52 protein-coding genes, 1 tRNA gene and 1 other RNA gene are annotated in these 55321 nt (G+C 64.9%); 17 read left to right on the top strand and 37 right to left on the bottom strand.

Annotated features, from left to right (window positions below; genetic code table 11):
• Positions 1-194: 194 nt before the first annotated feature.
• Genes KNN17_RS16950 through KNN17_RS16935 form a run of 4 tightly spaced genes read right to left on the bottom strand, consistent with a single transcriptional unit; the run spans position 195 to position 2592 of the window.
• Entirely contained in the window at positions 195-566 is a 372-nt protein-coding gene (locus KNN17_RS16950) for a serine protease inhibitor (protein WP_241710122.1), read from the bottom strand.
• Positions 563-1516 (bottom strand): 3-methyladenine DNA glycosylase, encoded by a 954-nt coding sequence (locus KNN17_RS16945; RefSeq protein WP_241710121.1) that lies wholly within the window; start codon positions 1514-1516, stop codon positions 563-565. Before KNN17_RS16945 ends, KNN17_RS16950 begins: the two co-directional genes overlap by 4 nt.
• Positions 1503-2072, bottom strand: a complete 570-nt coding sequence (locus KNN17_RS16940; protein ID WP_241710120.1) for an SSI family serine proteinase inhibitor — start codon at positions 2070-2072, stop codon at positions 1503-1505. The genes KNN17_RS16945 and KNN17_RS16940 overlap by 14 nt, the downstream gene beginning before the upstream one ends.
• A 16-nt stretch (positions 2073-2088) precedes the next feature.
• On the bottom strand, positions 2089-2592 hold the full coding sequence (locus KNN17_RS16935; protein WP_241710119.1) for a MarR family winged helix-turn-helix transcriptional regulator: 504 nt from the start codon (positions 2590-2592) through the stop codon (positions 2089-2091).
• A 124-nt stretch (positions 2593-2716) separates the two neighbouring features.
• On the opposite strand from KNN17_RS16935, the gene KNN17_RS16930 reads away from it, so the two are divergent.
• Positions 2717-2926, top strand: coding sequence for a hypothetical protein (locus tag KNN17_RS16930; protein ID WP_241710118.1), 210 nt, complete (start codon positions 2717-2719; stop codon positions 2924-2926).
• Between the two features lie 147 nt (positions 2927-3073).
• Positions 3074-3253 carry a hypothetical protein gene (locus tag KNN17_RS16925; RefSeq protein ID WP_139359608.1) on the top strand — a complete coding sequence of 60 codons (180 nt, stop codon included), beginning with the start codon at positions 3074-3076 and terminating at the stop codon, positions 3251-3253.
• Positions 3254-3379: 126 nt separating this feature from the next.
• Here the strand turns inward: KNN17_RS16925 and KNN17_RS16920 are convergent, their stop codons facing one another.
• The gene (locus KNN17_RS16920) at positions 3380-4726 is read right to left on the bottom strand and encodes an aspartate kinase (RefSeq protein WP_078106752.1); all 1347 of its coding nucleotides are present in this window, start codon (positions 4724-4726) and stop codon (positions 3380-3382) included.
• A 251-nt stretch (positions 4727-4977) separates the two neighbouring features.
• On the opposite strand from KNN17_RS16920, the gene KNN17_RS16915 reads away from it, so the two are divergent.
• Positions 4978-5934 (top strand): ABC transporter ATP-binding protein, encoded by a 957-nt coding sequence (locus KNN17_RS16915; protein WP_241710117.1) that lies wholly within the window; start codon positions 4978-4980, stop codon positions 5932-5934.
• Positions 5931-7112 (top strand): ABC transporter permease, encoded by a 1182-nt coding sequence (locus KNN17_RS16910; protein ID WP_241710116.1) that lies wholly within the window; start codon positions 5931-5933, stop codon positions 7110-7112. Before KNN17_RS16915 ends, KNN17_RS16910 begins: the two co-directional genes overlap by 4 nt.
• 36 nt (positions 7113-7148) lie before the next feature.
• Here KNN17_RS16910 and recR read toward each other — a convergent pair whose 3' ends face one another.
• The 4 genes from recR to KNN17_RS16890 all read right to left on the bottom strand — a co-directional run bounded on the left by recR (position 7149) and on the right by KNN17_RS16890 (position 11705).
• The gene (gene recR / locus KNN17_RS16905) at positions 7149-7748 is read right to left on the bottom strand and encodes a recombination mediator RecR (RefSeq protein WP_284764136.1); all 600 of its coding nucleotides are present in this window, start codon (positions 7746-7748) and stop codon (positions 7149-7151) included.
• Between the two features lie 171 nt (positions 7749-7919).
• Positions 7920-11042 (bottom strand): DNA polymerase III subunit gamma and tau, encoded by a 3123-nt coding sequence (locus KNN17_RS16900; RefSeq protein WP_241710114.1) that lies wholly within the window; start codon positions 11040-11042, stop codon positions 7920-7922.
• Positions 11043-11075: 33 nt separating this feature from the next.
• Positions 11076-11172, bottom strand: an RNA gene (ffs, locus tag KNN17_RS16895) — signal recognition particle sRNA small type.
• A gap of 209 nt (positions 11173-11381) precedes the next feature.
• A complete protein-coding gene (locus tag KNN17_RS16890) occupies positions 11382-11705 on the bottom strand; it encodes a hypothetical protein (protein ID WP_241710113.1) in 324 nt (107 codons plus the stop codon).
• A gap of 311 nt (positions 11706-12016) precedes the next feature.
• Here KNN17_RS16890 and KNN17_RS16885 point away from each other — a divergent pair.
• Positions 12017-12101 (top strand) — tRNA-Ser (locus KNN17_RS16885).
• 86 nt (positions 12102-12187) lie between these two features.
• On the opposite strand, the gene KNN17_RS16880 is transcribed toward KNN17_RS16885, so the two are convergent.
• On the bottom strand, positions 12188-13087 hold the full coding sequence (locus KNN17_RS16880) for a LysR substrate-binding domain-containing protein (RefSeq protein ID WP_241710112.1): 900 nt from the start codon (positions 13085-13087) through the stop codon (positions 12188-12190).
• 125 nt (positions 13088-13212) lie between these two features.
• On the opposite strand from KNN17_RS16880, the gene KNN17_RS16875 reads away from it, so the two are divergent.
• Complete coding sequence (locus KNN17_RS16875) at positions 13213-16692, top strand: bifunctional proline dehydrogenase/L-glutamate gamma-semialdehyde dehydrogenase (RefSeq protein WP_241710111.1); 3480 nt, start codon at positions 13213-13215, stop codon at positions 16690-16692.
• Between the two features lie 68 nt (positions 16693-16760).
• On the opposite strand, the gene KNN17_RS16870 is transcribed toward KNN17_RS16875, so the two are convergent.
• A complete protein-coding gene (locus KNN17_RS16870; RefSeq protein WP_241710110.1) occupies positions 16761-17672 on the bottom strand; it encodes an oxygenase MpaB family protein in 912 nt (303 codons plus the stop codon).
• 127 nt (positions 17673-17799) lie between these two features.
• Positions 17800-19260 carry an MFS transporter gene (locus tag KNN17_RS16865; RefSeq protein WP_241710109.1) on the bottom strand — a complete coding sequence of 487 codons (1461 nt, stop codon included), beginning with the start codon at positions 19258-19260 and terminating at the stop codon, positions 17800-17802.
• 97 nt (positions 19261-19357) lie between these two features.
• Here KNN17_RS16865 and KNN17_RS16860 point away from each other — a divergent pair, with 97 nt between their 5' ends.
• The 3 genes from KNN17_RS16860 (at position 19358) to KNN17_RS16850 (ending at position 21810) form a co-directional block, all read left to right on the top strand.
• Positions 19358-19738 carry a MarR family winged helix-turn-helix transcriptional regulator gene (locus tag KNN17_RS16860; protein ID WP_078106739.1) on the top strand — a complete coding sequence of 127 codons (381 nt, stop codon included), beginning with the start codon at positions 19358-19360 and terminating at the stop codon, positions 19736-19738.
• A 132-nt stretch (positions 19739-19870) separates the two neighbouring features.
• On the top strand, positions 19871-21229 hold the full coding sequence (locus tag KNN17_RS16855; RefSeq protein WP_241710108.1) for a peptidoglycan DD-metalloendopeptidase family protein: 1359 nt from the start codon (positions 19871-19873) through the stop codon (positions 21227-21229).
• 95 nt (positions 21230-21324) lie between these two features.
• A complete protein-coding gene (locus KNN17_RS16850) occupies positions 21325-21810 on the top strand; it encodes a glutathione peroxidase (protein ID WP_241710107.1) in 486 nt (161 codons plus the stop codon).
• Here the strand turns inward: KNN17_RS16850 and KNN17_RS16845 are convergent.
• From KNN17_RS16845 to KNN17_RS16835, 3 genes are read right to left on the bottom strand one after another with little or no spacing between them, the layout of a single operon-like run.
• On the bottom strand, positions 21807-23474 hold the full coding sequence (locus tag KNN17_RS16845) for an amidohydrolase (protein WP_241710106.1): 1668 nt from the start codon (positions 23472-23474) through the stop codon (positions 21807-21809). The genes KNN17_RS16850 and KNN17_RS16845 overlap by 4 nt on opposite strands.
• Positions 23475-23523: 49 nt before the next feature.
• Positions 23524-24162: a TetR/AcrR family transcriptional regulator gene (locus KNN17_RS16840; RefSeq protein ID WP_078106736.1), complete on the bottom strand. Its 639-nt coding sequence runs from the start codon at positions 24160-24162 to the stop codon at positions 23524-23526.
• A 22-nt stretch (positions 24163-24184) separates the two neighbouring features.
• Positions 24185-25657 (bottom strand): APC family permease, encoded by a 1473-nt coding sequence (locus KNN17_RS16835; protein ID WP_241710105.1) that lies wholly within the window; start codon positions 25655-25657, stop codon positions 24185-24187.
• A gap of 344 nt (positions 25658-26001) precedes the next feature.
• Between KNN17_RS16835 and KNN17_RS16830 the strand changes: the two genes are divergently transcribed.
• Positions 26002-26943: a phosphodiesterase gene (locus tag KNN17_RS16830; RefSeq protein ID WP_241710104.1), complete on the top strand. Its 942-nt coding sequence runs from the start codon at positions 26002-26004 to the stop codon at positions 26941-26943.
• Between the two features lie 4 nt (positions 26944-26947).
• Here KNN17_RS16830 and KNN17_RS16825 read toward each other — a convergent pair whose 3' ends face one another.
• Together KNN17_RS16825 and KNN17_RS16820 are read right to left on the bottom strand one after the other, a co-directional pair.
• A complete protein-coding gene (locus tag KNN17_RS16825; protein ID WP_171983441.1) occupies positions 26948-28531 on the bottom strand; it encodes a stealth family protein in 1584 nt (527 codons plus the stop codon).
• 52 nt (positions 28532-28583) lie between these two features.
• On the bottom strand, positions 28584-29492 hold the full coding sequence (locus tag KNN17_RS16820; protein ID WP_241710103.1) for a hypothetical protein: 909 nt from the start codon (positions 29490-29492) through the stop codon (positions 28584-28586).
• Positions 29493-29661: 169 nt separating this feature from the next.
• Here KNN17_RS16820 and KNN17_RS16815 point away from each other — a divergent pair, with 169 nt between their 5' ends.
• Both KNN17_RS16815 and KNN17_RS16810 read left to right on the top strand, forming a co-directional pair.
• Positions 29662-29961, top strand: coding sequence for a type II toxin-antitoxin system VapB family antitoxin (locus KNN17_RS16815; RefSeq protein WP_059388531.1), 300 nt, complete (start codon positions 29662-29664; stop codon positions 29959-29961).
• Positions 29954-30688 carry a LytR C-terminal domain-containing protein gene (locus KNN17_RS16810; RefSeq protein ID WP_241710102.1) on the top strand — a complete coding sequence of 245 codons (735 nt, stop codon included), beginning with the start codon at positions 29954-29956 and terminating at the stop codon, positions 30686-30688. Before KNN17_RS16815 ends, KNN17_RS16810 begins: the two co-directional genes overlap by 8 nt.
• Before the next feature lie 31 nt (positions 30689-30719).
• Here the strand turns inward: KNN17_RS16810 and KNN17_RS16805 are convergent, their stop codons facing one another.
• Positions 30720-31361: a TetR/AcrR family transcriptional regulator gene (locus tag KNN17_RS16805; protein WP_241710101.1), complete on the bottom strand. Its 642-nt coding sequence runs from the start codon at positions 31359-31361 to the stop codon at positions 30720-30722.
• Between the two features lie 916 nt (positions 31362-32277).
• Here KNN17_RS16805 and KNN17_RS16800 point away from each other — a divergent pair.
• Both KNN17_RS16800 and KNN17_RS16795 read left to right on the top strand, forming a co-directional pair.
• Positions 32278-32820 carry a hypothetical protein gene (locus KNN17_RS16800; protein WP_241710100.1) on the top strand — a complete coding sequence of 181 codons (543 nt, stop codon included), beginning with the start codon at positions 32278-32280 and terminating at the stop codon, positions 32818-32820.
• Positions 32821-33159: 339 nt separating this feature from the next.
• Complete coding sequence (locus KNN17_RS16795; protein ID WP_139359607.1) at positions 33160-33402, top strand: hypothetical protein; 243 nt, start codon at positions 33160-33162, stop codon at positions 33400-33402.
• A 170-nt stretch (positions 33403-33572) separates the two neighbouring features.
• On the opposite strand, the gene KNN17_RS22570 is transcribed toward KNN17_RS16795, so the two are convergent.
• The 16 genes from KNN17_RS22570 to KNN17_RS16715 all read right to left on the bottom strand — a co-directional run bounded on the left by KNN17_RS22570 (position 33573) and on the right by KNN17_RS16715 (position 47605).
• Complete coding sequence (locus KNN17_RS22570; RefSeq protein ID WP_308196833.1) at positions 33573-33854, bottom strand: phosphotransferase family protein; 282 nt, start codon at positions 33852-33854, stop codon at positions 33573-33575.
• 404 nt (positions 33855-34258) lie between these two features.
• Entirely contained in the window at positions 34259-34957 is a 699-nt protein-coding gene (locus KNN17_RS16785) for a DsbA family oxidoreductase (RefSeq protein WP_241710099.1), read from the bottom strand.
• A 56-nt stretch (positions 34958-35013) separates the two neighbouring features.
• A complete protein-coding gene (locus KNN17_RS16780) occupies positions 35014-35553 on the bottom strand; it encodes a GNAT family N-acetyltransferase (protein WP_241710098.1) in 540 nt (179 codons plus the stop codon).
• A gap of 116 nt (positions 35554-35669) precedes the next feature.
• On the bottom strand, positions 35670-36143 hold the full coding sequence (locus KNN17_RS16775) for a heme-binding protein (protein WP_241710097.1): 474 nt from the start codon (positions 36141-36143) through the stop codon (positions 35670-35672).
• A 4-nt stretch (positions 36144-36147) separates the two neighbouring features.
• The gene (locus KNN17_RS16770) at positions 36148-36456 is read right to left on the bottom strand and encodes a Dabb family protein (protein ID WP_241710096.1); all 309 of its coding nucleotides are present in this window, start codon (positions 36454-36456) and stop codon (positions 36148-36150) included.
• Positions 36453-37337 (bottom strand): TolB family protein, encoded by an 885-nt coding sequence (locus tag KNN17_RS16765; RefSeq protein ID WP_241710095.1) that lies wholly within the window; start codon positions 37335-37337, stop codon positions 36453-36455. The genes KNN17_RS16770 and KNN17_RS16765 overlap by 4 nt, the downstream gene beginning before the upstream one ends.
• Positions 37334-38212, bottom strand: a complete 879-nt coding sequence (locus KNN17_RS16760) for a 3-keto-disaccharide hydrolase (RefSeq protein WP_241710094.1) — start codon at positions 38210-38212, stop codon at positions 37334-37336. Before KNN17_RS16760 ends, KNN17_RS16765 begins: the two co-directional genes overlap by 4 nt.
• Before the next feature lie 3 nt (positions 38213-38215).
• Positions 38216-39214, bottom strand: coding sequence for a sugar phosphate isomerase/epimerase family protein (locus KNN17_RS16755; protein WP_241710093.1), 999 nt, complete (start codon positions 39212-39214; stop codon positions 38216-38218).
• Positions 39215-39261: 47 nt separating this feature from the next.
• Positions 39262-40446: a Gfo/Idh/MocA family protein gene (locus KNN17_RS16750; RefSeq protein ID WP_241710092.1), complete on the bottom strand. Its 1185-nt coding sequence runs from the start codon at positions 40444-40446 to the stop codon at positions 39262-39264.
• A 9-nt stretch (positions 40447-40455) separates the two neighbouring features.
• Complete coding sequence (locus tag KNN17_RS16745) at positions 40456-41592, bottom strand: Gfo/Idh/MocA family protein (protein WP_241710091.1); 1137 nt, start codon at positions 41590-41592, stop codon at positions 40456-40458.
• Positions 41589-42332 (bottom strand): sugar phosphate isomerase/epimerase family protein, encoded by a 744-nt coding sequence (locus KNN17_RS16740; RefSeq protein WP_241710090.1) that lies wholly within the window; start codon positions 42330-42332, stop codon positions 41589-41591. Before KNN17_RS16740 ends, KNN17_RS16745 begins: the two co-directional genes overlap by 4 nt.
• A gap of 40 nt (positions 42333-42372) precedes the next feature.
• On the bottom strand, positions 42373-43266 hold the full coding sequence (locus tag KNN17_RS16735) for a carbohydrate ABC transporter permease (RefSeq protein WP_241710089.1): 894 nt from the start codon (positions 43264-43266) through the stop codon (positions 42373-42375).
• Entirely contained in the window at positions 43266-44246 is a 981-nt protein-coding gene (locus KNN17_RS16730) for a carbohydrate ABC transporter permease (protein WP_241710088.1), read from the bottom strand. Before KNN17_RS16730 ends, KNN17_RS16735 begins: the two co-directional genes overlap by 1 nt.
• Before the next feature lie 6 nt (positions 44247-44252).
• A complete protein-coding gene (locus tag KNN17_RS16725; protein WP_241710087.1) occupies positions 44253-45563 on the bottom strand; it encodes an ABC transporter substrate-binding protein in 1311 nt (436 codons plus the stop codon).
• Between the two features lie 132 nt (positions 45564-45695).
• Positions 45696-46496, bottom strand: coding sequence for a hypothetical protein (locus KNN17_RS16720; RefSeq protein WP_241710086.1), 801 nt, complete (start codon positions 46494-46496; stop codon positions 45696-45698).
• Entirely contained in the window at positions 46493-47605 is a 1113-nt protein-coding gene (locus KNN17_RS16715; protein WP_241710085.1) for a Gfo/Idh/MocA family protein, read from the bottom strand. The genes KNN17_RS16720 and KNN17_RS16715 overlap by 4 nt, the downstream gene beginning before the upstream one ends.
• A gap of 178 nt (positions 47606-47783) precedes the next feature.
• On the opposite strand from KNN17_RS16715, the gene KNN17_RS16710 reads away from it, so the two are divergent.
• Complete coding sequence (locus KNN17_RS16710; RefSeq protein WP_241710084.1) at positions 47784-49004, top strand: ROK family transcriptional regulator; 1221 nt, start codon at positions 47784-47786, stop codon at positions 49002-49004.
• Positions 49005-49087: 83 nt separating this feature from the next.
• Positions 49088-50284, top strand: coding sequence for an MFS transporter (locus KNN17_RS16705; RefSeq protein ID WP_241710083.1), 1197 nt, complete (start codon positions 49088-49090; stop codon positions 50282-50284).
• A gap of 206 nt (positions 50285-50490) precedes the next feature.
• Here KNN17_RS16705 and aceB read toward each other — a convergent pair whose 3' ends face one another.
• The 3 genes from aceB to KNN17_RS16690 form a co-directional block, all read right to left on the bottom strand.
• On the bottom strand, positions 50491-52152 hold the full coding sequence (gene aceB, locus KNN17_RS16700; protein WP_241710082.1) for a malate synthase A: 1662 nt from the start codon (positions 52150-52152) through the stop codon (positions 50491-50493).
• A gap of 149 nt (positions 52153-52301) precedes the next feature.
• On the bottom strand, positions 52302-53636 hold the full coding sequence (gene aceA, locus KNN17_RS16695; protein WP_241710081.1) for an isocitrate lyase: 1335 nt from the start codon (positions 53634-53636) through the stop codon (positions 52302-52304).
• Positions 53620-53805, bottom strand: a complete 186-nt coding sequence (locus tag KNN17_RS16690) for a hypothetical protein (RefSeq protein WP_241710123.1) — start codon at positions 53803-53805, stop codon at positions 53620-53622. The genes aceA and KNN17_RS16690 overlap by 17 nt, the downstream gene beginning before the upstream one ends.
• On the opposite strand from KNN17_RS16690, the gene KNN17_RS16685 reads away from it, so the two are divergent.
• On the top strand, positions 53792-55303 hold the full coding sequence (locus KNN17_RS16685) for a helix-turn-helix transcriptional regulator (protein ID WP_241710080.1): 1512 nt from the start codon (positions 53792-53794) through the stop codon (positions 55301-55303). The two genes, KNN17_RS16690 and KNN17_RS16685, sit on opposite strands and share 14 nt — an antisense overlap.
• Positions 55304-55321: the final 18 nt, after the last annotated feature.

Here is a 55321-nt window from a genome sequence, read left to right as displayed (position 1 = left end):
GTCGGCTCGCTCACCTTTATGGCCCTTTTGGCCGACGCCCGCTCACGCATGTCGCTAAAGGGTGGAACCTCTTGCAGATCATGTGAGCGGGCGTTGGCTGGGGAGGGGTTATATGTGAGCGGGCGTTGGCTGGGGAGGGGTTATATGTGAGCGGGCGTTGGCTGGGGAGGGGTTATATGTGAGCGGGCGTTGGGTTAGATGTTTCCCGTAGAGCCCGCCACGCCGCCGAGGAGTGCGGCCATGGTTCGCCAGCGGGCGATCTCGCAGCCGTCCGTCCGGCTGAAGCGGCTGCTGACCTCGCGCCCATGGAACCGGCCCGTGACCGTCGCCACCTGCGGGCCGCCGTATTGTTGGGTGCAAATCCGGTCCGGGCGGGGAACCGGAAAGAAGATCTCTTCGCCGAATTGCTCGACGGCGGCAAGCGCCGCGCGGGAGTCCGGAAGGGTCGAGCCTTCGGAAACTTCGCCGCCCGAGCCGAGCAGGACGAACTCGTAGTCAACGGCGCCTGGTGCCTCTGTCAGCGTGACGGTGAGTTCGACGTCGTACTTTCCTGTGCTTGAAGTCATTGCTGTCCTTCGTGAGACGGTGTTGGTACGAGGAGTTCCAAGAGCGGCTGCACTTCGTCGAGGACCCTGGCCCGGAGCGCCTGGGCCTCGGCGGCGAATGCCCTCTGATACTCAACGTACTCGGCCTTGCCCTGCGGTGTCTCGATCCTGATGGCCGGATACCCCCACTCTTCAAGGTCGTAGGGGGACGCCTGCATGTCCATGGCCCGGATCCGCCAGGACAGCTCGAAACAGTCCATCACCAGTTCGCTCGGCAGTGCCGGCGTCAGTTTGTACGCCCATTTGTAGAGGTCCATATTGGCGTGCAGGCAGCCGGGTTGCTCCATGGTGCGCTGGTTGTCCCGCGTCGGGGTGAGTTCGTTGAGCGGGGTGGCGTCAGGAGTGTAGAAACGGAAGGCGTCGAAGTGGGAGCACCGGATCCGGTTGTCCTCGACTACGGTGTCCGTGCCTTCGGAGCCGAGCCGCAGCTTGAGGTATTCGTGACGGAGGTCGAACTTGTCCTGGCGGTAGACCATGGCCCACTCGTGCAGCCCGAAGCAACCAAACTGGGCGGGCCGCGCAACGGTTCCGGCGAGGATGATGCCGGCGAAGCGAAGGGCCTCGGTGCGGTCGGCCACGAACCGGCTGCGGTCGAAGGTGACCGCCACGGTACCGGCGGGCAGTCCCGCGGACGCCAACGCGCCGTCGTCGAGCACTTGGTAATACTTCCACCCGGCCCGCTCGGCCGCCTTGGGGCCGGAGAGGACGACGCCGTCACCCGGATGCCAGCGCAGCAGCTGGCCGGGCTTCTGGGTGTAGTAGGTGAAGAGGAAGTCTTCGACCGGATGCTTCTGGCCGGCGGAGCGACGGGCCAAGTATGGCTTGGCGTAGCGGTCAACGCGTTCGTGGTGGGCAGCCTGCAGCGCGAGCCATTTCTCTTGCGCGAGGTGCTGGTATTTAAGCTCCGGCACCGCTTGAACCCAGAATGTCGGCGACAGCGGCCCAGGCGGAGATTTCGCAGCCGTCCGTCAGTTTGTAGGCGGACTCGACGCCCACTCCGTCAACGGCGCCGGTGACTATTGCCGTCTGGGGTCCGCCGTAGCGCTGGTCGCAGACTTGGTCGCTGGGGCGCGGCGTGCGCGCGAGGAGGGCGGGGTTTTTCTTCAGGGCAGCGCACGCTGCGGCTGCGGTGGGGTGGTGGCTTTCAGCGGCGGGGACGCCGCCGGTGCAGACGAGTGTGTAGCTTTCAGGGGCTGCCGTGGGGGAGAGCCTGACGATGATGGAAAGTTCGGCTTCCCCGCGGCCGGATGAGCTGGGCACGGTGGGGGAGAACGAAGGGGTCGGTTTGCCGCTGGGAGACGCCGTTTCGTCAGGTAAAAGTCCTGTGGGGCTGCTCGACGGCGGGGACGACGTGCTGCTGCCGGGCGCCGAGGTGCTGGGCGGGTTGCCTCCGGGACTCGGCGTGCAGGCGGCAAGGCCAGCGACGGCGAGGACGGCCAACACTGACCGGACTATTCGCAGGCGCATGGGGTCTCTCCTTGATTTATGCCAGTTTATCGCCCGTGCCGGCCGCATGGTGTTGCGTGGCTGCGATGAGCCCGGTCATTGCCCGGTGCAGTTCGGCTACTTCGGCCCGCGTGAGTTGAAGCCGCTCCATGATGGTTCCAGGCACGGCCGTCGCCTGTTGCCTGAGGGCGGCGCCGGCGTCGGTCAAGGCAATGGCGAGGGCCCTTTCGTTTCCGTGGATGCGGTTGCGGGTCACGAATCCTGCTTCCTCGAGTCGCCGCAGGATGGGCGAAAGGGTGGCTGGCTCGTGCAGGAGAGCTTCGCTGATGTCCTTGAGCGTGCGCGGGCTGCGTTCCCAGAGGGCCAGCATCACAAGGTACTGCGGATGAGTCAGCCCCATTTTTTCAAGCACCGGCTTGTAGACGCCCACCACGCTCCGCGACGCCACCGTCAGGGCGAAGCACAACTGACGCTCAAGCAAGAGGTCATCTTCAGGCGGGGCAGTGGTTTCGGGGGCAAGGGGTGTGCCTGCGGCAGCCATGGCGTACTCCGTTCCGTGTGGGCGACCGGGCTGTTCCGGTCGATAGTTAGTGCACTAATTGTTAGTGTACTCTTAAACGACAGCATCCTTTTGAGAGAGGGTAGACCACGTGGCCAAAGAGACCATGACCCAGAGATTCATGCGCGCAACCGGCAAGCTGCGGGTCATTTTCGGGCCGGCGCACAGCAGTTCCCTGGATCATGAAATGACTGAGGAGAACAAGCGCCTCCTCGTGCGGCGCCAGGCCGAAGCGCAGCAATGGGAGACCATCCGCAGGCCGGACGGCAGCACCTATGTGGTCCCCAAGAACCCGGACGACAAGTCCCTTCGCTAGCCCCCACCTCGATGGACGACCGCCCGGGCCTTTTGTGGCTTGCGGGCGTAAAATTGGCCTCACTGGAACCACTCAGCTCCAACCGCACGGCTGGACCTCGCAGCGGGGAAGGAGGTGGGAATTGTGGGACATGCACTCGATAGCTTTATGAAGGTCACAGATCGACTGCGCTTCTGGTTCGGCCCGGCAGCCCGGGGCGACATTGATGCGCCCGTAGTCCACAAGCATGACGACTTCGAGACGGCGTCGGAAGAAGACCTGGGGCATTTCGTCGTCGAAACAGACGACCAAGGCCACCACTACGGAATCCGCAAGGAAACCGCCTGAAGCCCTTTTTGCGGCTCCACGCCGCGGGGAAGCAAAAGAACCGGAGCGTAGGCTCCGGTTCTTTCACGTTAAGTACTTCAATTCCCGACGGCGGGCGCCCGGCTGTGCGTTCCCGTCCGGGGCCGGCTAGCGGCCGGTGCCGCCGTAGACGGTTGCCTCGGCGTCGCCGTCGAGATCGAACGCCTTGTGGATGGCGCGCACGGCGTCATCCAGCAGATCGGCGTGCGTGACCACGGAGATGCGGATCTCCGAGGTGGAAATCATGTTGATGTTGATGCCCGCGTCGGAGAGCGCCTTGAAAAAGGTGGCGGAGACGCCGGGGTGCGAACGCATGCCGGCGCCGATCAGCGAAAGCTTGCCGACGTTCTCGTTGTATTCGATGCTTTCGAAGCCGATTTCAGGCTGCGCGGCACGGAGGGCCGTCAGCGCGTCGGCGCCTTCCACGATCGGCAGGGTGAAGGAAATGTCCGTGCGGCCGGTACCGTGCGTGGACACGTTCTGGACGATCATGTCGATGTTCGAGTGTGCCTTGGCGATGACCTGGAAAATTGCGGCCGCCTTGCCGGGGATGTCCGGGACGCCGACCACGGTGACCTTGGCTTCTGAACGATCGTGTGCAACGCCGGAGATGATTGGCTGCTCCAAGGCAACTCCCTCTTGAATCGTGATCTTGTCGTCGGCGCTGGGAAGGACCCAGGTGCCTTCGTTCTGGCTGAATGAGGACCGGACGTGCAGGGGCACGCCAAATCGGCGGGCGTATTCCACGCAGCGCAAGTGCAGGATCTTGGCGCCGGAAGCTGCCAATTCCAGCATTTCCTCGCTGGAGATACGGTCGATCTTCGTGGCCGTGGAGACCACGCGCGGGTCCGCCGTGTAGATGCCGTCGACGTCCGTGTAGATTTCGCAGACATCCGCTTCGAGGGCGGCAGCGAGCGCCACGGCAGTGGTATCCGATCCGCCTCGGCCAAGCGTGGTGATCTCTCTGGTGCTCCGGGTCATGCCTTGGAAGCCGGCCACGATTGCCACGTGACCCTTGTCCAATGCAGTTCGGATGCGATGGGGGTCGACGTCGATAATGCGGGCCTTGCCGTGGATGCCGTCCGTGATCATGCCGGCCTGCGATCCGGTGAACGACTGGGCGGACGCGCCGAACTTGTTGATGGCCATGGCGAGCAGGGCCATGGAGATGCGCTCGCCCGCGGAGAGGAGCATGTCCATTTCGCGCGCGGGTGCGGAATCGGTGACTTGGGCGGCGAGATCCAGGAGTTCGTCCGTGGTGTCTCCCATGGCGGAAACCACCACAACAACTTCATTGCCGGCCTTTTGGGCGTCAACCACACGACGGGCAACACGCTTGATGCCTTCTGCATCGGACACCGAGGAGCCACCGAACTTCTGCACGATCAGCTGCTTGGTCTTGGCAGTCTGCGCGGTCAAGTCTTCGGTTTTCACTTCGGTCGTGGGCAAACTCATGCGCGCACCCTCACTGCTCAATTGGGGATCGTACGTTGCGTGGCCAGGTAGCGGCACGGCTACGTGGCTTATGTGGCCAGTTTATCGCCGGCCGCGGCGGGCGGGGGAATTGTGACCAAATCTCGGCCCTCGGGCGCATGCGGGGCGGTTTCGGCGTGGCGTACGATCAAGAAATACGCAGCCTGGGGGCATGTGGGCTCACGGGAATTGAAGCGTACTTGTTCTGTTTGGGGGAAACAGGTGAGTAGGGCATGTCCATAGCTGAAAGTTCAATCGTCCCGGACAGCGGCGCCCTCGGCGTATCCGCGGAAGGCGTCGCACGCCGCTTCGGCACGGTCCACGCAGTAGAGCACATCGATTTCCACGCGCCGGTCGGGAAGGTCACGGCGCTCATCGGACCCAACGGGGCAGGCAAAACGACGCTCCTTCTCATGCTTGCATCGCTCCTGCGGCCGGACTCCGGAACCATCAGGATCAACGGCCTTGACCCTCTCCGGGACAGCGCCGCCGCTCGGCTTCAGATCGGTTGGATGCCGGACACCCTGGGGGTGTGGGAGTCCTTGACCGCGCGCGAAATCCTGGTCCAGATGGCGCGGTTCTACCGCCTGCCCAAGGCCGGCATCGTGCACCGCGTTGCCGGCTTGCTCGAACTTGTCCGGCTGGATGGGCTAGCCGACCAGCCCGCCCGCGTCCTCTCCAGGGGCCAGCAACAAAGGCTCAGCCTGGCCAGGGCCCTCATCCACGACCCCTCTGTGCTTCTGCTCGACGAGCCTGCGTCCGGCCTCGATCCGGGATCCCGGGTGGAGCTCCGAACCCTGCTGCGCCGCCTGGCCGGGGAAGGGAAGGCCGTGGTGGTTTCCTCCCACGTGCTCAGTGAGCTCGATGAAATCGCGGACGGAGCGGTGTTCGTCAGCCAAGGCCGCACCGTGAAACAGCAGACCCTCGAGGAGGCTGCCCTGCAAGGCCGGCGCTACGCGATCACAGCCCTCGACAACGCGGCCCTCACCGCAAAGCTCAGCGAACTCGGGCTGGAATACCGGGTGGAAGCGGGCCGTCGCCCCTCGGTCACTTTGCTGTTGACGCACGACGACGGCGCTGCCGCCCTCTTGGGCGAACTCGTCCGGTCCGGCGTCGGCGTGGTTTCCTTCGCCCCCGCAGCCGGTGCCTTGGAAGAGACGTACATGAACCTGGATACGGAGAGGCCATGAGCGACGTGACTGAAACCATGCCGGGCCCGGCGGGACCGCAGGGAGCTACGGGAGGCTGGAACGCCGTCGTCGGCTATCTTGGCGGGATACGCGACGTGGTGGTCCTGGAGATGAAACAACGCTTGCGCTCCCGCGGCTGGTACATCATGGTGGGCATCTGGTTCTTTGTCGTCGCGATGGTCACGTGGCTGACCTGGCTCGCTTGGAACGCCAGCATGGAAGCGCGTCGCTCCACGATCCCGCCATCGGCGCTGGCCCCGCAGGACGGGGCGGGGTCCATGATCTTCGAGGTCGTGCTGGCTTTTGTGCTCCTGTTTGCCCTGCTCGTGGCACCGGCGCTGTCCGCCAATGCCATCAACGGAGACCGGGCCGGGGGCACGCTCGCCATCCTGCAGATCACCTTGCTGACCCCGGGCCAGATTCTGCGGGGCAAGTTCTGTGCGGGATGGCTCGCGGCGCTCGCCTTCCTGGCGACAAGCGCCCCGTTCCTTGTCTTCGGCATGTTCCAAGGCGGACTGACTCCGGGGCACGTGGTGGTTTCCTTGCTGATGCTCGCGGTGGAACTTGCCGTTGTCTGCGGGATCGGAGTGGGGATTTCTGCGCTCGCGGGGCGCCCCTTGTTCTCGATCGTGGTGACCTACTTGGTGGTTGCCGCGCTGGTGGTCGGATCGTTGATTTCGTTCGCGCTGGGGGCTCAATTGGCGCAGGGTACGGTGTTGGCCAATACTCCCGTTGGCCGTCCGTTGTCCTATGTTCCAGTGCAGCCGGATCAACAAGGGCAGCCGACTGAAGCGGTGCAGCCGGGCTACACCTGCGAGGGTCCCCTGGTGGAGCATTCGGCCGTCCGGACCGATCGCGTGGCATGGATGCTCGCGTTGAATCCCTATGTGGTGGTGGCCGACGCCATTCCTTATCCGGACCGGAGCGGATCGGCGTTCTACTCGGTCGGCATGATCGAGGGCATCAGCCAGGGTGCCAGGTCCGCGCTCGCCGGCCCGGACCACACCTTCACCTGTGCCAACGGCGTGCAGCAGCCGCAGTACCTCAAGCAGTCGACGCCCTTGTGGCCCCTGGGACTCGGCCTGCAAGTGCTCCTGACAGGTCTGCTCATGTGGCTCGGCTGGCGTTCGCTGCGGACGCCCGCCAGCCGCTTGGCCAACGGGACGCGGATCGCTTAAACCGGGCGGGTCGCCGGTTCGCGATCGGCGTGCTGCCTACATGAGGGCGTTGCGGCGACCCTCGAAGGCCCTTCCGAGGGTAACTTCGTCCGCGTACTCCAGGTCTCCGCCCACCGGGAGGCCGGAAGCAAGCCTGGTGACGGTGATGCCGATCGACTTCAGCATGCGGGCCAAATAGGTCGCCGTCGCTTCGCCTTCGAGGTTGGGGTCGGTCGCGATGATGATTTCCTGGATGGCGCCGTCGTTGAGCCGGGTCAGAAGCTCGCGGATGCGGAGTTGCTCGGGCCCGACGCCGGCAATCGGATTGATGGCGCCGCCGAGGACATGGTAGCGGCCGCGGAAGGACCGCGTCCGTTCCACCGCCAGGACGTCCTTGGATTCTTCCACCACGCAGATCACCGAGGGGTCGCGGCGCGGATCGCGGCAGATGTTGCACAGCTCCTGCTCGGTGACGTTGCCGCAGACAGTGCAGAACTTCACCCGTTCCTTGACTGTGGTGATGGCCGCGACCAGCCGCTTCATGTCCTCGGGATCGGCCTCAAGGATGTGGAAGGCCAGACGCTGCGCCGATTTCGGCCCGACGCCAGGGAGCCGGCCGAGCTCGTCGATCAGCTCTTGTACTGCGCCTTCGTACACAATGTCCTCGTTCATTCGGTGTGGACGCCGTTCCTGTTCGGCCGGCGTCTCGGTTTGGTGGCACCATTTTGCGGCGCCCGTGGGCCCTCGCGGGGTTCCAGGAGGTTTCCCGCCGAAGTCCGTGCGGCCCCGCGCAGGGTGTGGTTACGGCGTCCGGTTTCCAGCGGCTTATTAGCGGCGCATGCTGTCCAGCGACCGTTCTTCCAGTAGCTTCCCGCCCAGAATACGCTCGACGGCGGCCCGTCCAAAGACTCCCGACTCCTCGATCGTTTCGTCGTCCGCACTCGGGATGTCTTCCACCACGCTGCCGGGAGCGACGGCAGCCCGCGCCGGTGCTTTCTCGCGTCCAGCCATGGCTTCCGGGCTGTTGGAAAGCCGTTGGTACAGGCTCTGCTTCCCGGTCCCCGAAGGCGCCGACACTGTTGCTGGCGCTGGCGCTGGGGCAGGCGTAGTCGCGGGGACAGGTGCAGCGGCAGGCGCCGGGGTTAGTGCGGCCGCCGAGGCCTGTGGCTGGTGTGGAATCTGCGCGGCGGCAGGTTCATAGACGGGACTGGACGTAGCCGGCGCGGAGGCCGTGCTCGGACGGTCGGAGTCGGCAGAGGTGCCCGAAGCCGCGGAACCAACGTTGGATTCGGCGCCGACCACCCACGAGCCGGGCGCGTGCTCGACGGCCCTGGACCACGGATCTTCCGAGGCATTGGACTTCGGCTCCGGAGATGCTTTGGTGGAGCGCTCGTTCGCGGGGGCAGAACCGGCGGAGGCTGGGGCGTTCGACGCCGAGGCGTCGCCCAGTGGCGATGCGGTCGGGGCCGGGGCGGCGGCGCCGGCCGTGGAAGTGAAGCCCGAAGGAGCCGACGGTTCCCAATCCATGGGCGGTTCTTCGTCCAGCGGCGGAGCGTCCTCGTCCCGCGGGGCACCCCAGTCATCGTCCGAATAGGAATAGTCAGCAGCCGGTTCTGCCGGTGCTGCTGCGGACGACGCAGCTGCTGCGGCCGGCGATGCCATGGCAGTCGCCGGGGCCGGAGCCTCCGCAACTTCCGAGGCGGGCTGAACGTGCTCCGCCGGTGCCGGGGCCGTGTGGGTTGGAGGCGTTGGGGTTGGTGCCGTGGGGGCTAGTGCCGGCGGTGCGGTGGCGGCATCGGGCTTGTCGGCTTCCAGGGCCGCATGGCTTTGCGCCGCAGGGGCAAGTCCCCATGCGGTATCCACAGCGGAGGACGCCGTGGGAGAGGCGCCACCCCCGGCAGGGGGCGCCGGGTCAGCCGGTGCTTTTGGGTTTGGTTCAGAGCTACCTGAGCTGTTGCCGCCGACGATTGACGTGATCTGGCAGTCGATGCCGATCGTCTTGTGGATGGCTTGGCGAAGGTTCTCGGCATGGTCTGCGCGGCTGAAGGCGCTCGCAAGTCCGTCCGTGCCGAATGCCAAGGTCAGAAGATGGCCGTCGAATTGTGCCACCTGCGCGTTCGCTCCGACCAAGGCCCAGCTGCTGCGCTTGATCTTGGTGAGCGTTTGGAGGATTTCGGGCCAAGCCCGCCGGATGACTTCTACATCGGCGCCACCCGTAGCGGGCCGCGCGGCCGGTGCGGATGCTGGCTGTTGTGCGGTCGGCGACGGCGCCCCGGGTACTGACTGTTCCGCGGGCGCAGGCGCCGAAGCCTGGGCAGGTGCGGGCGTTTGCTGGGGTGCCGGGGTTGGAGCTGCTGCCGCCACGGGTCGGGGCTGGTCCTGATTTGCCACTGGTTGAGCCGATGGCGCAGGGGCAACGGGCAGTGCCGCAGAAGCTTGCGCCGTTTGTTCGGGTGCAGGGCGGCTGGACTGCTGCCGCGTTTCATCCACGGGCCAGTCGGTAGTGGACACTCTCGGCGGTGTCAGTTGTTCCCGGGACGGTTCCCCGGTTGCAGGCGCAGGTTCATGGCCGGGAACCGGTGCCTCAGCGACGTCGGCGGGCCTGGTCGAGGCTGCCCGAGGCGTTGGTGAGTGGAGCGCTGGCGAGGCGGGAGCGGGACTGGCGTCCGCCGTCGGGCGTTCCATCGGGTGATCAGCCGGGCGGCCAGTTGGGGCCGCGGAAGTGGAAGGCGCTGCAGCAGCTTCAGGCGGAGTCTGGGCTGCCGCGGGAGGAAGCGACTCGCCGTAGTTGAGGCGGCGTTCGACGCGGTCGATCCGGGCCGCGATGCCACGTTCGGTCTGCTCGGAACTGGGCAGCAGGATCCGGGCGCAGAGCAGCTCGAGATGGAGCCGGGGCGACGTCGCGCCGGTCATTTCAGTGAGTGCGGTGTTAGTGACGTCCGCGGCACGGGAGAGCTCGGCGGCGCCGAGGTTGTTGGCCTGGCTGCGCATGCGGGCGATCTGGTCCGCCGGCATGCCACGGAGGATGGCTTGGGCGCTTTCCGGCATGGCTTGGACGATGATGAGGTCGCGGAACCGCTCCAGCAGGTCCTCGACGAAGCGGCGGGGATCGTGCCCGGTTTGGATGACGCGGTCCACGGCCCGGAAGACAGTGGCGGAATCGGATGCGGCGATTGCTTCCACCACGTCGTCGAGCAGAGAAGCGTGCGTATAACCGAGTAGTGCGACGGCGAGCTCGTAGTCCAGGCCGTTGGGACCGGCGCCGGCCATCAACTGGTCCAATACGGAAAGCGAATCGCGCACGGAACCACCGCCGGCCCGGATGACGAGCGAGAGCACGCCGGGAGCCACGGGCACGTTTTCCTGTTGGCAGAGAAGCTCGAGGTACTGCATCAGGGGCTCGGGCGGTACCAGACGGAAGGGATAGTGGTGTGTGCGGGAGCGGATGGTCCCGATGACCTTGTCCGGCTCCGTGGTGGCGAAAATGAATTTGATGTGCTCCGGCGGCTCTTCGACGATTTTCAGCAGCGCGTTGAAGCCGGCGGAGGTGACCATGTGGGCTTCGTCAATGATGAAGATCTTGTAGCGGTCCCGGACCGGGGCGAAGGTGGCGCGTTCGCGGAGATCGCGGGCGTCGTCCACGCCGCCATGGCTGGCGGCGTCGATCTCGATGACATCGAGCGAGCCGGAGCCGCCTCGGGCCAGCTCGACGCAGCTGTTGCATTTGCCGCAAGGAGTGTCCGTAGGGCCTTCGGCGCAATTGAGGCAGCGGGCGAGGATTCGGGCGGACGTGGTTTTTCCGCAACCGCGGGGGCCGGAGAAGAGGTAGGCGTGGTTGACCCGGTTTTTGCGCAGGGCCGTCATGAGCGGCTCGGTGACGTGTTCCTGCCCGATAACGTCCGCGAAAGAATCGGGGCGATATCTGCGGTAAAGAGCAGTAGTAACAGTCACAGGGGAAACCTACCTATAGGGACTGACATTTAAATAAGAGACCCCTCATGCACCCGCCAGAGCCCATCTACCCTTGCTACCTTCCGGTCCTGGGGGAGTTCAACAGGATGACGCCACATGAGGGGCCGTCGACAAGCTTACCCGAAGTTATCGAGCCCTCCGAATCTGCGGACATGTGCCTTGCGGGAGCCGGGAAATGGACATGTCCCTTCGGCGCTCGGAGGTTCCAATGGACATGTCCCCTTTGAGAGCCAAGGAGTGGACATATTGGGACTATGTCCGGTCCTCGTGAGCAGGGGAGGGCATGTCCAGTTGTTAGGGGAGGGCAGGTCCGGGGGGCTAGCGCCAGCCGTTCACGGGCCACGTCATGAAGGCGGGCTCCTCATAAGGGTGGGCTGCGCGCAGGGCCCGGACTACGGCGTCGAGCATGTCCGCCTCAACGACGCACTCGACCCGGATTTCGGGCACGGTTTCGCCTTGCCCGACCATTCCGATGAACGGTTGCGCTCCCCGTAAGGGAGTGAAACGTCCCGTGCCCGGAGTGGTGAAGGAGCAATGCGAATAGTCGCCGATTCTTCCGGCCCCGGCATCGCCGATCGCGGCCAGTAAGCCCTCGCTATGGGATGCCGGGACGTAGACAACGAGGGCGTGCAGTTGGCTCATTCCACCATCCTTCCAGTGTCCGCTCAAAAACAGGTCAAAGGATGGTTTCCAATCTCCATTGCCAAACCGCTGAGCCCAGCGGACTATAGGTATGTACACCGATTGGGGCAATCTCAAGATTGTGAGGTGCAGGGCCTGGTTTCAGGGGCTGGACCCAGCAGCTCAACGGAGTGCCGGAGGAATGGACGCATTGGGGGCGTCCATTTTTACGTTTAAGCGCACGCAGGTCCTGCACGACACCATGAAAGTCCCGATTGGGCGATGCCGAAATTCTCGGGTACAGTGGAGTCTGCTTTTGATTCAGAAGCAATGGAGAATTCGCCTAGCGGCCTATGGCGCACGCCTGGAACGCGTGTTGGGTTAACGCCCTCGGGGGTTCAAATCCCCCATTCTCCGCGTTTGGCCCCGGTCTTTGGACCGGGGCCTTTTTGCGTTCCGGCCCTATTCGAACCGGGGTCGGATTCCGCCAATCAACCCCAACCCTAAACCCGCTCGGCAGCAACCCGCTCCAACACTTCCCGGCAGGCGAGGATCGCCGGGTGGATCCGGCCTGCCGTGCGCGTCGACGTGAAGACTGTCCGCGTGGGAAGCCCGGGGAGATCGAGCAGTTGGACCGGCGTCGTCCGGCCTGTCCACACGAGGTCCGGCATGAGCGCCACGGCATTGCCGGACTCGATAAGCCGGATTTGCGCTTGAAGGTCGGCGGTTTCGTAGCGGACATCGGGCTCGAAACCGGCGGTGCGGCATGCTTGCTCCGCCCAGTGTCGCGATGCCGCACCGTGCGGTTCCATGACCCATGGCAGCGAAGCCGTGTCAGCGAGCGAGGAGATCGATTCCCCGCCGAGGCCAAGCGGGGGAGTGGCCAGCCTGATGGCGTCGCTGGTCAGGGTGGCCCGGTCCAGGCCGGGGTGGTGCGGTGCGGCGTGCCCGGGATATTGCTCGGCCACCACGATGTCGAAGTCCCGCGCCCACGTTTCGTAGAGCGCGGTCTCGGGTTCGCGCTGGATCATCTCCACGCGCACTTCGGGATACTCGCCCTTCATGATGGTGAGGAAGTCCGGCATGAGTGCGAGGGCGGCGGTTTGGAATACGGCCAGCCGCACCGTGCCCGTCACCGTCGAGAGGGACGCGGCGAGGTCCGTCTCTGCCCGCTCGAGGGTGGCCAGCAAGGACGCGGCATGCTCTACAAGGATCTCGGCCTGCGGCGTCAGCTGGACCCGGCGGCCGGATTTTCTCAGCAGTTTCACGCCGGCTTCCTTCTCCAACAAGGTCAGCTGCTGGGACACGGAGGATGGGCTGTATTTCATCGCGTCCGCCACTTCTGCGAGCGTTCCGCGGATCTTCAGTTCGTGCAGCAAGCGCAGCCTGCGGACGTCCAGCATTCGGCTCTCCAGAAGGTTCGAGAAATCTAATGAATATTCTTCAGAAAAGATCGCTTTTCCTAATCTGATTGTAGATCCATACTGATGGAAACAAAGCACTCTACGCACCAAAAGGAACGAAGCGCATGAGCACACCAACCCGGGATTCGAGCATCGACGCCAGGACACAATCCACCCCGGAAAGCGGACACCTCCAGGAGCTGGCCCACGAAGCCATCCAACTGGTTCGACACTGGCTCACCGAAGCCTCGAAGGTGCCCGTTGACGTTTCCGCACAGCGCCTCGCCGGCGTCCTCAAGGACCCGAACGGCCTGGACTTCACCGTGGGATTCGTCGACGGCGTCATCCGCCCCGAGGATCTGACCGTCGCCGGCCGCAACCTGGCCAAGCTTGCCCCGAAGGTCCCGGCCTTCCTGCCTTGGTACATGCGTGCCGCTGTGCGCACCGGTGGCGTGATGGCCCCGGTGCTGCCGCAAGTGGTCATCCCGATCGCCCGCAAAGTCCTCCGTGACATGGTGGGCCACTTGATCGTGGACGCCACGGACGCCAAGCTCGGGCCCGCCATCGCCAAGATCAAGCAGAACGGCGTCCACCTGAACGTGAACCTGCTGGGCGAGGCCGTCCTGGGCGAACGCGAAGCCAGCCGGAGGCTCGAGGGAACCCTCAAGCTCCTGGCCCGCGACGATGTCGACTACGTCTCCATCAAGGAGTCCTCCACGGTGGCCCCGCACTCGCTGTGGGCCTTCGACGAAGCGGTGGACCACGTGGTGGAGAAGCTCACGCCGCTCTACGAGCTGGCCGCATCGTTCCCCAAGCCCAAGTTCATCAACCTGGACATGGAGGAATACAAGGACCTCAGCCTGACCATGGCCGTGTTCACCCGGATCTTGGACAAGCCCGAATTCAAGAACCTCGAGGCCGGCATCGTGCTTCAGGCCTACCTCCCGGACGCGCTTTCCGCCATGCAGGAACTGCAGGAATGGGCGTCGGCCCGCCGCGCAAACGGCGGCGCTCCCATCAAGGTGCGCGTCGTCAAGGGCGCCAACCTGCCCATGGAGCAGGTCCAGGCATCCATCCAGGGCTGGCCGCTCGCCACCTGGGGCACCAAGCAGGATTCGGACACCAACTACAAGCGCGTCCTCAACTACGCCCTCACCCCGGAACACATCGACGCGGTGCGCATCGGCGTCGCGGGCCACAACCTCTTCGACGTTGCCTTCGCGTGGCTGCTCGCCAAGGAACGCGGCGTCACGAAGGGCATCGAGTTCGAGATGCTGCTCGGCATGGCCACGGGCCAGGCCACGGCCGTCCGCAAGGACGTCGGCAGCCTCCTGCTCTACACTCCGGTGGTGCACCCGGGCGAGTTCGACGTCGCCATCGCCTACCTGATCCGCCGCCTCGAAGAAGGCGCCAGCCAGGACAACTTCATGTCCGCCGTGTTCGAGCTCAGCGAAAACGAATCGCTGTTCGAACGCGAGAAGCAGCGCTTCCTCGCCTCCCTCGCGGAGCTGGACGACGCCGTTCCGGCGCCCAACCGGACCCAGGACCGCAACCAGCCCGCGGCCTCCACGCCAAACCATGGTTTCGCCAACACTCCGGACACCGATCCTGCCCTGCCCGCCAACCGGGCCTGGGGCCGCGCCATCCTGGACCGCATTCCTGGCTCCACCGCCGGCAACGCGATTGTTGACGCCAGCAAGGTCAGCGACTCCCAGGAACTGGACCGCATCATCGCCACCGCGGTGGAACACGGCAAAGCGTGGGGTGCCATGCCGGCCGCAGAGCGCGCAGCCATCCTGCACCGAGCAGGCGACATCCTGGAGTCCCGCCGCGCCGAACTCCTCGAGGTCATGGCCTCCGAGACCGGCAAAACGATCGAGCAAGGCGACCCCGAAGTCAGCGAAGCAATCGACTTCGCGCACTACTACGCGGAGCGGGCCAAGGACCTGGAAACGGTCGACGGCGCCACGTTCGTCCCGGCGAACCTCACCGTCGTGACCCCGCCGTGGAACTTCCCCGTGGCGATACCCGCGGGCTCCACGCTGGCGGCACTCGCGTCGGGATCCGCCGTCGTGATCAAACCCGCAAAGCAGGCCCGACGCTCCGGTTCCGTCATGGTGGACGCGCTGTGGGAAGCCGGCGTGCCGCGCGAAGTGCTGGCGCTCGTGCAGCTCGAAGAACGCGAGCTCGGCACCCGGCTGGTCTCCCACCCGAGCGTTGACCGCGTGATCCTCACCGGTGGCTACGAGACCGCCGAGCTCTTCCGCTCCTTCCGGCAGGACCTCCCGCTGCTCGCGGAGACCTCGGGCAAGAACGCCATCATCGTCACGCCCCACGCGGATCTCGATCTTGCCGCCAAGGACGTCGTGTACTCCGCTTTCGGGCACGCCGGACAGAAGTGCTCCGCCGCTTCGCTCGTGATCCTGGTGGGTTCCGTTGCCACGTCCGAGCGCTTCCACAACCAACTCGTGGATGCTGCCCGCTCGCTCAAGGTGGGCTACCCGGAAGAGGCCACCACCCAGATGGGCCCGATCATCGAGGCGGCCAACGGCAAGCTCCTCAACGCGCTGACCACCCTCGGTGAAGGCGAGACTTGGGCCGTGAAGCCCGAGAAGCTGGACGAGACCGGACGTTTGTGGTCGCCGGGGATCCGCTTCGGCGTGAAGCGCGGCTCCTACTTCCACCTGACCGAGTTCTTCGGCCCGGTCCTCGGCGTCATGACGGCGTCCACCTTGGAAGAAGCCATCGCCATCCAGAACGAGATCGAATACGGACTCACCGCAGGGCTGCACTCGCTCGATTCCGATGAAATGGGCGTCTGGCTGGACACCATCCAGGCCGGCAACCTCTACGTGAACCGCGGCATCACGGGCGCCATCGTCCAGCGTCAGCCGTTCGGCGGCTGGAAGAAGTCCGCCGTGGGCGCTGGCACCAAGGCCGGCGGACCCAACTACCTGGTCGGACTGGGCAGCTGGGTTCCCGCAGAGCCCGGCGCCAAGCGCGGTGCCACGCTCAAGGGTGCGGCAGCTTCGATCCTTGCCGCTGCCAAGGCGGCAGGACCGCTTGTTAAGGCCGGCGAAGCAGAAACCCTGCAAAAGGCGCTCTTCAGCGACGCCGAGGCATGGGCCACGGAATTCGGCACCCGCAAGGACGTCTCCGGCCTGAGCGCCGAACGCAACGTCTTCCGCTACCGGGCCATCCCCGTGACCATCCGCCTGTCGGAGGGCGGGAAGCTCGTCGACTTGCTTCGCGTCGTAGCAGCCGGGGCAGTGGCGGGTTCGGCACTCACGGTGTCCTCCGCCGTCGAGCTTCCCGAAGCCGTGGTCGCAGCGTTCGCGGGACTCAACGTGAGCACCCGCATTCAGAACGATGCCGAATGGCTGGCTTCGGCGGCTGCCATCAACGGTGGCCGCATCCGCCTGATCGGCGGGGACAGCAGCGCCCTGAGCGCCGCGACGGGCGGTCGTCCCGACGTCGCGATCTACCACGGCGCGGTGACCCCGGCCGGACGCATCGAGATGTTGCCGTTCCTGCACGAGCAGGCCATCAGCATCACGGCGCATCGCTTCGGCACTCCGAACCACCTGTCGGACGCGCTGATCTAGCGACTCAGCAGGGAAGCAGGGAAGCCCGGCGGGACGGCCACAAGCCGTTCCGCCGGGCTTCCTTGCGCTTATGCTTCGTACCCCAGGCGCCGCAGCCGTTTCCGGGCGGCCTGTTCGCTGGGACCGCTGCGGCCCAACGTCAGGCGCACGACGGCGAGAACCACCCGGGCCGCGAGAATCGACGGGAAGGGGATGGGGCCAAACCGGGCTTTTTCCAGTCCCAGAAGTTCGCGGTACCGGGGCTCCAGGCTGGCCACGGCCGCGGCGAACAAAATCCGGTAACCGGGTTGCAACGACGCTTTCAACGGGGGGTACCTGATGAAGTCGATGGTTTCCCTGAGCCGCTCGTCTGCGCGGAGATGGCCGGAGGCGTACCACTGGTCCATTTCCGAGGCCACCTCGGCGAGGTTCAGGGGAGGATCCTCGACTCCCATGAGGCGGCCTGCCTGGGCCCACTCGCGGATGTAGGCGTCGGCGCCGCCGGGGACCGCCCCGCCCCAGATCCGGTGCGCCGCCACGAAGGAATCCGCATACGCAACGTGGACCCAGCGGAGAAGCTCGGGATCATTGGCCGAATACTCGCGGGTCTGTCCGTGCGCGTCGATGTAACTGCCTTTGACGGAGTCATGGACCCGCCGCACGAATTGGGTCGCCGTGTGGGCCGCGTCCATGGAGCCGTAGCTCACGGTAAAGATCCAACGGATCGTGTTTGCCAGCCGTCCGAGGGGATCCCTTTTGAAGCTTGAATGGTCATAGACCCCCGCCAAGGCGCCGGGGTGCAGTGCCTGCATGAGCAGTACCCGGATTCCGGCGACGATGGTGGACATGGAGCCGTGGACAGCCCAGACGGCCGAGCCGGGAAGGTGGTAACCGGGGTCGTTTCCTTCCGCAAGCCGCAGCACCCAGTCGGGAGTGGACTGCGGGTGACCCGTAAAAGTCATCCTCAGTTCCGCTTGCCACTTCTTCAGGAAGGTGACCATGGTCCATTGTCGCGCAGCATTCCGTTGGCGCAAGCGCCGGGCGGCTGTGAAACAGCGGTAACCGGTTAATGCAGAGGTGCCGGCCCGCTGTGGAACCAGCGGGCCGGCACCTCTAACGCGGATCCGCTTAGGCTGCGGGCTGTTCGGCAAGTCCCCGACGGCGGCGCGCCGGGGACGCTGCCACCAGCAGTGCCGCGATTGCCACGGCAGCGCTCAGGACCAGGCCGGGCCGGTACTGATCGAGCATGGCCGCGGCGCTGAGCGTGCTGCTGGTGCCTGCGTCGTGCCCGCTCACGATCGCAGTGGTCACGGCAAGGACCAAGGCCGCACCAACCTGCGTGCTGGTCTGGATGAGTCCGGCAGCCAGCCCCTGCTCTGAATCTCGGATACCGGCGGTGGCTTGGACATTGATGGAGGGGAAGGCCAAGGCGAAACCGATGCCCAGGAGGATGACCGAGGGAAGGATATCCAGGACGTAGTTCGGTGAGGTTCCGACGCGGAGGAACAGGACATAGCCCAGTCCCAGCGAGGTCAGGCCGGTGAGGATGAGCTTCGGAGCTCCGAACTTCTCGATGAACCTGTCCGCGAAGGGGGCGCTCGTTGCCACCAGGAGCCCCGTGGGAAGCAAGGCAAGCGCCATGCCCAGGGGAGACCAGCCGAGCACGGACTGCAAGTACATCGTGAGGATGAACTGGAAGCTCAGGTATGAGCCGAACAATCCAATGGCGCTCAGGTTGGCGCGGGCCACCCAGCCTTCACGAAGGATGCCGAAGCGGATGAGCGGGTGCTTGACGCGGTTTTCGATGACGGCGAAAGTTGCCAGCACAGCAGCAGAGATGGCGAATCCGGCGATTGTTGCCACAGATCCCCACCCCTTCTGCGGAGCTGAAACCAAGGTGTACACCAGGCCAAGCATGCCGAGCGCGAGGGTGACTGCGCCCCAGACGTCGTGGCCGCTCTCCTCCGTGGACGGCTTGTCCCGGGGGATGAACAGCATGCCGAGAAGCACGACGGCCACGGCGATCGGCACCGAGACCAGGAAGGTCCAGCGCCAGCTCAGGCTGGTCATGAGCCCGCCCACCACCAACCCGAGTGAAAAGCCGCTCGCGCCGAAAGTGGTGAAGATGGACAGTGCCTTGTTGCGCTCGCGGCCTTCAGCGAAATTGGTGGTGATGATGGAGAACCCGGTAGGGGCAGTGAATGCCGCGGCCAGGCCCTTGATGAAGCGTGTGGCGATCAACAGGGTGGGATCGTTCACGAGGCCGCCGAGGAGCGATGCTGCGGCGAACACGGTCAAGGCGATCAGGAAGATCCGACGCCGGCCCAGCAGGTCGGCGAGCCGCCCGCCAAGGAGCAAGAGGCTCCCGTAGCCCAGGACGTAGGCGGAAACGATCCACTGGAGGGAATCGGTTCCGAGGTGGAGTTCATGCCCGATGGAGGGAAGGGCCACGCCCACCATGGAAACGTCCAGGCCGTCGAGCGCCAGAACTGTGCACACCACCATAAGCAGCAGCCACTGGGCCCGGGTCCAGCGGACGGCTGTATGGAGCTGCTCGGCAGATCTCGTGAGGGTGCTTGGTGAAGTCATGAAAATCAATCTATATGACACGTCATTCAATGACAAGGAATATGACTTGGAATCTTATGACATGGACTTTATCTAGGGTTGCTACTAGAATCGGGCCATGGCAACAACGCAGGATCGCCAGCTGGTTGAGCAATGGCGCAGCATCCAGAACTCGTACTTCCGCACCGCGGCCGCCATCGACCGTGCCCTCGAAGCCAAGTTCGACATCGGCCTGAACGAATTCGAAATCCTCGATCTCGTTGCCGAAAGCGTTGACTCTGCCTGCCGCATGAAGGCGCTCGGGGAGCGGACCCCCATGACCCAGAGCGCCGTTTCCAAGGTTGTCGACCGCCTGGAGAAAGCCGGACTCGTCTCCCGCGTAACCTGCGCTGATGACCGCCGCTCGCTGTACCTCGAGCTGACCGAGGCCGGCCGCGCGCTCCATTCGGATGCCGCCGTCGAGCACCGCGCGTTGCTGAAAGAGAACCTCGGCGAGTAGCCCGCTACGGCCCGGCGAGTGTTCCGCGGACCGGCCGAGTATGAAGTCGAGTGTTCCCATTCGATTTCATAGCGGCCACAATGGGACAAGCGCGCCCGTACTTGGGGATGAGCGCCTGTCTCAGGAGCCGCTGTGGGAAAGCATCATGAGTCTGGCCAGGTCATCGACCTGGTGCTCACAAGAAAATTTGGCCGGGTCCTTTCGGCTTGCCTCCTCGCTGTCCTGGTGATCCTCGCTTTCGGCTTCCAAGGGCCCGGTTTGGGCGGACCTGGAAGCCATGCATCGTTGGCCATGGGCCAGGTGGAACCCGGCATGCTACCCACGGATGGCGCCACTGCCAGCGCGCAGGAGACCGCGCCTCAAAGCCCGGCATCGGCCCCGGTCGTCGCGGCCGACAAAGCCACGGTGTCCTTTGAACGTTCCCCGGTCCAAACCCTCGACAAGAACGGCATAGGCACCCTCAATGTCGCGTCGAGCTCCCTCGACCGGCCCCCTGCCGGGAAACTCTATGCGCCGCTCGAGGTGCTGGTTCCGAGTTCTCCTTTCGGATTGCGGATCGATCCCATTACCGGATTGCCGGGAGAGTTCCACTGGGGCCAGGATTTTGCCGCGGCTTGCGGCACGCTCGTCTACGCGGCCGACTCCGGCGTGGTCCGGGCCGTGGGATGGCATCCGTGGGGCGGCGGCAATCGCGTGGAAATTGACCACGGCAACGGCTTGGTCACCACGTACAACCACCTGCAGGGAATCGCAGTGACCAAGGGGCAATCGGTCCGGGTAGGCGAGGTCATCGCCAGGGTGGGAACCACGGGTTCCTCGACTGGTTGCCACCTGCATTTCGAGACCATTCTCAACGGCGTCTACACCAACCCGATGAACTGGACGTTCCTGCCCACCAAGCAGGTGGATCCCCTCGGCGATATCGCGATGGTCAGCTATCAGCCAGGTTCCGCCACCGCGACCTCGGCGGGCTCCGTCTGGTCCATTCCCGGTGCCGTGCCGACCGACCCGGGGGCCGTGGCCGCCGGACCGGCGGTGACGGGCGGGGTGCAGGAGGCGAAGGTTGCGCCGAGCCCTGCTGCCACGGCCACGCAAAGCCCGACGTCGACGGCGTCACCCACCGGGACGCCGACTAAGTCGCCGACGCCGACGCCGACTCCCACCGGGACGCCGACTAAGTCGCCGACGCCGACACCGAGCCCCACCGGGACGCCGACTAAATCGCCGACGCCGACACCGAGCCCCTCCGGGACGCCGAGCCCGTCGCCGGCCCCTATCAGGACGCAGACTCCTACCGGGACGCCGCCGCCGACGGCGACAGTTCCGCCTACGGTGACCGCACCGCCCACGGCGGCGCCGACGTCGAGCCTCCCTGCTTCGGTGCCAACCGTTCCCGCGACGCCGGCACCCACCTCACCCGCGCCGTCGGCACCCACCTCACCCGCGCCGTCGGCCACGCCAACAACCAAAACGGCGGTTCCCAAGCCCTGAGTCGTCCCATTCCTTTGGTCCCGCCCCACACCACTGCCGCGCGTAGACTCGAATGCGGCAGTTGCCGAGGTTCCACGTCGTAAGGAAGCGATTCAATGTCCCTGCTCTACAGCATTCCCCTGACGTTCAACGACGGCTCCGAGGGCGATTTTGGGCGTTTCGAGGGCAAAGCCGTACTGGTAGTCAATGTGGCTTCGAAGTGCGGTTTCACGCACCAGTACTCGGGACTTGAGGTGCTCTACGAAAAATACCGCGACCGCGGATTCGAGATCCTGGGCGTGCCGTGTAACCAGTTCGGGGCACAGGAGCGGGGTTCCGACGCAGAGATCGCGGACTTCTGCCAGCGCAATTTCGGAGTCTCGTTCCCGCTCGCGAGCAAGTCCAAGGTCCGCGGCAAGCACCAGCACCCCCTGTATGCCGAGCTGACCCGGACTGCTGACGGCTCCAAACCGCAGAAGGTGAAGTGGAACTTCGAAAAGTTCCTCGTGAGCCGCGAAGGCGAGGTGCTCGCACGCTTCCCGTCCGCCGTCGAGCCCGATTCCGGGGAGCTCATCGACGCGCTCGAAGATGCCTTGGCCTAAGCTCTCCGGAGGGAGCCCAGGCTGGCTCCCGCGTTGAGCGCCTCGCGGTTATCAACAACGATTTCACCGTCGACGACCGTCAGGATCACCGGCGTCTGCGCAAATTCGTCCGGTGCCGTGGTCAGGGGATTGTGCCGGACCACCGTCAGATCTGCGCGGGACCCCGTTTCCACAATGCCGCCTTCCTCGCCGACGGACTTCCAGTATTGGCTCGTGTAACCTTCGAGCGCGGCCCGCGCGGACAGCGCCTGCCGGGGTTGGACGGGTTCGACGTCGGGCCGGCCGGCCGGGCGGCGCGTCTGGGCTGAGGCGATGATCGCCCGCGGGTCGAAAGGGGCGATGGGCCAGTCCGAACCGAGCGCTACGATGGCTCCGGCGTCGCGGAGATCGCGGGTCCGCCAGGCGTGATTGGCCCGTTCGCTGCCAAGCCTGCGGGACCAGTTGTCGGTGTGGTCGGCGCGGCTGTAGAGGGCGCAATGCGTCGGCTGCAGGCTCGTTGCGGCACCCGCGCTGATGATTTCCGCCAGGACCGAATCCGGGATGGATTCGATGTGCTCGATCCGGTGGACGGTGCCGTTCTTGGGGAGGGCTCCGATGGTCCGCGCGACGAAGGAAACGGCCTGGTCGCCGATGGCGTGCGTGGTGGTGGGGATCCGGTGTTCGTGGAAGAACTTCATGGCTGCGGCGAGGGCTTCAGGATCGTGCCAGAGCGGATGGAGTGATTCTCCGTGGGTATCCGGTTCAAAGAGCCAGGCCGTGCCGTTGTCGATGGTTCCGTCCATCATGAGCTTGATGCCGTGAACATGCCAGCGTCTTCCGTGCCTGCCCTGCATCGCGAGCATGGCCTTCAAGTCCTCCTCGGTGGCGCCGGGCATGACCCACGGGGAGATGCGCAGCCGGATGGCGAGCTCGCCTCTGCGTTCGAGGGCTTCCAGCACTTCCAGGGTGTCCGGGGCCCCGAAGTCCAGCATCTGGCCGGCTACCAGCCCGGCTTCGGCCATGGACCGCAGGAGTTCCCCGAGTTCGTCGACCCGCTGATCGAAGGAGGGCTGGGGGAGGATTCCGCGCACGAGGTCCTGGGCGGTCATTTCGTAGAGCATGCCGTTGGGCTTGCCGTCCTGGTCGACGCCGACATAGCCGGTGCTGGGAAGCTCTTCCGTTCCGGTGACCCCGGCGAGCTTGAGGGCGGCGTCGGAGACGAGTGAGGCGTGGCCGTCGAACAGGGTGATGAAGACGAGTTCGTCATCGAGGATGCCGTCGAAGAGGGAGTTGTCGAAGACCGCGTCCCCGAAGATGGCAGGGTCGAGGCCCCAGGCGAACAACCAATCGGAGCCGACGGCGTGTGGCGTGGAAGCGGCGTAGTGCGCAAGCGTCGCGCGGACATCGTCGAGCCCGGTGATTCTGGCCAGGTCAAGGCCACGGGCGATGTCCGCCCCGTGGATGGGGTGGATGTGGGCGTCAATGAGACCGGGGCAGACTGTTGCGCCGCCGACGTCGATCACTTGTTTGGCTCTTGGGGTCCATGCGGCGGCAGCCTCGGCGCGGCCGACGTGCGCTATGCGGCCATTTGAGATGGCGACGAAACCGGAGGTCTCTGTGAGCGCCTCACCGTGGAGGATGCTGGACGAGAGGATGACGAGATCGATGGGCTCGGGCGTGGTCAAGATGTAACTCCTTGTGGTGTTCGGGTTTCCGACGCCGGCCCGGTGAGGATCAGTCGTCGTCGATGGCCGCCCTCAATCCTGCCGAGAGGACATCGGCCAGGAAAGCGAAGCGGTCTACAGGGTGCTCTGCCACGGCTTTCTTTGCCGCGAACAGATGTGGATATGTTCCTTCTTCCTCTTCGTTGATGCTCCACGCGGATTCCATCGTCATCGCATCGAGGCTCGCGCCGATCGCTGCGCTGTCGAGGGCTTCCAGGGCGGGAATGATGAGGTGCCGCGGCGCCCCCGCGATCTCAAACGCCTCGACAAACCGGTCGTAGCGCTCCAAGGCTGCCGGGTGTGACACCGGCTGCGTGAGAAGCAGGGGAAGGAGCGCCGGCACCAGGCCGTATGCCTTGCGAAGGGAGTCGAAGATCTCGCGGATGACATCGTCAAGGCTGCCGGACGGCAACTCGGGCATCGGAGCTCTCTCCACGAGCGCGCCACGGGCCAGTTCGATGATCTCCTGCCGGCCGGTGACGTGCTTGTAGAAGGATGACTGCCTGACGCCCAGGCGCTCCGCGAGCCGCGGGATGGAGAGGCTCTCCTCCTCCTCGAACATCTCGAGCGCCGCGCGGCCGATCGCCTTCCGCGAGAGCCTCGGTGTCCGCGGGCGTCCTAGCTGGCTGGTTTTGCTGGGAGTCTGCATCCCTCAAGACTAGGCTCCGTGATCACTCGGAGTGGCCGATCCGCTGGTAGGCGGCTGGGTTGGCCTTGCGCAGCACGAGGGCCAGCACCGTTCCGGCTGCAAACACGAGCGGCGCGACGACGAGGAGCGTGGTGTTGACGGGGTCACCGGCCGGGAGGCCGGTGAGAAGTTGGGTGTTGTTGGCCATCAGGCAGGTCACGGCGCACATGATGATGGTCGCGGCCACGGCCGAAGGGACGACATACCAGCGAAGGCCATGGTCCTTGAGCCGGGTGAAGAAGAACACGACGCCGACACCCGTGAGGGCCTGCAGGAGGAGGATGCCGATCACGCCCGGGGTGTTCGTCCAGATCAGGAACTGGGTGAACGGGTCCAGGTGGAACAGCGCTGCGCCGATCACGAGGGCGAGGGCGAGGAGGGTCTGGTCGAACCCGGCCACGGAAGGGGTGCGGTATCGCGGGCTGATGCGGCCGGAGCGTTTCGGGAAGATGCCCTCGCGGCTGAGCGACAGGGTGTAGCGGTTGATGGTGTTGTGGAAGGAGAGCTGGGCGGCGAAGATGCTGGTGACGATCAGGACGCTCATAAGGTTCACGCACCAGCCGCCCGCGAAGTTGCCTGCCGCGATGTAGGCGGTGTCCCCGGCGTCGAGGTGGCCCGCGGCGAAGGCTTGGACGGCGTCCGCCCCGAAGGCCTGGACGATGATCCAGACGGCGAAGGCGTAGAACGCGCCGATGAAGGCGATGGAGATGTAGGTGGCGCGGGGGACGGTCCGGTCGGGGTTCCTGGCTTCTTCGCGGTAGAGGGCTCCGGATTCAAATCCCATGAAGGCGGAGAAACCAAGCCCGAGGACTGCGGCGAACTGCGGGGAGAAGACGGCCTGCGGGCTGAATGATTCGAAGCTGATGCCGTGTGCGCCGCCGTGGGCCAGGACGAACGCGGCGACGATGGCGACGATCAGGGTTTCGAGGGTGAGCAAGACGGCGAGGACCTTGGCGCCGACGTCGATTCCGCGCCAGCCCAGGTACCAGACGGCCCCGATCGACACGATCGCGTAGAGCCACCAGGGAAGTTCCACACCGGTGAAGGACTTCACTGCGAGGTTGGCTTGGATGCCCAGCAGTCCATAGAGGCCGATTTGCAGGCCGTTGTAGCTCATCCAGGCAGTGAGGCCGGAGCCGAGGCCGACCACGCGGCCGAGCGTTTTCGAGATGTAGCCGTAGAAGCCGCTGTAGGACCGGACGTGGCGGGTAAGCGCCATGAAACCTATGGCGAACAGGCCCAGGCCGATGGCCGCAGCGAGGTAAATGGAGGGAGCCCCGACGCCGCCCACGGCGAGGGCGAGCGGGGCGATCCCGACGACGATGGTCAGCGGAGCGGCCGCCGACACCAACATGAACACAATGTCGCGAGTGCCTATTGCGTTCTTCTTCAATCCGCCGTCAACGCTGACGGTCGCGGGCGGCGCCATTGCCGCCGATTCTTTAGTGAAAGCCATTCACTTATTGTGGGGTGCGGCATAGGTTTGCGTCAAGAGGGTCTGTTCTGCAGCCCCGACGCCCGCTCACGTATGTCGTCTTTTCGCCCGACGCTCGCTCACTTTTGCCGCCTTTTCGGCCGACGCTCGCTCACCCTGGTGAGCGAGCGTCGGGCGAGATGGGCTTATAAGTGAGCGGGGGTTGGGGAAAGTGGGCTTATAGGTGAGCGGGGATCGCGGGGGCACGCGAGTAATTTTCCAACATTCCGGCGGTAAGTTACCCTGCGTTAGCCTTTTGTCTGGTTGGATTGTGTCTATTGGGACTGAAACCGGAGGCGCCGCCTCCTACCGACCCGAAGGTAGTAATGGAGCTCATCGAGGCCGAGCACCCGCGGCCAGGACACGTACTTCTGCACCTTAGCGACTCCCATCTGTTGGGAGGGTCGGAACCCCTTTACGGCGCGGTCGACAGTGAAGCCCATCTGAGGCAGCTCTTCTCGGAAGTGCACGCGTCAAAGGTCCGCCCCGATGCCGTGATCTTCACCGGTGACCTCGCCGATCAGGGTGAACCGGGTGCCTACGCCAAACTCCGGTCGATCGTCGAGCCTGCCTGTCGAGAGATGGGCGCGCGGGTGATCTGGGCGATGGGAAACCACGACGACCGGGCGAATTTCCGTGCCGGCCTCTTCGACCAGAGCGACAATGACGCCCCGGTGGATCACAGCTACTTCGTCAACGGGCTGCGGATCATCACGCTGGATACCTCCGTGCCCGGCTTCCATCACGGTGAGCTAAGCCAGAGCCAGCTCGACTGGTTGGAATCGGAGCTCGCGACGCCGGCTCCGGACGGCACGATCCTTGCCCTCCACCACCCTCCGGTCCCGAGCGTCCTCGACCTATCCATCCTGGTGGAGCTGCGCGGCCAAGCGGCGCTGGCCGACGTCGTACGCAATTCGGATATCCGCTCCATCCTGGGCGGCCACCTGCACTACTCCACCACCGCGATGTTCGCAGGCGTCCCGGTGTCGGTGGCTTCCGCGAGCTGCTACACGCAGGACCTCAACGTTCCGCAGGGCGGCACCCGCGGCCGCGACGGTGCCCAGGCATTCAACCTGGTCCACGTTTACGAGCAGACGATCGTGCATTCGGTGGTGCCATTGGGCAAATCGCCGACCGTTGGTGAGTACGTCAGCCCGGAAGCTACGCGGCGGCGGCTCGCCCAAGCAGGCATCCGGATTCCCCAGCGAGCCACGCATGAACGCGGTTCCATGGCCGACGCGAAGCGTCCGGAGATGACCCGCCGCTAGCGGACTACTTCTCCCATGGGGCTTTGACCGGGAAGTACTTCTCCATGAAGTCCGTGACGAGTCCGGCCCTTTCGTCGGCAGCCACTTCGGGGAAGCTGCCATCGTTGAGGCAGAAGAAGTCCACGTTGCGTTTGGCGAGCAACGTGGGCAGGTAGTGCAGCCCGGACCACAGGGTGGTATCCACGTACCTGACCTTGGCGGCCGTCTGCGTCACCGCCCGGCCCGTGAGCAGCGAATAGTAGTGGTAGAACGAGTTGGTCACGGAAATGTTGTCCGCCGCACGGAACCTGCTGGCCGCCGTCTTGGCGAACTCGGCCGGAAACTCGCGCTCCATCTCTGCGATGACGCTACGCCGAAGGGGCGCGGCGGTGTGCTCCAGATGGCGCGTGGTGATGCGCCCGAACCGCTCCCAGAGGAGCTTCCTGTTGACGCGGGCAGCGTTCTCGAAGCCGCTGCGTTCGGCGTCGTTCTCTCCCAGCCCGATCCGGGTGGAAGCTTCGATGAACTTGGTGATTCCGCCGGGAGTGAAGAACATGTCCGGTGCAACAGGCCGGCCGAAGAACATGTCGTCATTGGAGTACAGGAAGTGCTCGGAGAGGCCCTCAATGTGGTGCAGCTGGGATTCCACGGCCTGGGAATTGTGGGTGGGCAGCACGGTGGGGTCCTTGAAGAACTCCTCGCTGCGCATGATCCTGACGCTCGGGTGCTCGGCCAGCCACTCCGGCGCGGGGGAGTCCGTCGCGATATAGATCCGGCGAATCCAGGGCGCATACATGTACACCGAGCGCAAGGCATATTTGAGCTCGTTGATCTGCCGGAAACGGGCTTCGTGAGCGTCTCCCTCGCCCACAACTGCGTCTTTCATCTGCTCGCGGCGTGCCGCGATATACGCGGGGTCGTTTCCGTCCACCCATGAAAAGACGATGTCGACGTCGAAGTCGATGTCGCTCGCGTGGTCCGCGAACATGTTCTCGATGGTCGGCCAGCTCAGCCCGTGGCGTTCCACCGTGCCCCGGACAGCGTCCTGGCGCAGCATGGTTCGCCGGGTCAGGGAGTTCTCCACCGGCAACACGAGTTGTTCGCCGTCGAACTCCCACAATTCAAGCTGCACGCCCAACGAGGGACCGTACGTCAGCCCGCCCCCGGGTTCCACGCGTGGACGGAAGAGCCGGAAAATCCGGGCCTTCCGGTTGCTGGACAACTCGCCGTCGGCCACCAGCAGCGTGGATTTCTTCCGCGCGTCGACGGTCATGGAGTAGAACGGCTCGTTCCGGAAAGCCGAGACCAGAGCCTGGCGCAGTTTCTTCCGGAGCTTCCAGTCGACGGCGATCACGGGCCGGTGGTCGTTGCCGCGGACCAGGATGAAGTCCAGGCCGGCCGCGTCGAGTGCGGCACGGATCACGAGTAGATCTTCGACCATCACCTCCTGCGGGGTGCGGTTCTGGTTCAGCAAGCTGTATCGGCCGCGATGGCGGACGACGTCGGCGCGGTGCTTGAGGCGCGCCTCGACGGCGGGCGACGTCGGTTCGGGAACGACCGCATCGTCGTCGGAGGCGGGGCTACCAAAGTAGATTGCTTGCTGGTCCATGTCTGTGATGGCTTTTCTCCGAAAGATTGTGGTTGGCGCGGGCTTGGTGAACCTAGCCCACCAAGGCTTCACGCCAACTGTGCAGGAACGCGCCTCCGGCGTCGTCGTGAATGACGTCGTCGCCCAGGCCGAGGTCTGTGGCTGTAAGAACATCGTAGGGCTTGTTGGGCACGCCGTCCGCGGGCCGGACGTCGACGTGCTTCACGCTGTGGTCATTGTGGTGGAGCCAATCCGCCATGGCGTAGTCAGTGCGCGAATCGCCCACTGTCCGCCAGGCCTGCGGGGTGATCCCTTGGGCGGCGAGGAGCTCCACCGCGCGGCTGGCGCCGAGATCCTTGCCGAGCCGGACGGACTCGATGTCCGTAGAGATGATGGTGGGGTCCAGGCGGTAGTCCGCGGCGTCGTCGGACTCTGGTGCGTGGTGATCCAGGATCGCGGCAGAGAGCCCGTGCTTGCCCATGAGTTCCAGGGCGTCGGCGTCGAAGAGCTTCTGCTCGGCAAGGTAGTCGTCACTTGAGACGTCCAGATGCTGCTCCACCGACACCATGGCGCGCTTTGTCTCATCGAAGAACATGTGCGTCGCATAATCCTCTGCCACCATGCGGCGGACGTCGTCGCCGTAGGCCTTCGGAACGGCAAGCTCATGGTCCATATGGATGGGCCCGGGACCTCCCGAGGTGTAGCTGAACCACACGGCGCCCTTCTCGCAGATCGCGTGGACCACGGTTCCGGCGGGCATTCCGGCGGCGATCATGGGCGCCATGACCTGCTCGCGGATGAAAGCGTCCGAGCGGCCTGTGTTGAAAATGACGGGGATGCCTGCGGATGCCAAGCCCACAAGGTCCGCGATGATCGCCGGCTTCACATCGCGCGTCACGGGACTTGCGACGGGACCGTCGACGTCGAGGAGCAGTGCGAGGGCAGGAGCGGCCGGGTGCGTGCCTGGCATTGAAGCAGTCATGATCCCATTCTGTCAGTCCGGCGGGATGGCGGCAGTGGTGTGACGGCCGACGGCGGCAGACGCCACCGTTCGGCGCACGCGGTCCGCCAACGGTTACCTTTTGGCCACAACCTTCGTGGCCGACTTCTCACAAGTTCCCTTGGGCGCCTTACTTCTTTAGGCTTGCACAGTGATATTCAAAGCTGTGGGCGAGGGACGCCCGTACCCCGACCATGGTTTTTCCACGCCAAAGGACTGGGCCTCGCTGCCCCCGCGTCCGGTCCGGCTCGATGAACTTGTCACCACCAAGCGCACCCTTGACCTTGAAGCCCTGCTGGCCGAGGATTCGACGTTCTTCGGCGATCTCTTCCCCCACGTGGTGCAGTACCAAGGCCTGCTGTACCTCGAAGACGGGCTCCACCGCGCAGTACGGACCGCGCTCCACCAGCGCACGGCCATCCACGCCCGGGTGCTCGTGATAGATGGTTAACGAAACAATCCCGGAAGAGCAGGTGGCCGTGCCCGAGAACGCGGATCCGGGGAAGCGCCCGAAACGTCCCGGTAGGCAGAAAGATCCGACGACCCTGCACGGGCATCGCGTTGTCACCGGTCCGGATCTCCGGGCAACTTTTGCTGAGGCTCCCGGGCCTGAGAGCCATCCGGGGTGGTTCAGCCGCCGCCTCCTGCACGGGATCGTTCTCGCGCTGCTTGTCGGAGTGGTTGTTGCCGGGCTCGTGGGGGCATGGGCAGTCATGAACGGCGTGATCCGTTTCCCCTCCGCCGTTGCAAGCCAGGCGCCGGCCGCCGTGTGTCCCGCCACGGTTTTCGACTACACGCCCAACAACAAGATCAGCATCAATGTCTATAACGCTGCTGGCAGGCCCGGCCTGGCCAAGAACGTGGCGGACCAGTTGAAGGCCCGGGGATACAACGTCGGCACGGTCGACAACTCCACTACGAGCTACACCGGCCCCGCAGTGGTGGTTTCGGGATCCAGCGGCCAAGCGGCAGCGTTCAACATCCAGAAGAATGTCGCCGGCACCGATTACGTCCAGGACCAACGCACGGATGGTTCCGTGGACCTCATCCTCGCACCAGGATTCTCGGCACTCGTCCCACCGGAGCTCGTGGACAACACTCCGGGGAAGCTCAGTTGTCCCCGCCTCGAGCAGCGGATCGCGGACAACGCGAAGCTGCCGGTGATTCCGACGCCTTAGCCCGGCGGACGCAGCCAGCCCCGCGGGCGAGTTACGCCAGTCGCGCGGGCCGGCCGTCGTCGTCGAACCTTGCTCCTGCGCCCAACTGGATGAACCGCACCGTCTGGACCAGCCGCTCCTCAAGCTCGTCCAGCTCCGCCCCGTTCGCCGCATTGCCGCGTGCTGCGCTGGAGGACAGGGTTCCGTGGATGAGCCGGGCGAGCTGGCCGACGTCGGCGGGCGGGAGGTAGCCGGCGGCGATACCGTCGCGCAGGATGTCCTGGAGCAGCAGGTTGAGTTCGCCCACGTGGTCTGCCAGTTTCGCGAAGGAAGCGGGGGAGAGGACTGCCGCCATCGCAGGACCCGGCGGGAGGTGCCGTCGGCTGAGGTCTTCCACCTGGGCGCGCACGTAAAGGGCAAGGCGGTCCACCGGGTTCTGAAGTGCCGCGAGGGATTCGCGCAGGTCGCCCAGGAACCGCTCTGTCTCGTCCAGGGCGTACGCGATGAGGAGCTGTTCCATGTCGGCGTAGTAGTTGTACACCGCGGTCCGGCCGACGCCGGCGTGACGCGCGACGTCGGTCATGGTCAACCCGGGCAGTCCGTGGGTGAAGAGCAGTTCTCCGAAAGCCGTCAGGACCCGGCGTCGGGTTTCAGCGCGTTGCGCGGCATTGGTGGCGGCCGTAATCCTAGGCATACAGACACTTTACAGGGATCTGTCAGCAAAGTTGGGCCCGCGGAGACCGTGGTTTCCCGGTACGGCTGATGGTTCCACCGGGATGTGACTCTCTCCGTCAGTAGTTGATGTTTTGTGTCAAATTAGTTGGTGCGGAGCGAATCCCGCCGTTCGGCTAGCGGGCACCAAGGGTACGGTGATCGATCCTTCACGGGGACACCGCGCCTGCCCTAGCTCCCCACAAAATGCGCCGATGTGTACGCTGTCCCTATGAGCAAGGCGACCTCAGAAGGCAGTTCGTGGCGTTGGTTCCTGCATGCGCTGAGGAACTTATTTGCAGACGGAGGGCCGTTGGCACCTGGATGGGGCTTCGGTCGACGGAAGAACTAATAAGCCGCTGCCAGAATAGTCCGGAGCTAAGATGACCACCGCTGCTGTTGCCGTCCTCATGCTGTCTAGTGCCCTCATGACTGCATCAGCTTTCTACAGGTAGCAAGTCATCCCACACAACGAATCCCATATTTCGACAACAGTCCAATGCGGACTGATAGAACGAGTAAATGGCTGTTCCTTAGTGGCATTGCCCTAATCGCCGCCGGCTCACTCCTGCTCTCCCAGAGCCAAGGCGAGAGGTCCACCATTGAGTTTCCCGTGTTCTTAATTATGGGAGCTGCGCCTGTGGGACTGATTCGGCTAATTCATAATCGGCGAGTGAAACGGAATAACGTACGCGACGACGGGCGATGAGACAGAATCCAGTCTGGTCGCCAGGGGCCGAATGGCCGATAGAGCCACTTGGATTCCGCAAGGTGAACGCTGAGGGATCCTTGACCGTACATGTACCCGGACCGGGGACAGCATACGGACAGCGCGAACCCACAACGCTTAAGGACCGGTTGCGACTTGCCTTTGGGCGAACGCACCATAGACTCGGCCCATGTCAGGTCGTGGGGGAATGAGACCAATTCGCAGTGCTGCTACGGCGGCGGTGCTGGGCCTGCTGCTGTCCGGGGGCCTGGCAGCGTGCACGTACGAGGATGCCGGCGATCCGGTGCAGACAGCCGCCGAGCACAGCAGTCGCCCAGCGCCTGTCGTCCCCACGAAGGGCCCGGAGATACTGGATGCCGAAAAGCGCAATTACGGCGAATTGGACAAGCGCCTTGGAGCGGCTGAAGGTTCCGTGCTCCTTGAGGACTCCGGCCCTGCCGACGGACCAGGGGTTGGTTTCAGCAAAACCGTAAAAGTGGCGACCGCAGGCCGGTATACCGTCACGGCGGCTTGCGTGGGCATCCCGAACGCCCAGATGTTCATCACCGCCGGAGGGTCTGAGCAGCTGAAGTCGCTCGATCTTGATTGCTCCGGCGTCTTGTCGAAGATTGTCGAGTTGCCAGCGGGATATGTCGTGGCTTCACTGATACGGCACGACCCGAACGGTCCTTGGACAGGCGCCGTCGCCGGAGTCCGAATCACTACTGGATAAAAGGCGACGACCGGACTTCGAAGCCCCTCGGCGGCGCGATGACGCCGCTGCTGCGATTCACATGTAGCCGCTGCTGAAGGCCAGATCTTTGGGCGTTCCACCTCTAAGGTTGAGGAAAACGGACACGTACGACCAACCTGGCTAGCTCTAACATTGTGGCCAACTTTCCCAAGGCATATTCTGTGAGCCTGATCGGGGACTGGGGTGGGTCGTATGGCCGGAAAAATTAGGATCTCATCATTGGCCATCGCGCTATTCGCCGTCCTGTGTGCGTGCGCAGGGCCTGCAACGCCGATTACAGAAGCCTCCGCGGAAGCACCGACCCCCATTGCTTCAGGCATGCCAATCATGCTTTACACGCACTGCGGAATCGAAGAATTGCGCGTCGATGACACGTTCTTCATTGCCGAAACACCATTGGATGATGGTCAGGGCAATCCCCCTCCGGGATGGGGGAACCCCTATCAGGCAGGCACCGTGACCGTGTCCGGTTCACAGGCTGTTTTTCGGGATGACAACGGCCACATCGTCACCTTCCGGGCTCGTCCCGGTGCGACAGGTTTACTCAAGACCTGCTCCTGAGAGTCGACATGCCGTCCGGTAAAGGATCCCTCAGCGTGGGGATGTGAGAAGCGCTTTCGACCAAAGATCCTGATGACGCTCCGCGTATTCGGTTGCGGCCCGCCAGTGGTCACCATGGCCTTCGAGATACATTGAACCCCACGGTTCATGCCCCAAGTCATGGGAAGACTTTAGGAGGTGAAGGCCGTCAAATTCTGCGCGGCTTCCTCCGGCGCCTGGTTCGTGTCCGAGAGCGTGAATGCCTGGGCGGCGTAGGCCAGATCCCACAGTCGTGTGCTCGGTGCGGCAGCGTCCCAATCGATAAACGTCCAACGATCACCGATGATGAGATTCCACGGCGCCAGGTCGTTATGGCAGATCAACTCTTCGCCAGGCGATGAGATCGCCACGTTCCACCGCGCGTCACGCGGTGGAACGAATGACTCGCTCGCGTCGTGGATCGCGCGCACCATCGCTCCGACACGATGAAGTTCCGAATGCGTGAGTGGCTCTGACGGCCTTGCTCATCCTGGCCTAGGACCGCTGGCACGTCGACGCCAGCTTTCCTGACAGCTGTCATGAACTCGAAGACGCTCGGCGTCGAGTCCATCCACGGCTTGCGTACTGTCGATCCAATGCGTACGACGCCATCGCTGACATTGCCACCTTCGAGTATCTGCTCGGCATCCATTACTCGATGCTAGCTCCGTCCGTAAACCGATCCTTTACCGGACGCCGCCCGATCGGATTATGCCATTGAGATGAGCGTCCCGGGGATGGTCCTGATGGAGACTTGCGACGCCGCTTTGCGGAGAAGAGCGATCGAGGCACTCACGATATCTTGCCCGCCTGGGGTGTCGCGGCTGCCGCTAATCTCCTAGATCGCGCAGCCGTCCGGGCCGCAGGCCTCGGCATCGGGGCTGCCGACGGCGACCAGCGGATTCGCTTCCTGCCACGCCTGTGTGAGGGCCTGGGTGAAGACCTCCGAGGGCTGGGCTCCGGAGAGTCCGTACTTGCGGTCGATGACGAAGAACGGCACGCCGGTGACGCCGATCATCCGTGCTTCGGCGATGTCGCCGCGGACGTCCTCCGCGTACTTGTCGGTGCTGAACAACTCGGCGATTTCGGCTTCCGGCAGGCCCAGGTCGCCACCGAGGCTGCTCAGGTATTCCTGGCTGCCAATGTCCTTGCCGTGTTCGAAATGGCCGCTCAAGAGCAGTTCCTTGGCTTCGTCCTGCTTGCCGTGGGCGGCTGCGAGATGGATCAGGCGGTGTGCCGTGAAGCTATTGGCCACCACGACGTCGTCGAAGCGGTAGTTGAGGCCCTCGCCTTTTGCCTGCAACGCGACGTGCTCGAACATCTGGCTGACCTGCGCGGGGTCCATGCCCTTGCGCTTGCTCAGGTAATCCAGCTCGGTGCCGTCGTAGTGTTCCGGGATGCTCGGATCCAACTGGTAGCTGCGCCACTGGATCTCGACCGAGTCGCGGTGCGGGAATTCAGCCAAAGCCGTTTCGAACCGGCGCTTTCCGATGTAGCACCACGGGCAAGCGACGTCTGACCAGATCTCAATCTTCATGATGGCGACAACCGGAAGTGGACGCCGCTCATTCCCGGCCTGGCCTGTTGGACTGGTCACAGCCCGGCGACGGCCCGCTCCATCACGAAATCGTGCTCCACGGAATCGCCCAAGCGGAACGACTTGGTCCCGACCTTCCTGAATCCGCTCTTCTCATAGAAGCGGATGGCTTTGGCGTTCTGGCTGTTGACGCCAAGCCACACACCGGCAGCCCCCGAGCCGGCAGCGCGGTCCAAGGTGGCCTTCATGAGCTCCGCGGCAGCGCCCAGTCCGTGGTGTTCCGGATGCACATAGCACTTGCTCAGTTCCGTGGAAGGGTTGAGCGTCAGGGCCGAAGCGACGTCGGAATCGTTCGTGGGTCGGGCCACGAGCATGCTGTAGCCGCGGAGTTCACCGGCGGCGTCGATGGCCAGGATGGTGATGTCCGGATCGGCAAGGTATTCCGTGAACTTCTCCGCGCTGAGCGTCCTGCGCAGGTGCGCCGCGATGTCTTCGGGCGAGGAGTTCGGCGGGCAGGCGAGCGGAAAGGTGACGGCGGCAAGCTCCGCCAGCGGTCCGGCGTCGTCCGCTGTTGCTTCACGGATTGTCTGGCTCATGTGGTCCTCTCAGGCAAACGGGCTCAGAAATGCCCCTCAAGACTGATCTTAAGGGGCATTTCCGGACGAATTACGACGGCGGTGGTCCGCCCGAGAGCTGGGCGAAGGGTTCCCGCCTAGGCGGCGAGGTGCTGGCGGATCCCTTCGACAATGAGGTCGTGATCCTCCTGCGAAGAAAGGCCTGACGCAGTGACGGCCGCGACCACGCCAACGCCGCGGACCCGCACGGGAAACGAGCCCCCTGTCACGGCGTAGTCGGCGCCCAGCCACCCACTGGCCACAGGATCGATACCGGCGGAGGACAATCGGGCTTCTACAAGTGCGCTGCTGGATTCCATCCGCAACACGAGTGCGGATTTCCGTGCGATCCACGATTCCTGGTCCGGTGTGATGCCCGGCAGCGCCGCGCGGAAAAGGATGAGCCCGGGGCGCCGGATGTCGATGCCGATGGCATGGCCTGCCGCCTGGGCCATGCCCGTGAGCCGCGAACCGAGCCTCCAGGCGTCACCGTGATCGAAAGAGGCGAAAATCAGTTCCTCTTCCTGGCGTTTGAGAGCTTCCCATGCTTCAAGAGCGCTGATGCCGGCCATGGCGCTACCGTTCTTCCGTGCCGTAGGGTTCGAAATCGAACTCCTGAAAGTCGGACACTTCCTTCGCCCAGCGGGACTCCACGAATCCGACGTGGGCAGGATGGTCATTGTAGGAGCTGAAGGCCTCCGCGCCGTCGAACGTCATTTCAAACTGAAGGCCAAGCGGGCTCTTCTGTGAAATCTGGCGGGATACGCGGAAGTCCTGCACTACCGGTATGGCAGTCAGAGTGGCGACTGCTGCGTCCAGGAACTCCCGTTCCCCGGAGGAACCGGGCTCGTGGATGAGGGAGAAAACGACCGTGTGGCGGATCATGGCGTTCCAATCGAAGTGCTGACGGGATAGGCAACATAAGCGAACCGCTCCGAGTCGGGCGACCAGCTGTTGACGTTGAGGGTTCCCTGCCCGCCGAAGAGCGGCCAGGTGTGGAGCGGCGTCGCCCAGTCGCTCGTGGAAACAACGACGACGTCGACCGGCAAGTCCGCGGGGTGGCCTTCCGTGCCGCCGGGGAAGCGGATGTAGCTGGCCAGCCGCCCGTCGGGCGAGAGGTGCGGGAACCAGTCGACGGTGTCGCTCTCCAGCAGGTGCTCAGGCTTGCCGCCGCTCGTCCGCACCCGGGCGAGTTGGGCCTGGCCCGGCCGGTCCGTGAAGGCTTCGGTATTGAAGTACAGCCATTCGCCGTCGTGCGAGTACTCGGGACCGTCGCAGTGGCCAGGGCCGGTGTCCACGAGCGCGGATGGGCCGCCGGCCGCAGGCATCGTGATGAGCCGGCCAGGCTGGGTGAAGTCCCCGGCTTCTATCCCCACGTAGGCGAGCGTCTGTCCGTCGGGGCTGACGCCGTGGAGGAAATGGAACCACCCGTCGTCGGCCGTGAGGCGGTCCGCCTCTCCGCCGTCGAGGTCTGCGCGGTAGATGTGGCCATCATTCGCCGAGAGGTAGATGGTGGAGCCGTCGGGTGCGAGGACGTGGTCGTTATTGAGGTCCGGGATTCCGGTGATGGCTACCTTTTCGAGTCCTCCCGAAAGATCCAGCCGCCAGAGGGCGCCGTGACCGTTGAGGATGAGGGCGCCGCCATCGAGCGTCCAGTTCGGTGCTTCGAGCAGCAGTTCTTCCGTGACATAAACGCGTTCGGAAGCACCTGTGGCGGAGGCGATCCATACTTCGCAGCGCTGGCCAGGTTGGAGGGTCCGTATCACTTGGGGGCCTCGACGGAGCCGCCCGGGAGTTCCTTGATCCGGATGTTCCGCCACCTGCATTGTGCTCCGACACCCCAGCGGGCTTCGCCGAACACGGCGTCGTTGTCGTGGACCTCGAGCGCGATGTGTCCGCTGTCGCCAAGCACCTCAAAGACCGCATTGGCGTCGTAGTTGGGGGATTGCAGGGTGGCGGTATCAAGTTCCGCGATCTTGAGGCCGTTGATCCACGTGGTGATGACAGGCATGCTGCCGAGGCAGCGGATCCGCAGCTCGTTCCACTCGTCCCAGCGCCACACGTCGAGGAAATCGCCGACGTCGGCTGCGTAGCTGAGCCGGGCACGCTTCACTTCCGTGACGGGTTCCACTGAGGTGGCCGGGTTGTCTGCGACAAGGCCGGTGGGGCGGCCGGCGTCGTCCCGGGCGACGTCGATCGCGAACGGAACGGCCGAGAAGCTCGCCAGTCCGTTGCCGAAGAAGCCGCCGATGCCACCGGAGGGGCGGTGGTCCACGAGGACTTGGAACCCTTCCCAGCTGTCCCGTTGACGCCGGATCATCACACCGGTGTCCGCAGGCCAACCGGGGCGCATCTCAAGCTTCAATTCGAAGTCCCCGAACGCCTGGTCGCTGACAAGGTAGCCGCCGTAGCCGCTCCCCGGAGCGTCCTGCTCGCCGATCAAGACGCCGTCTTCAACCTTCCAGCGGGCAGGATGCTTCTCCGGCTCTACGGGGCGCTGGAGTCCGAGGCTGTCGAAGTGCTCCAGGACGCTCGGGCCGCCGGGATACACCGAGCCATAAATGCGAGGCGCCGCGTGCCACCCGGCCAGGCTGACGCCGTCGAACAGCGGGACGAACCCGTCGTTACCCACCTCGGACACCACCTAGTCCTGGTTGAAGGCGGCGTCGAAGCTGGTTTGGGAGGGCGGGAAGTCGAACTTCTTGAGGGCGGCGAGGGCTTCTGGGGCGCCGTGGAGGCGGTCCATGCCGGCGTCTTCCCATTCCACGGAGATCGGTCCGTTGTAGCCGATGGCGGTGAGGGCCCGGAAGGAGGATTCCCAGGGGACGTCGCCGCGTCCGGCGGAGACGAAGTCCCAGCCGCGGCGGGGGTCGCCCCAGGGCAGGTGGGAGCCCATGACGGTGTTGCGGCCGGTGGGGCGCAGCTTGGTGTCTTTGCAGTCCACGTGGTAGATCCGGTCTTTGAAGTCCCAGATGAAGGAGACGGGGTCGATGCCTTGCCACATGAAGTGGGAGGGGTCCCAGTTCAGGCCGAACGCTTCCCGGTGCCCGATCGCTTCGAGGGTCCGGACGGTGGTCCAGTAGTCGTAGGCGATCTCGGAGGGGTGGACTTCGTGGGCGAAGCGGACCCCGCAGTCGTCGAAGACGTCCAGGATGGGGTTCCAGCGGTCCGCGAAGTCCTGGTAGCCGGCCTCGATGACCTTCTCGGGAACGGGCGGGAACATGGCGACGTATTGCCAGATCGAGGAGCCGGTGAAGCCGACAACGGTGTCCACGCCGAGGGCTTGGGCGAGGCGGGCGGTGTGTTTCATTTCCTCGGCGGCCCGTTGGCGGACGCCTTCGGGGTCCCCGTCGCCCCAGACCTTGGCCCCGACGATCCCTTGGTGGCGGAAGTCGATCGGGTCATCGCAGACGGCCTGGCCCTTGAGGTGGTTGGAGATGGCCCAGACCTTGAGGTTGTATTTGTCCAGCACGGCGAGCTTGGACTCGACGTAGCCGGGTTCGTCCCAGCGCCAGGCGTCCAGATGGTCGCCCGAGACGGCGATTTCCAGGCCGTCGTAGCCCCAGCCGGAGGCGAGCTTGGCGACGTCCTCGAAGGGCAGGTCGGCCCACTGGCCGGTGAACAGGGTATACGGGCGGGGCATGGGTTCTCCTTGCAAAGATTTACGGGGGAAGCTGGACGGCCGGCGTTCTAGTGGCCGGAGACCTGGATGATGGCGGACTTGGCGTCGGCTGATTCTTCGATGGCGGCCAGGACCTGTTGGACGGCGAGTCCGTCTTCGAACGAGGGCGAGGGCGGGGTCCCGGCGTCGATGGCCGCGAGGAAGTCACGGATCTCGTGGGTGAAGGTGTGCTCCCAGCCGATCACGTGGCCCTGGGGCCACCAGGCGGCCATGTAGGGGTGTTCAGGCTCGTTGACCAGGATCCGGCGGAAGCCCTGCTCCCGGACAGGCACCGTGGCGTCGAGGAAGCCGAGCTCGTTGATGGATTCCAGGTCGAACAGGAGCGAGCCCTTGTCGCCGTAGATTTCCATCGTGAGCGAGTTCTTCTTGCCCGTGGCCATGCGGGAAACTTCCACCGAGGCGACTGCCCCGGAGGCGAGGGTCAGCGTGGCCCAGGCGGCGTCGTCGACCGTTACTTGTTCCGGACCGTTCGCCCCGGGGCGGCTGTCCACGAAGGTGTGGAGCCGGCCGGAGACTTCGGTGACGGTGTCTCCGAGGAGGAAGAGGACCTGGTCGATCGCGTGGGAGGCGATGTCGCCGAGTGCCCCGGATCCCGCGGTTTCCTTGTTGAGGCGCCAGGTCATGGGGGAGTCGGCGTCCACGAGCCAGTCCTGCAGGTAGGCGGCGCGGACGTGCCGGACCGTGCCCAGCCGGCCCTCGGCAATGAGCTCCTTCGCGAGGGCCAGGGCCGGGACGCGGCGGTAGTTGAAGCCGATCATGGACTGGATACCGCGCGCCCGGGCGGCACGCGCGGCTTCCGTCATGGCTTCGGCCTCGGCGAGGGTGTTCGCGAGGGGCTTCTCCACGAGCACGTGCTTGCCCGCCTCCAGCGCCGCGGTGGCGATTTCGGCGTGCATCCAGCCCGGAGCGCAGATGTCCACGATGTGGATGTCATCTCGCTCCAGGACCTGGCGCCAGTCCGTGGCGGACTCGCTCCACCCGTACTTCGCCGCGGCCTCGGCAACCTGTTCCGCGTCCCGGCCAACGAGCACTTTCTGCTCGAAGGCCGGAACGTCGAAGAAACTGGCCACGTTCCGCCACGCGTTGGAATGGGCTTTGCCCATGAACGCGTAGCCGATCGCGGCGACACCCAGGGGTGTCTTGCCCGGTTCGCCGTCGTGAGGATTGGTGGGGGTAGGGGCGGAGCTAGTCATGAGTGATTCCTAGAGGGTGGCGGCCATCGGGTCCCAGTCCTCGGGGAGGGCCTGGGAGGTCACGGCGGAGCTGTCGACGCCTACGAAGGTGCCGGTTTCGGCGGACTCGGAAATGGAAACCAGGGTATCGACCACATGGTAGGCGAGGGCTCCCTGGGCGCGGTGCGGGACCCCGGCGCGCAGGGAACGGGCCATGTCCAGCACGCCCATCCCGCGGCCGTTGGCCGGTCCCGTGGCGGGAATGATTTCAGCTTCGTCGGCCCCGGCGCGCCATAGCTTGAGGTCGCCGTCGAAGTTGTTGGGGTCCGGCAGTTCCAGGGTGCCCTCGGTACCGGTGATCTCCACGAAGCCCATCCGCAGGCGGGGGGACTCGAAGCTGAACACACTGTGCGAGGAAGTACCGCCCTCGAACTGGAGCATCGCGGACACGTGGGTGGGGACCTCGACGGCGAATTCCTCGCCTGCCTTGGGCCCGGAACCGACCACGCGGACTTCCTTGGCCTTGGACCCGACGGCGGCGACCTTGCGGACCGAACCGAAAGTCTGGACCAGCGCGGTGACGTAGTACGGGCCCATGTCGAAAAGCGGGCCTGCGCCGTGGGCGAAGAGGAATGACGGGTTCGGGTGCCAGGACTCCGGGCCAGGGGTCTGGAACATGGTCAAGGCAGTCAGCGGGGTGCCGATGTCACCGCGTTCGATGATCCGGCGGGCCGTCTGCAGTCCTGCGCCCAGGAAGGTGTCCGGTGCGCAGCCGAGGCGGATGCCTGCCGCGTCGGCCGTCTTCAACAGGGCCAAACCGGATTCGCGGTCCAGGGAGAACGGCTTCTCGGTCCAGACATGCTTGCCGGCGTTCACCGCAGCAGTGGCCACCTCGACGTGCGCCGCCGGGATGGTGAGGTTCACGATGATCTCGACGTCGGGATGGTTCAGGGCCGCGTCCACGCCACCCCACTCGGGGATGCCGTATTCCTTGGCCCGTGCCTGGGCGGCTTCCTCGAACAGGTCCGCGATGACATAAACCTTCAGGTCCGGGAAAACCGTCAGGTTGTCCAGGTAGGCCTTGCTGATGTTGCCGGCGCCGATGACGGCGACGCCGACGGGCCCCCGGCGGGTGGACGGTGTGGTCTGGTGCGTTGCGGTGCTCATGCGTTCACATCCTGTGCTGCGTGGAGGAAGGCGAGGCTCTGGGCAATGCCTTCGAAGATGTCGCCAGCGTAGTCGTCGAACTCAACGACGCCTACCTCGAGGGACTTGGCGGCAGCAACGACGTCGAGCACCGGGATGGTGCCCTGGCCCGCCGGCAACTGGGCTTTCGTGTCCGTGGTGCCGGGGCCGTCCTTGATGTGGATGAACTTCACGCGGTCACCGAGGCGCGCGAGCAGTTCCACGGGGTTCTGGCCACCGACCGCAGCCCAGTAGGTGTCCACCTCCAGGACGAGTTCCGGGTCGAGGAGGCCTTCGAAGTACTCCAGGGCCGTCTGGCCTTCGACGGTGGACTCAAGTTCCCAGGCGTGGTTGTGGTAGCCGACGCGGATGCCGTATTCGGCCCCTTTCTTCGCGGCGGCGTTGAGCTTTGCGGCGGTGGCCTGGATGTCCTCGGCGTTCTGCCAGTGCTCTGCGGGCAAGTAGGGATCGATGACCGTTGCAATGCCCAGTTCCTTCGCAGCGGCGAAGATCTCATCCTGGTCCTGGCTCAGCAGCGGCGCGTGGCCGGAGGGGGCGCGCAGCCCGTTCTCCTTCAAGGCAGCGCCCAGTTCCTTTGCCGTTGCCACGAAATTGTAGGGTTCAACCTGCGTGAAACCGATCTCGGCAACCTTCTTGATGGTGCCCGGCAGGTCTTCCTGGATGGCATTGCGCAAGGTGTACAGCTGGATGGAGTAAGACATGGTTTTCCTTTGCGTTGTCAGTTGCATGAAAAGGTTCGAATTAGCGGCCGGCGAGGGATCCGCCGATGCCGCCGACGCTGAAGTACTTGTTCAGGGTGGCGAAAACGATGATGGGCGGGAGCATCATGACGACGGCGAGGGCCATGACGCCGGACCAGTCGGTGAGGTTTTGCTGGAAGAAGGACTGCACGCCGACCGGGAGGGTGAAGATTTCGTTGGAGCGCAAGAACACGATCGCGACGAGGTAGTCGTTCCAAGCCAGGAGGAAGGCGAAGATGGCTGTGGACAGGATCCCGGGCAGGGAATTGCGCAGCACCACCTTCGTGAACGATCCGAACACCGAGCAGCCGTCGATCCAGGAGGCTTCCTCAAGGCTGACCGGGATGGAATCGAAGTAGGCGGCCATCATCCAGGTGGCCACCGTCATGGTGGAGCCGACGTAGATGATGATCAGGCCGAGCAGGTTGTCCACGAGTCCCATGCCTGCGAACAGGATGAACAGCGGCACCACGGAGGTGATGATCGGCAAGGACTGCATGACGAAGAGCAGCAGGGAGTAGCCGGAGACGGCTTTGGAGCGGCCGCGGGAGAGGACATAGCCGGCGGGCGCCGCGACGGCGACGGAGACGACCACCGTGGAGAGCGTGGTGATGAGGCTGTTTGTCAGCCAGGTGCCTGCGAGGGTCTTGGAGAAGACGCCGGTGATGTTTTCCAGGGTCAGGCCGGTGGCGGTGCTGTTCGGGCCCGGCGTGAGGGCGAGGATCACAGTGACCATGATCGGGACGAGGACGATCGCGGTGATGGCCAGGATCAGGACAAACCGCCACCATCGTCCGCGCAAGCCGGCTTCGGAGAGGGTGCGGCGGGTTTTCTGGGGTCCCGCGACGCCGAGCGCGGGTCCGGATTCGGGGTGGGCGTGCAGTACTGCGCTCATTATTCGACGCTCGACTTTCGGATCTGGCGGTACAGGAAGACCGACACGACGACGAGGGTGAGGGTCATGAGGAAGGCGATGGCGACGCCGGGACCGGTCTGGAAGTCCTGGAAGACGCTGCGGTAGGCCAGGACCACGAGGGAGGTGGTGGCGTCGACGGGGCCGCCGCCGGTGAGCAGGTAGATGGTGGGGAAGTCGTTCACGCAGAAGATCGTCATCAGGATCCAGCTGATGTAGGTGGAGCGGGCGATCATCGGCAGCGTGATCTGGGTGAACTGCTGCCACTTGCTGGCACCGTCCATGCTTGCGGCTTCGTAGACGGTGGTGTCCACGGAGGCCAGGGCGGCGGAGATCATCATCATCATGAAGGGGAAGCTGACCCAGACCTTGAAGACCATGACCATGACGGCGGCGAGGTGCGGGTCGGCAAGGAACAGCGGCGTGCCGAGTCCAAGGTTGCGGAAGATGGACGGGATGAGGCTGTCCGGGGTGGCGACGAGCCAGTTCCAGGCGGTGGAGGACACCACGATCGGCACCACCCAGGGCAGGAGGAGCAGGACCTTGAAGGTGCCGCCCGCCGGGATCTTGGTGCGTAGGAGCAGGGCCAGGCCCAGGCCCACCAGCCAGGAGCCGAAGACGCCGACGATGGTGAACCACAGGGTGAACTGCGCGGCTTTCCAGAAGGCGGGCGAGGACAGGACGGTGGCGAAGTTGTCGACGCCGACGAAGTTGCCGGTGTCGATCAGGGAGCCGTCGTGGGTTGCCTGGACGCCCGCGTAGATCAGCGGGTAGCCGTTGATCAGGACGAGCAGGACGATCGAGGGCAGGAGGAGCCAGAAGAAGGTCCGTTTGGTCTGGCCCGACAGTTTGCTCTTGCGGTTCAGGCCGCCGTTGTGGGTACGGGACCCGCCCCCGGGCCCGCCGGGTGCGAGGCCCCGGCGGGCCCGGGCCAGGCCCGATTGCGCTGTGGTCGATGACATGGCGTTTTACTTCTTGAGGACTGACTGGAGACCGCTCTGGAAGGCTGTCAGCGCCGACTTGGCGTCGGTCTTGCCCGTGAGGATGGTCTGGGTGAACTGGTTGAGTGCCTGGCCGCCGTCGAGGACAGCGAGGTTGGCGTTGAGGGAGGTTCCCTGGGCGGCGAAGGTCTTCGCGATGGGCTGGTATTCCTTGACGATCTTGACGTTGTTGGGATCGCTGGCAAACTCGGGAAGTTCGGTGATGGACTTGAAGACCGGGAGGGCGTTCATGAGCTTCTGCTGCCAGAGGGTCTTGAGCTGGCCCATGTAGTAAGTCAGGAAGGCCTCGGAGGCGTCCTGGGAAGGAGTGTTCTTGTACATCATGATGTTGTTCGGGAACACCAGCGTGGCTTTGTCGCCGTGCGGACCTGCCATCGGGCTTGCCACCATGAGGTCCCCCGAGGTATCTCCCACGCGCTGCGGGACGCCGAGCACGTACATGCCGAAAGCGGCCTTCTTGTTCTTCCACTGCGCGTCGAGGTTGTCCGAGGTGTAGCTGACGGCCGCCGGATCGATGATGCCGTTGGAGACCAGTTCGAGCAGGAATTCGGTGGCTTCCACGTTGCGGTCGTTCATGACGTCCAACTGGCCGTCCTTGGTGAAGACGCCACCGCCGTTGTTGATCATCATCATGATCATCAAGTGGTTGCCGATGTTGTTGCCGGCTCCGGAGCCTGTCGCGAATCCGACGGCGCCAATGCCCTTGAGCTTCTTGCCGGCTTCAAGCAGGCTGGGCCAGTCGGTAGGAACCGCAACGCCGGCCTGGTCGAAGAGGGACTTGCGGTACCAGAGGGGGCGCATGTCCAGCTGCCACGGAACAGCGACGTAGCCCTTGTCCGACTTGAACGGCTCCAGGACGCCCGGAAGGAAGTCATCGAACTGGCCGTTCTTCTTCAGCGCGTCGACAACCTTGTCCGCGTACGCGATCTGGCCCTGCTGCTCGAACTGGAACGCCTGGAATCCACCACCGGTGGACACCGCGGGTCCGGTCTTGGACGCGATGGCCGAGGAGAACGTCTGGTAGAAGTTGTTCCACTGGATGATCTGGTAGCTGGCCTTGCTGTTGGCCCCCGAGAAGCCGTCGGTGATCTTCTTCGCGGCATCGTTATAGGCCGTTGTGGCCCACGGCATGTCCCAGAACTTGATCGCGCCGCCGGCGGAGCTCGAGCTGGAGCCGCCCCCGCAAGCTGCGAGCAGGGGGACGGCGGCTGCTGCCGCCGTGAGGCCGAGGAATCCCCTGCGGGAGAAATTACGCTTGGCTTCGGACTGAACATTCATGATGATTCCTTTCGGGACCGCTGCGTGGTCTGCGCGTTTGGTGCGGTCCGGCTCGTCGTCGAGAAGGCTAATGATTGCTTTGGTGCTCTGTTTTGCTCGATTGCGCTGGTTGCGTGGAGGAGAAGTGCAGGTTCAGGTCAGGTGCGCGATGGATTCCGTCAACCGGGCAAAGCCGGCCAGATCGGAAGGGAGAGTGCCGGCGTCGAGGTGTTCCTTGAGCCGGCGCCAGGTGGTGCGGTGGGCGGATTCGTACAGCGTGGGCAGGAGGATTTCCCCTTGGGGCCCGGTAGCGCGGACTTCGGCCGGCCAGGCGGCAAGCGGTTCCGGGACCGCAATGCTGACACCGCCGTCGTCGGTGTAGAGGCGGAAGTCGACGCCGGCGGGCCGGGAGTTGCTCAGCACGCCCTGGAGCGAAACCGGGGCACCGTTGGCAAGCCGCCCGGAAACCGTGTAGCCGTGCGGACCGTGGCGCAGGACGCGAAGCGCGTCCAGTTGTCCGGTGACGCGTACGACGGCGGCGAGATGCTCGGTGAGCAGCCGTTCCGGATCCGTGCCTGCCGCGGCCGTCGCGACAGCGTCCAGCATCGCGGCGCGGCCGGCGACCGTGCGGACGGCGTCCTCGGCTCCTGCGAGGCCGGGGTTGGAGGCCCAGCGTTGGTCCAGGACAACCGCCACGCCGGCGGCTTCAGCGGCGTCGAGCAGGGCGGCGGTATTTTCCGGGACCGGGTTGACGACGACGATGCCCGATGCTCCGCCGTCGATCGCCTTGATGGCCTCCGTGGTCCAGCCGGGGGTGCCGTCGAGGGCGGAGATCCGTGCGGCCTCCCCGGCGGCCACGGGGCCGAAGCTCGCAGGAAGCGACGCGACCGCGAGTCCTACCGCGCCGCTCTCTTCGGCCCGCGGGGTGGCGGCGACCGTGTACTGGGCGCTCATGAGCGGGCTCCTGCATGGCTGTTCGCGTGTTCCGCGGCCGCAACATCCACTGTGGCGTCGGCAATGGCTATCGCGAAGGTGAGGTCATTGATGAGGGTCTCAGCGGACGGCGGTTGCTTTGTTCCGAGTGCCAGTTGGGCGAGTTCGCGCCATTCGCCCTCGTAGCCGTTGTGCTCGAAGGGTCCGTAGGTGGTGCTCGTGGCATTGCGGGTGATGGTTGCGACGGCGGAACCCGCCTGCACGTAGGAAGGGGTGAAGTCCACGCGAAGGGCTGCGTCGTCCGAGATCGCTTCGAACGCCCATTCCGGCTTCCAGGTGGCGTTCATGGCTGCCCTGAGTTCGATGATCCGGTCACCGGCGCCGTGTTTTCCGCAACGCAGGGAGATCACGTAACCGAAGGGGCGCACATGGCGTGCCTGCAGCACCTCGAGGTCCTCGAAGTCCGGGGTGAAGCGGCGGACGAGGGGGAGGTCGTGGATGGCGAGTCCCATGATGCCGCCGCGGAGGGCGCTCTTGATGACCTCGATGTCGCTGTAGTCGGGGGTGCTGCCTGCGGGCCGCGTGATGATTTCGGTGGCGAAGTCTTCGAAGCGGGCATTGGGCGGAAGGACGATGGAAGAGCGGATGGTATGGACGTTCTCGGGCAGATCGCCCCAGTTGGCTTCTGCTGCGAGCCAGCCTGGATCGAAGGTGTGCATGGCGCCCACGATGATCGGCACGCCCGTTTCCGCGCTGACCGCCGAAATCCGGGCTGCTTCCTCGCCGCTCATGGCGAAAGGCTTTTCGCAGAGGACGGCCTTCTTTCCCGCGCGGCACGCTGCGATGACTTGGTCCGCATGGAATTGGTGGGGGCTGCAGATGGCCACGATGTCGACGTCGGGATCGCCCAGGAGCGCGTCCATGCTGGTGCTGTGGTTGGCGCCGACGCGGGCTGCCACCGATTCGGCGACCGCGGCGTCGACGTCCATGATGTGGCGGACTTCCAGGATGTTACGGAGCCGGGCCAGGGAGGGAAGGTGGATTGCTTGGGTGACCGGGCCGGCGCCAAGGATGCCGACGCCGAGGGGCTTCGGTGATCCTAGCGGTGTTGCCTGTGAGTGGCTGGACAAGATCAGTTACCTCTTCGTAAACGGAGTCTCTGGAGTTTCAGCGTGGCTTCGTGGGCTACGTGACCCTTCTCACAAACAACCTACGACGACTTTTGTCGATGAGCAAGCAAAAGTTGAAAAACATTCGACAATCTTTTTACTGCGTGACACCCATAAGCAATCGTGCTATCACTGATGCATGACCTCAGCACCCGGAAAAGACCCCGGCAAGGACGGCCCCGTACAGGACGCCGGGAGCCTTTCGCGTGCAGGAGATCTGTTTCAGCTTCTTCGCGACGGCCAGGCACGAACCCGGGCAGAACTCGCCATCACTACCGGGCTCGCCCGTTCCACCGTCGCCTCGCGCATTGACGCCCTGATGAACTCCGGACTCGTGGGCCCGGCCGGCGAGGCGAGTTCCAGCGGCGGCAGGCCGCCGTCGCGCTTTGCTTTCAACCCTGCGGCCCGTGTTGTCCTGGCGGTCGACGTCGGAGCTACGCACGTGATCGTCGCCGTCACCGATCTCGGTGGAACTGTTTTGGCCGAGCGACGCCTCGCGCAGGAAGTCGCTGACGGTCCCGAGGTGGTGCTCGGCAGGGTGGTGGCTGCAGGGCGGGAGCTCCTCACCGAGGCAGGCCGCAAGCTTGAAGACCTTGCCGGAATCGGCATCGGGCTGCCCGGACCGGTGGAACACGACAGCGGCAGGCCGATCAAACCACCGATCATGCCCGGCTGGGACGGGTTCGACGTGGTCCGTTACATGCAACGCTCGCTGCCGGTCCCGGTCCTCGTGGACAACGACGTCAACATCATGGCCCTCGGCGAACGCACGGCCTACTGGCCGGACCACGACAATTTGCTCTTCATCAAAATCGCCACGGGCATCGGCGCGGGCATCATCAGCAGCGGCGAGCTGCAGCGCGGTGCCAACGGCACGGCCGGGGACCTCGGCCACGTCCGGGTTCCCCGCGGCGACGACGTCCTCTGCCGTTGCGGGAACTACGGCTGCCTTGAAGCGCTCGCCTCGGGACCCGCCGTCGCCCGCCAGCTCCACGCCCAAGGACTCGCTGCCAGCAACGGCGGCGATGTGCTGCATCTCGTGGCCGACGGAAACCTCCAGGCGATCCAGGCACTCCGGCAGGCCGGACGCGACGTCGGCGATGTCCTGGCAACCGTGGTCAATCTGCTCAACCCCTCCATGATCGTGATTGGCGGCAGCATGGGGGAGGCCGGTGAGCACCTTGTGGCCGGTATCCGCGAAGTCGTCTATCGGCGCTCCCTTCCCTTGGCCACCTCGCACCTGCGCATCGGCATCTCGATGGCGGGCGACCAGGCCGCGATCCTGGGTGCGAGCCAGATGGTCACCCAGCACGTTTTGTCCCCGGCCGTGATTGAAGCCACGCTGCAGGCAACGGGCTGAGCGGCGACTTATGGCGTTCCGCAGCTGCATGCCGTGATAGCAATGAAGGTGATGCCTACTTTCCCCGCCCTCCAGCGCACCCCATGACCAGCCAATTCCTCGCCAAGGTCCCACGAGGCTGGCTGATCCTCGCGTGCATAGGCCTCATCGCCCTCAACATGCGAGGACCCTTCGTCGCGGTGGCGCCGGTGGTGGATTCCCTCAAACGGGACCTTGGATTCTCACCCGTGGAACTCGGGCTGCTGACGGGCATTCCCGTGCTCTGCTTCGCGCTCGCCGCGCCGCTGGCCTCGATGGCCGGACGCAGGTTCGGCGCTGAATTCGCAGTGATGCTCACGCTGGTGGGCGTGCTGGCCGGCGTCGTGATCCGCTCAAGCGGCGGCGGCGTTCCGGTCATGGCGGGTACGGTCCTCATCGGCCTCGCCATCACCATCGGGAACATCGCAGTGCCGCTCATCATCCGCCGGGACTTCGCGCCGCGGCGCCAGGCAACAGCGATGGGCGTCTACACGGCGGCACTGAACATCGGGTCCTTCCTGACCTCGGTGGCCACCGCACCGCTCGCGGAACTTGTGGGTTGGCGGCTTGCCCTCGCGGCGAGTGCCCTCCTGGCGCTGGTGGCCATCGTTTTCTGGATCCCCACGGTCGGTGCCCGCCGCGCGTTCGTTCCGGCTGCGGTGCCGGCCGCCGAGGGATCGCGGGGCGGGAAGGCTTCCGGCGTTGGCTGGCTGACCGTTGGCCTGACGCTCGGCTTCGCAGGCCAGGCATTCTCGTACTACGGCGTGACGGCGTGGCTTCCGAGCTTCCTGGCCGACGAGCTGGGCATGGGAACCGCACAAGCCGGCGCGGGATCGTCGCTCTTCCAGATTTTCGCGATTGTCGGTGGCCTCGGCGTGCCGCTGCTCGCCCGTTTTACCAGTACGACGGCGGTAGCGGCCACCTTGGGTGCCTTGTGGCTCACGGTGCCGTTGGGCTTGTTGCTGGCCCCGGGTTGGTGGTGGCTGTGGTCCTCGCTCGGCGGAGTCGCCCAGGGTGGCGGCATCACGGTCATCTTCATCGCCATCATCAGGTTCGCCCGCGACCAGGCCTCGGCAGGCAAGATGTCCGCCGTCGTGCAGGGGGTCGGTTACTGCTTCGCGGCCCTGGCTCCCACCATCATCGGCTACGTGCACGGCATCTCCGGCAGCTGGACCGTGCCGCTCCTCGTCATCCTTGGCTCGGTGGCAGCGTTCTGCGTCTGCACCACCGTCTCGGTGCGCTGGGTGGCCCGGCAACGTTAGGTGCGCTCACGATGGTAGGCGGGTCCCGCCGTCGTCGCCTACCCAACTAACTCGCAGTTGTTGTCGTTATGACGCTCCAAAACGACAACAACTGCGAGTTAGTTGGGTGGTGAGGGGGTCCGTCGCTGGGCTGCCTCCCCGACCATCGGGGTCACTTGTTGCGAAGAGTGCAGGCAGCCCAGCGGACGGGGGCTCTATCTTTGGGCTCAGGCCGCTACGAGTTCTTCCTTGGTGGCTTCTTCGCGGGCCTCCGTGAGGTAGCGGGCGTAGGCCGGGATGGTCAGGAAGGTCGGGAACTCCTCAGCCAGTGTGACTTCCTCGAAGATACTGCGGGCATCGTTGAACCGGTCGTCATCGAAGCGTTCCAGGCGGGCGAACTCCTCGTCCAGGAGGTCGTTGATCCATTCGCGGGTGATGACTTCACCGGTGTCGGTGATGGCGTGGGAGTAGATCCACTGCCAGAGCTGGGAGCGGGAGATCTCAGCGGTGGCCGCGTCTTCCATGAGGTTGTGGATGGCCACGGCGCCGTTGCCGCGCAGCCAGGACTCGATGTAGCGGATACCCACTTCGATGTTGTTCCGGATGCCGGTTTCGGTGATGGTTCCCTCGGTGGAGGCGACGTCGATCAGGGCCCGGTCGTCCGGGGTGACATCCTCGCGTGAGCGGTCCAGTTGGTTCGGACGCTCGCCGAGTACGCCGTCGAACACTTCGCGGCAGACCGGAACCAGGTCAGGGTGCGCGACCCAGGAACCGTCGAAACCGTCGCCGGCTTCGCGGGTCTTGTCCGCGCGGACTTTCTCGAACGCTGCCGTGTTGGCGGCCTCGTCCTTGCGGTTGGGAACGGCAGCGGCCATGCCGCCGATCGCCATGGCGCCGCGCCGGTGGCAGGCCCGGACCAGTTGCTCGGTGTAGGAGCGCATGAACGGCTGGGTCATGGAGACCTGGGCGCGGTCCGGGAGCACGAAGCGGGGGCCGCGGGTGCGGAAGTTCTTGATGACGGAGAAGATGTAGTCCCAGCGGCCGGCGTTCAGGCCCGAGGCGTGATCGCGCAGCTCGTACAGGATCTCCTCCATCTCGAATGCCGCCGTGATGGTCTCGATCAACACCGTGGCGCGGATGGTGCCCTGCGGGATGCCGAGCAGGTCCTGGGCCAGGATGAAGATGTCGTTCCAGAGGCGGGCTTCGAGGTGGTTCTCGATCTTGGGCAGGTAGAAGTACGGGCCCTTGCCCTGCGCGAGCAGGCGGCGGGCGTTGTGGAAGAAGAACAAGCCGAAGTCCACCACGCCGCCGGCAACGGGCTTCCCGTCGATGAGCATGTGCTTCTCCGGGAGGTGCCAGCCGCGGGGCCGGACCACGATGGTCGGCAGCTCCTCGGCGGCACGGAGCTTGTATTCCTTGCTGTTGTGGCCGTCGGTTGACGTGAAGTCGATCCGGCGTTCCAGGGCATCGGTGAGGTTCAGCTGGCCCTGGATGACGTTCCGCCACGTGGGGGTGGAGGAGTCTTCCATGTCGGCCAGCCACACCTTGGCGCCCGAGTTGAGCGCGTTGATGGTCATCTTCCGGTCAACCGGCCCAGTGATCTCCACCCGGCGGTCCTCCAGGCCCGGGGCCGGGGGAGCGACGCGCCAGTTCGGGTCGTTGCGGATGTCCGCCGTCTCCGGGAGGAACCGCGGATCCTGGCCGCTCGCGATCTGGCCACGGCGTGCGTGCCGCGCCTGCATCAGCTCCTGGCGGCGCTCCGCCGTCGCGCGGTGCAGGGCTGCCACGAACGCAATGGCATCCGGGGTAAGTACCTCGTTCTGCCGGTGAATTGGCTGGGCGGTCAGCGTGATGCCGTTGAGCGTGTAATTGTCAGTGAAGCTGTTCATGGGAGTGGCTCCTTGAATGGTCCCAACTGACTCGCACTAGGTGTCGTTTTGAGGGCTCAAAACGACACCTAGTGCTACCTAGTTGGGGAAGTGGGCCCACGGCCTCCGGGTTCCCTCGCGAGCTTGCGAGTGGAGGGGGCGGCTGGGGATTAGTGGAACTGGCCTTCTTCGGTGGATCCCACCAGGGCCAGGGTGGATGCGTTCGGGTTGAGCGCAGTTGCGATGTCGTCGAAGTAGCCGGTGCCGACTTCGCGCTGGTGCTTGGTTGCGGTGTAGCCGCGGGACTCGGAGGCGAATTCCTTCTCCTGAAGTTCGACGTAGGCGCTCATGCCTTCGCGGGCGTAGCCGTGGGCGAGGTCGAACATCGAGTAGTTCAGGGCGTGGAAGCCGGCCAGGGTGATGAACTGGAACGTGAAGCCCATGGCGCCGAGCTCCCGCTGGAACTTCGCGATGGTGGCGTCGTCCAAGTGCTTGCGCCAGTTGAACGACGGCGAGCAGTTGTACGAGAGCATCTGGTCGGGGAACTCGGCCTTGACGGACTCGGCGAACTTGCGGGCGAGTTCCAGGTCCGGGGTGCCGGTTTCCATCCAGATGAGGTCCGAGTACGGGGCGTAGGCCTTGGCGCGGGCGATGCAGGGTTCGATGCCGTTGCGGACCTTGTAGAAGCCCTCCGCCGTGCGGACCGGCTGTCCCGCTTCGCGGAGGATGAATTCCTGGTCGCGCTCGTCGACGTCGGAGGTGATCAGGGTGGCTGCCTCGGCGTCGGTACGGGCGATGATCACCGAAGGGGTGCCCGCGACGTCGGCCGCGAGGCGGGCGGCGTTCAGTGTCCGGACGTGCTGCTGGGTGGGGATGAGCACCTTGCCGCCGAGGTGGCCGCACTTCTTCTCGGAGGCGAGCTGGTCTTCCCAGTGCACGCCCGCGGCGCCGGCCTGGATCATGGATTTCATGAGCTCGTAGGCGTTCAGCGGGCCGCCGAAACCGGCTTCGGCGTCGGCGACGATCGGGACCAGCCAGTCCTCGACCGTCTGGATGCCCTCGGAGAATTCGATCTGGTCGGCGCGGAGCAGGGCGTTGTTGATGCGGCGGACCACGGTGGGAACCGAGTTGGCCGGGTAGAGCGACTGGTCCGGGTAGGTGTGGCCGGAGTTGTTGGCGTCGGCGGCGACCTGCCAGCCGGAGAGGTAGATGGCCCGCAGGCCGGCTTTGACCTGCTGCACGGCCTGGTTGCCGGTCAGCGCGCCGAGGGCATTGGTGTAACCGCCGGTCTTGGCTTCCTCCGTGAGTTGCTTCCACAGCTTCTCGGAGCCGCGCCTGGCCAGGGTGTGTTCCTCGGAGACACGGCCGCGGAGGCGGACGACGTCGGTGGCCGAGTAGTCGCGGGTGACGCCTTCCCAACGCGGGTTGGCAGCCCATTCGAGCTCCAGTGCTGCGGCCTGCTCGGTTGCGGAGGTGGGCTGCCCTGGTTCAAATGCTGCGGTCATTGTTCTGTCTCCTTTGACGCTGTTTTGGCGTGTTGCTGAGTTTGCCGCCCCGGCCGGCCTTGACTGCGCCATTGCAGATCATTCCGACCGGGACTTCGTAGTTATTACTTTTCAGCACTTCCACGAGGCTTTCTAGATGGAAACCATGGAAAGAAATGCACTTCTTCACGTATCCTCAAGAAATGTCACCTGTGAGCTGGAACCGCGAAGTACCGTCGCCGTCGTCGTCTGCTTCCACCGCCGAGCTGGACGTGATCAGCCTGGGCCGCCGCGTGCGGTATCTGCGCAAGCAGGCCGGGCTGACCCTCGACGACGTGAGCGCCGCCGTCGGGACCGCACCGAGCCAGCTGAGCCTCATTGAGAACGGCAAGCGCGAGCCCAAACTGGGCCTGCTGACGCAGCTCGCCGCGGCACTGAATGTCGGCATCGAACAGCTCCTCGGGGCCGAACCGCCCAGCCGCCGCGCGGCCCTGGAAATCGAGCTGGAACGGTACCAGCGCGGGCCCCTGTACGAGTCGCTGAACCTGCCCAAAGTCCGCGTCAGCGCGCGGCTTCCGCTCGATGTCCTCGAGTCGCAAGTGGGCCTCCTGCAGGAGCTCGAACGCAAGCTCAACGAGCAGGTTGCGACGCCGGAAGAGGCTCGGCGCGCGAACGGCGAACTGCGTGCCATGATGCGGGAGCGCGGCAACTACTTTCCGGAGTACGAGGCCGAAGCGCAAAAGGTCCTCAAAGGCGTTGGCTACACGACCGGACCCTTGAGCCAGCACGTCATTGCGGACATCGCGGACCACCTCGGATTCACCCTGCACCACGTGGGCGACCTGCCCCATTCCACCCGTTCAGTGACTGATCTAAAGAATCACCGAATTTATCTCACGCAAAGTCAACGGCAGGACCACGATCCCCGCTCGGTCCTCCTGCAGGCCCTGGGGCACTACGTCCTGGGCCACGAAACGCCCAAGAACTACGGCGACTTCCTGGCGCAGCGCGTCGCGACCAACTATTTTGCCGCGGCGCTCCTCCTGCCCGAGAACGCCACCCTCGAGTTCCTGCAGAAGGCGAAAGCTGCCAAGGAGATCGCGGTCGAGGACATCCGGGACGCCTTCGCCGTGTCCTATGAAACTGCGGCCCACCGGTTCACCAACCTCGCGACGAAGCACTTGGGAATCACCACACATTTCCAGAAAACCCACCAGAGCGGCATCATCTACAAGGCCTACGAGAACGACGGCGTGGCGTTCCCCCAGGACCATACCGGCGCCATCGAGGGCCAGCCGGCGTGCAAAGCATGGACTTCGCGGGCGGTGTTCGACGTTCCGGACAAGTTCAGCGCCTACAGCCAATACACGGACACCGTCTCAGGCACCTATTGGTGCACGGCGCGGACCGAGCGCTCGGCGGCGGGCGAGTTCTCGCTCAGCATCGGCGTGCCGTACCAGCACGTGAAGTGGTTCCGCGGGAGGGAGACGACGGCGCGGGCTACTTCGACGTGCCCGGACCCGAACTGCTGCAAGCGCCCGCCGGCGTCGTTGGCTTCTTCGTGGGCAGGCAACGCCTGGCCCTCCGCGCGCGCCCACTCGCACCTGTTGGCGGCCATGCCGCCGGGTGCGTTCCCCGGCGTCGACGAGACCGAGGTGTACGCGTTCCTGGAGGCGCACTCCGGGTAGCTTCCGGGCAATTGCAAC

It is taken from the genome of Arthrobacter bambusae (genome assembly GCF_022606295.1).
Taxonomy (GTDB): Bacteria; Actinomycetota; Actinomycetes; order Actinomycetales; family Micrococcaceae; genus Arthrobacter; species Arthrobacter bambusae_A.
Note: the sequence above shows the minus strand (reverse complement) of the source record. Positions and strands in the feature narration are given on the sequence as shown.

Coding starts and splice junctions, on each gene's coding strand:
- KNN17_RS16950 (WP_241710122.1), bottom strand. CDS start 566: ATGACTTCAAGCACAGGAAAGTACGACGTCGAACTCACCGTCACGCTG.
- KNN17_RS16940 (WP_241710120.1), bottom strand. CDS start 2,072: ATGCGCCTGCGAATAGTCCGGTCAGTGTTGGCCGTCCTCGCCGTCGCT.
- KNN17_RS16935 (WP_241710119.1), bottom strand. CDS start 2,592: ATGGCTGCCGCAGGCACACCCCTTGCCCCCGAAACCACTGCCCCGCCT.
- KNN17_RS16930 (WP_241710118.1), top strand. CDS start 2,717: ATGACCCAGAGATTCATGCGCGCAACCGGCAAGCTGCGGGTCATTTTC.
- KNN17_RS16925 (WP_139359608.1), top strand. CDS start 3,074: ATGAAGGTCACAGATCGACTGCGCTTCTGGTTCGGCCCGGCAGCCCGG.
- KNN17_RS16920 (WP_078106752.1), bottom strand. CDS start 4,726: ATGAGTTTGCCCACGACCGAAGTGAAAACCGAAGACTTGACCGCGCAG.
- KNN17_RS16915 (WP_241710117.1), top strand. CDS start 4,978: ATGTCCATAGCTGAAAGTTCAATCGTCCCGGACAGCGGCGCCCTCGGC.
- KNN17_RS16910 (WP_241710116.1), top strand. CDS start 5,931: ATGAGCGACGTGACTGAAACCATGCCGGGCCCGGCGGGACCGCAGGGA.
- KNN17_RS16890 (WP_241710113.1), bottom strand. CDS start 11,705: ATGAGCCAACTGCACGCCCTCGTTGTCTACGTCCCGGCATCCCATAGC.
- KNN17_RS16880 (WP_241710112.1), bottom strand. CDS start 13,087: ATGCTGGACGTCCGCAGGCTGCGCTTGCTGCACGAACTGAAGATCCGC.
- KNN17_RS16875 (WP_241710111.1), top strand. CDS start 13,213: ATGAGCACACCAACCCGGGATTCGAGCATCGACGCCAGGACACAATCC.
- KNN17_RS16870 (WP_241710110.1), bottom strand. CDS start 17,672: ATGGTCACCTTCCTGAAGAAGTGGCAAGCGGAACTGAGGATGACTTTT.
- KNN17_RS16865 (WP_241710109.1), bottom strand. CDS start 19,260: ATGACTTCACCAAGCACCCTCACGAGATCTGCCGAGCAGCTCCATACA.
- KNN17_RS16860 (WP_078106739.1), top strand. CDS start 19,358: ATGGCAACAACGCAGGATCGCCAGCTGGTTGAGCAATGGCGCAGCATC.
- KNN17_RS16850 (WP_241710107.1), top strand. CDS start 21,325: ATGTCCCTGCTCTACAGCATTCCCCTGACGTTCAACGACGGCTCCGAG.
- KNN17_RS16840 (WP_078106736.1), bottom strand. CDS start 24,162: ATGCAGACTCCCAGCAAAACCAGCCAGCTAGGACGCCCGCGGACACCG.
- KNN17_RS16835 (WP_241710105.1), bottom strand. CDS start 25,657: ATGGCTTTCACTAAAGAATCGGCGGCAATGGCGCCGCCCGCGACCGTC.
- KNN17_RS16830 (WP_241710104.1), top strand. CDS start 26,002: ATGGAGCTCATCGAGGCCGAGCACCCGCGGCCAGGACACGTACTTCTG.
- KNN17_RS16825 (WP_171983441.1), bottom strand. CDS start 28,531: ATGGACCAGCAAGCAATCTACTTTGGTAGCCCCGCCTCCGACGACGAT.
- KNN17_RS16820 (WP_241710103.1), bottom strand. CDS start 29,492: ATGACTGCTTCAATGCCAGGCACGCACCCGGCCGCTCCTGCCCTCGCA.
- KNN17_RS16810 (WP_241710102.1), top strand. CDS start 29,954: ATGGTTAACGAAACAATCCCGGAAGAGCAGGTGGCCGTGCCCGAGAAC.
- KNN17_RS16805 (WP_241710101.1), bottom strand. CDS start 31,361: ATGCCTAGGATTACGGCCGCCACCAATGCCGCGCAACGCGCTGAAACC.
- KNN17_RS16800 (WP_241710100.1), top strand. CDS start 32,278: ATGTCAGGTCGTGGGGGAATGAGACCAATTCGCAGTGCTGCTACGGCG.
- KNN17_RS16795 (WP_139359607.1), top strand. CDS start 33,160: ATGCCAATCATGCTTTACACGCACTGCGGAATCGAAGAATTGCGCGTC.
- KNN17_RS22570 (WP_308196833.1), bottom strand. CDS start 33,854: ATGGTGCGCGCGATCCACGACGCGAGCGAGTCATTCGTTCCACCGCGT.
- KNN17_RS16785 (WP_241710099.1), bottom strand. CDS start 34,957: ATGAAGATTGAGATCTGGTCAGACGTCGCTTGCCCGTGGTGCTACATC.
- KNN17_RS16780 (WP_241710098.1), bottom strand. CDS start 35,553: ATGAGCCAGACAATCCGTGAAGCAACAGCGGACGACGCCGGACCGCTG.
- KNN17_RS16775 (WP_241710097.1), bottom strand. CDS start 36,143: ATGGCCGGCATCAGCGCTCTTGAAGCATGGGAAGCTCTCAAACGCCAG.
- KNN17_RS16770 (WP_241710096.1), bottom strand. CDS start 36,456: ATGATCCGCCACACGGTCGTTTTCTCCCTCATCCACGAGCCCGGTTCC.
- KNN17_RS16755 (WP_241710093.1), bottom strand. CDS start 39,214: ATGCCCCGCCCGTATACCCTGTTCACCGGCCAGTGGGCCGACCTGCCC.
- KNN17_RS16750 (WP_241710092.1), bottom strand. CDS start 40,446: ATGACTAGCTCCGCCCCTACCCCCACCAATCCTCACGACGGCGAACCG.
- KNN17_RS16745 (WP_241710091.1), bottom strand. CDS start 41,592: ATGAGCACCGCAACGCACCAGACCACACCGTCCACCCGCCGGGGGCCC.
- KNN17_RS16740 (WP_241710090.1), bottom strand. CDS start 42,332: ATGTCTTACTCCATCCAGCTGTACACCTTGCGCAATGCCATCCAGGAA.
- KNN17_RS16735 (WP_241710089.1), bottom strand. CDS start 43,266: ATGAGCGCAGTACTGCACGCCCACCCCGAATCCGGACCCGCGCTCGGC.
- KNN17_RS16730 (WP_241710088.1), bottom strand. CDS start 44,246: ATGTCATCGACCACAGCGCAATCGGGCCTGGCCCGGGCCCGCCGGGGC.
- KNN17_RS16725 (WP_241710087.1), bottom strand. CDS start 45,563: ATGAATGTTCAGTCCGAAGCCAAGCGTAATTTCTCCCGCAGGGGATTC.
- KNN17_RS16720 (WP_241710086.1), bottom strand. CDS start 46,496: ATGAGCGCCCAGTACACGGTCGCCGCCACCCCGCGGGCCGAAGAGAGC.
- KNN17_RS16710 (WP_241710084.1), top strand. CDS start 47,784: ATGACCTCAGCACCCGGAAAAGACCCCGGCAAGGACGGCCCCGTACAG.
- KNN17_RS16705 (WP_241710083.1), top strand. CDS start 49,088: ATGACCAGCCAATTCCTCGCCAAGGTCCCACGAGGCTGGCTGATCCTC.
- aceB (WP_241710082.1), bottom strand. CDS start 52,152: ATGAACAGCTTCACTGACAATTACACGCTCAACGGCATCACGCTGACC.
- aceA (WP_241710081.1), bottom strand. CDS start 53,636: ATGACCGCAGCATTTGAACCAGGGCAGCCCACCTCCGCAACCGAGCAG.
- KNN17_RS16685 (WP_241710080.1), top strand. CDS start 53,792: ATGCACTTCTTCACGTATCCTCAAGAAATGTCACCTGTGAGCTGGAAC.